This window comes from Pseudomonas sp. A-R-19, assembly GCF_019956575.1.
Lineage (GTDB): Bacteria > Pseudomonadota > Gammaproteobacteria > Pseudomonadales > Pseudomonadaceae > Aquipseudomonas.
The window spans coordinates 1-45543 of record NZ_JAHBDR010000078.1; the positions used below are offsets into that span (position 1 = coordinate 1).

At 60.0% G+C, this 45543-nt stretch carries 46 protein-coding genes and 1 pseudogene; 29 read left to right on the plus strand and 18 right to left on the minus strand.

Translation table 11 applies throughout. From position 1 onward, the window contains the following. From KGA88_RS22320 to KGA88_RS22345, 6 genes and pseudogenes are all read left to right on the plus strand, one after another. Positions 1 to 1481: DUF2345 domain-containing protein (locus KGA88_RS22320; protein WP_223594308.1), on the plus strand; the 1481-nt coding region annotated here is incomplete at its 5' end. Beyond that, positions 1478 to 3295, plus strand: a complete 1818-nt coding sequence (locus KGA88_RS22325; protein WP_223594310.1) for a phospholipase D-like domain-containing protein — start codon at positions 1478 to 1480, stop codon at positions 3293 to 3295. The genes KGA88_RS22320 and KGA88_RS22325, both read left to right, overlap by 4 nt. Further along, entirely contained in the window at positions 3295 to 4557 is a 1263-nt protein-coding gene (locus KGA88_RS22330) for a sel1 repeat family protein (protein WP_223594312.1), read from the plus strand. The genes KGA88_RS22325 and KGA88_RS22330 overlap by 1 nt, the downstream gene beginning before the upstream one ends. 147 nt (positions 4558 to 4704) lie before the next feature. Continuing rightward, a pseudogene (locus tag KGA88_RS22335) lies at positions 4705 to 5556 on the plus strand (phospholipase D-like domain-containing protein); the annotation flags it as partial. Next, complete coding sequence (locus KGA88_RS22340) at positions 5556 to 6818, plus strand: sel1 repeat family protein (protein ID WP_223594314.1); 1263 nt, start codon at positions 5556 to 5558, stop codon at positions 6816 to 6818. The pseudogene KGA88_RS22335 and the gene KGA88_RS22340, both read left to right, overlap by 1 nt. 103 nt (positions 6819 to 6921) lie before the next feature. Beyond that, the gene (locus tag KGA88_RS22345; RefSeq protein ID WP_223594316.1) at positions 6922 to 7383 is read left to right on the plus strand and encodes a hypothetical protein; all 462 of its coding nucleotides are present in this window, start codon (positions 6922 to 6924) and stop codon (positions 7381 to 7383) included. A 128-nt stretch (positions 7384 to 7511) separates the two neighbouring features. On the opposite strand, the gene KGA88_RS22350 is transcribed toward KGA88_RS22345, so the two are convergent. Beyond that, positions 7512 to 7958, minus strand: coding sequence for an NUDIX hydrolase (locus KGA88_RS22350; protein ID WP_223594318.1), 447 nt, complete (start codon positions 7956 to 7958; stop codon positions 7512 to 7514). A 90-nt stretch (positions 7959 to 8048) separates the two neighbouring features. Continuing rightward, positions 8049 to 9422: a nucleotide 5'-monophosphate nucleosidase PpnN gene (gene ppnN, locus KGA88_RS22355; protein WP_223594320.1), complete on the minus strand. Its 1374-nt coding sequence runs from the start codon at positions 9420 to 9422 to the stop codon at positions 8049 to 8051. Between the two features lie 233 nt (positions 9423 to 9655). On the opposite strand from ppnN, the gene KGA88_RS22360 reads away from it, so the two are divergent. After that, entirely contained in the window at positions 9656 to 10183 is a 528-nt protein-coding gene (locus tag KGA88_RS22360; protein WP_223594321.1) for a DUF3087 domain-containing protein, read from the plus strand. Positions 10184 to 10305: 122 nt separating this feature from the next. After that, positions 10306 to 11745 carry a diguanylate cyclase gene (locus tag KGA88_RS22365; protein WP_411740864.1) on the plus strand — a complete coding sequence of 480 codons (1440 nt, stop codon included), beginning with the start codon at positions 10306 to 10308 and terminating at the stop codon, positions 11743 to 11745. Between the two features lie 10 nt (positions 11746 to 11755). Here KGA88_RS22365 and KGA88_RS22370 read toward each other — a convergent pair whose 3' ends face one another. The 5 genes from KGA88_RS22370 to KGA88_RS22390 form a co-directional block, all read right to left on the minus strand. After that, entirely contained in the window at positions 11756 to 12673 is a 918-nt protein-coding gene (locus KGA88_RS22370; protein WP_223594324.1) for a LysR family transcriptional regulator, read from the minus strand. Between the two features lie 367 nt (positions 12674 to 13040). After that, positions 13041 to 14705, minus strand: a complete 1665-nt coding sequence (locus KGA88_RS22375) for a condensation domain-containing protein (protein ID WP_110662776.1) — start codon at positions 14703 to 14705, stop codon at positions 13041 to 13043. Positions 14706 to 14892: 187 nt separating this feature from the next. Beyond that, positions 14893 to 15258 (minus strand): DUF2784 domain-containing protein, encoded by a 366-nt coding sequence (locus tag KGA88_RS22380; protein ID WP_223594326.1) that lies wholly within the window; start codon positions 15256 to 15258, stop codon positions 14893 to 14895. 60 nt (positions 15259 to 15318) lie between these two features. Further along, on the minus strand, positions 15319 to 16194 hold the full coding sequence (gene dapA / locus KGA88_RS22385) for a 4-hydroxy-tetrahydrodipicolinate synthase (protein ID WP_223594328.1): 876 nt from the start codon (positions 16192 to 16194) through the stop codon (positions 15319 to 15321). A gap of 285 nt (positions 16195 to 16479) precedes the next feature. Next, a complete protein-coding gene (locus KGA88_RS22390; protein ID WP_223594335.1) occupies positions 16480 to 17415 on the minus strand; it encodes a sensor domain-containing diguanylate cyclase in 936 nt (311 codons plus the stop codon). Between the two features lie 168 nt (positions 17416 to 17583). On the opposite strand from KGA88_RS22390, the gene KGA88_RS22395 reads away from it, so the two are divergent. The 3 genes from KGA88_RS22395 to KGA88_RS22405 all read left to right on the plus strand — a co-directional run bounded on the left by KGA88_RS22395 (position 17584) and on the right by KGA88_RS22405 (position 18806). Further along, positions 17584 to 18282, plus strand: a complete 699-nt coding sequence (locus KGA88_RS22395) for an AzlC family ABC transporter permease (RefSeq protein WP_223594337.1) — start codon at positions 17584 to 17586, stop codon at positions 18280 to 18282. After that, complete coding sequence (locus KGA88_RS22400; protein ID WP_015095729.1) at positions 18282 to 18593, plus strand: AzlD domain-containing protein; 312 nt, start codon at positions 18282 to 18284, stop codon at positions 18591 to 18593. Before KGA88_RS22395 ends, KGA88_RS22400 begins: the two co-directional genes overlap by 1 nt. Positions 18594 to 18659: 66 nt before the next feature. After that, entirely contained in the window at positions 18660 to 18806 is a 147-nt protein-coding gene (locus KGA88_RS22405) for a hypothetical protein (RefSeq protein WP_007978995.1), read from the plus strand. Between the two features lie 48 nt (positions 18807 to 18854). On the opposite strand, the gene KGA88_RS22410 is transcribed toward KGA88_RS22405, so the two are convergent. After that, on the minus strand, positions 18855 to 19130 hold the full coding sequence (locus tag KGA88_RS22410) for a hypothetical protein (protein ID WP_110661745.1): 276 nt from the start codon (positions 19128 to 19130) through the stop codon (positions 18855 to 18857). A 235-nt stretch (positions 19131 to 19365) separates the two neighbouring features. Then, positions 19366 to 20046, minus strand: a complete 681-nt coding sequence (locus KGA88_RS22415) for an SOS response-associated peptidase family protein (RefSeq protein ID WP_110661746.1) — start codon at positions 20044 to 20046, stop codon at positions 19366 to 19368. Positions 20047 to 20250: 204 nt separating this feature from the next. Between KGA88_RS22415 and KGA88_RS22420 the strand changes: the two genes are divergently transcribed. Next, a complete protein-coding gene (locus KGA88_RS22420) occupies positions 20251 to 21150 on the plus strand; it encodes a polysaccharide deacetylase family protein (RefSeq protein WP_110661747.1) in 900 nt (299 codons plus the stop codon). A 121-nt stretch (positions 21151 to 21271) separates the two neighbouring features. Continuing rightward, a complete protein-coding gene (locus KGA88_RS22425) occupies positions 21272 to 21511 on the plus strand; it encodes a DUF1652 domain-containing protein (protein WP_110661748.1) in 240 nt (79 codons plus the stop codon). 152 nt (positions 21512 to 21663) lie between these two features. Here the strand turns inward: KGA88_RS22425 and KGA88_RS22430 are convergent, their stop codons facing one another. Beyond that, on the minus strand, positions 21664 to 22551 hold the full coding sequence (locus KGA88_RS22430) for a LysR family transcriptional regulator (protein WP_223594338.1): 888 nt from the start codon (positions 22549 to 22551) through the stop codon (positions 21664 to 21666). A gap of 127 nt (positions 22552 to 22678) precedes the next feature. Here KGA88_RS22430 and KGA88_RS22435 point away from each other — a divergent pair, with 127 nt between their 5' ends. From KGA88_RS22435 to KGA88_RS22475, 9 genes are all read left to right on the plus strand, one after another. Next, the gene (locus KGA88_RS22435) at positions 22679 to 23827 is read left to right on the plus strand and encodes a muconate cycloisomerase family protein (protein ID WP_223594339.1); all 1149 of its coding nucleotides are present in this window, start codon (positions 22679 to 22681) and stop codon (positions 23825 to 23827) included. A gap of 10 nt (positions 23828 to 23837) precedes the next feature. Next, complete coding sequence (catC, locus tag KGA88_RS22440) at positions 23838 to 24128, plus strand: muconolactone Delta-isomerase (RefSeq protein ID WP_008053771.1); 291 nt, start codon at positions 23838 to 23840, stop codon at positions 24126 to 24128. Positions 24129 to 24183: 55 nt separating this feature from the next. Then, positions 24184 to 25113 (plus strand): catechol 1,2-dioxygenase, encoded by a 930-nt coding sequence (gene catA / locus KGA88_RS22445; protein ID WP_223594341.1) that lies wholly within the window; start codon positions 24184 to 24186, stop codon positions 25111 to 25113. Positions 25114 to 25281: 168 nt separating this feature from the next. After that, entirely contained in the window at positions 25282 to 26241 is a 960-nt protein-coding gene (locus KGA88_RS22450; protein WP_317851684.1) for an AraC family transcriptional regulator, read from the plus strand. 290 nt (positions 26242 to 26531) lie between these two features. After that, positions 26532 to 27896, plus strand: coding sequence for a benzoate 1,2-dioxygenase large subunit (gene benA, locus KGA88_RS22455; protein ID WP_046043496.1), 1365 nt, complete (start codon positions 26532 to 26534; stop codon positions 27894 to 27896). Then, positions 27893 to 28381, plus strand: a complete 489-nt coding sequence (gene benB, locus KGA88_RS22460; RefSeq protein WP_110659277.1) for a benzoate 1,2-dioxygenase small subunit — start codon at positions 27893 to 27895, stop codon at positions 28379 to 28381. The genes benA and benB overlap by 4 nt, the downstream gene beginning before the upstream one ends. A gap of 10 nt (positions 28382 to 28391) precedes the next feature. Next, positions 28392 to 29405 carry a benzoate 1,2-dioxygenase electron transfer component BenC gene (gene benC, locus KGA88_RS22465; protein WP_223594344.1) on the plus strand — a complete coding sequence of 338 codons (1014 nt, stop codon included), beginning with the start codon at positions 28392 to 28394 and terminating at the stop codon, positions 29403 to 29405. A 388-nt stretch (positions 29406 to 29793) separates the two neighbouring features. Then, complete coding sequence (locus tag KGA88_RS22470) at positions 29794 to 30567, plus strand: 1,6-dihydroxycyclohexa-2,4-diene-1-carboxylate dehydrogenase (RefSeq protein WP_110659279.1); 774 nt, start codon at positions 29794 to 29796, stop codon at positions 30565 to 30567. Between the two features lie 45 nt (positions 30568 to 30612). Then, positions 30613 to 31311 (plus strand): alpha/beta hydrolase, encoded by a 699-nt coding sequence (locus tag KGA88_RS22475; protein ID WP_223594346.1) that lies wholly within the window; start codon positions 30613 to 30615, stop codon positions 31309 to 31311. 3 nt (positions 31312 to 31314) lie between these two features. Here KGA88_RS22475 and KGA88_RS22480 read toward each other — a convergent pair whose 3' ends face one another. Further along, positions 31315 to 31677 (minus strand): NUDIX hydrolase, encoded by a 363-nt coding sequence (locus KGA88_RS22480; RefSeq protein WP_110659281.1) that lies wholly within the window; start codon positions 31675 to 31677, stop codon positions 31315 to 31317. 217 nt (positions 31678 to 31894) lie between these two features. On the opposite strand from KGA88_RS22480, the gene KGA88_RS22485 reads away from it, so the two are divergent. Then, the gene (locus KGA88_RS22485) at positions 31895 to 32095 is read left to right on the plus strand and encodes a DUF2188 domain-containing protein (RefSeq protein WP_110659282.1); all 201 of its coding nucleotides are present in this window, start codon (positions 31895 to 31897) and stop codon (positions 32093 to 32095) included. 123 nt (positions 32096 to 32218) lie between these two features. On the opposite strand, the gene osmE is transcribed toward KGA88_RS22485, so the two are convergent. Together osmE and KGA88_RS22495 are read right to left on the minus strand one after the other, a co-directional pair. Continuing rightward, positions 32219 to 32569 carry an osmotically-inducible lipoprotein OsmE gene (gene osmE / locus KGA88_RS22490; RefSeq protein WP_223594348.1) on the minus strand — a complete coding sequence of 117 codons (351 nt, stop codon included), beginning with the start codon at positions 32567 to 32569 and terminating at the stop codon, positions 32219 to 32221. A 13-nt stretch (positions 32570 to 32582) separates the two neighbouring features. Beyond that, complete coding sequence (locus tag KGA88_RS22495; protein WP_110659284.1) at positions 32583 to 32822, minus strand: hypothetical protein; 240 nt, start codon at positions 32820 to 32822, stop codon at positions 32583 to 32585. Between the two features lie 289 nt (positions 32823 to 33111). Here KGA88_RS22495 and KGA88_RS22500 point away from each other — a divergent pair, with 289 nt between their 5' ends. Next, complete coding sequence (locus tag KGA88_RS22500; protein ID WP_110659285.1) at positions 33112 to 33447, plus strand: hypothetical protein; 336 nt, start codon at positions 33112 to 33114, stop codon at positions 33445 to 33447. 92 nt (positions 33448 to 33539) lie between these two features. On the opposite strand, the gene KGA88_RS22505 is transcribed toward KGA88_RS22500, so the two are convergent. Continuing rightward, a complete protein-coding gene (locus KGA88_RS22505) occupies positions 33540 to 34100 on the minus strand; it encodes an RrF2 family transcriptional regulator (RefSeq protein WP_110659286.1) in 561 nt (186 codons plus the stop codon). A 309-nt stretch (positions 34101 to 34409) separates the two neighbouring features. Between KGA88_RS22505 and KGA88_RS22510 the strand changes: the two genes are divergently transcribed. The 4 genes from KGA88_RS22510 (at position 34410) to KGA88_RS22525 (ending at position 38985) form a co-directional block, all read left to right on the plus strand. Then, entirely contained in the window at positions 34410 to 35612 is a 1203-nt protein-coding gene (locus tag KGA88_RS22510; RefSeq protein WP_110659287.1) for an NAD(P)/FAD-dependent oxidoreductase, read from the plus strand. A 136-nt stretch (positions 35613 to 35748) separates the two neighbouring features. After that, positions 35749 to 37038, plus strand: coding sequence for an NAD(P)/FAD-dependent oxidoreductase (locus tag KGA88_RS22515; RefSeq protein ID WP_223594350.1), 1290 nt, complete (start codon positions 35749 to 35751; stop codon positions 37036 to 37038). Positions 37039 to 37063: 25 nt separating this feature from the next. Continuing rightward, positions 37064 to 37618: a helix-turn-helix domain-containing protein gene (locus KGA88_RS22520; RefSeq protein ID WP_223594351.1), complete on the plus strand. Its 555-nt coding sequence runs from the start codon at positions 37064 to 37066 to the stop codon at positions 37616 to 37618. A 20-nt stretch (positions 37619 to 37638) separates the two neighbouring features. Continuing rightward, positions 37639 to 38985, plus strand: a complete 1347-nt coding sequence (locus KGA88_RS22525; protein WP_223594353.1) for a glutamine synthetase family protein — start codon at positions 37639 to 37641, stop codon at positions 38983 to 38985. Between the two features lie 285 nt (positions 38986 to 39270). Here the strand turns inward: KGA88_RS22525 and KGA88_RS22530 are convergent, their stop codons facing one another. The 4 genes from KGA88_RS22530 to KGA88_RS22545 form a co-directional block, all read right to left on the minus strand. Further along, positions 39271 to 40629 carry a purine-cytosine permease family protein gene (locus KGA88_RS22530; protein ID WP_223594355.1) on the minus strand — a complete coding sequence of 453 codons (1359 nt, stop codon included), beginning with the start codon at positions 40627 to 40629 and terminating at the stop codon, positions 39271 to 39273. 5 nt (positions 40630 to 40634) lie between these two features. After that, entirely contained in the window at positions 40635 to 41312 is a 678-nt protein-coding gene (locus tag KGA88_RS22535; protein WP_223594357.1) for an isochorismatase family cysteine hydrolase, read from the minus strand. A 406-nt stretch (positions 41313 to 41718) separates the two neighbouring features. Further along, positions 41719 to 42762 (minus strand): LLM class flavin-dependent oxidoreductase, encoded by a 1044-nt coding sequence (locus KGA88_RS22540; RefSeq protein ID WP_223594359.1) that lies wholly within the window; start codon positions 42760 to 42762, stop codon positions 41719 to 41721. A 231-nt stretch (positions 42763 to 42993) separates the two neighbouring features. Beyond that, entirely contained in the window at positions 42994 to 43479 is a 486-nt protein-coding gene (locus KGA88_RS22545; protein ID WP_110660754.1) for a flavin reductase family protein, read from the minus strand. Between the two features lie 323 nt (positions 43480 to 43802). On the opposite strand from KGA88_RS22545, the gene KGA88_RS22550 reads away from it, so the two are divergent. Further along, positions 43803 to 45209 carry a purine-cytosine permease family protein gene (locus KGA88_RS22550; protein WP_110660755.1) on the plus strand — a complete coding sequence of 469 codons (1407 nt, stop codon included), beginning with the start codon at positions 43803 to 43805 and terminating at the stop codon, positions 45207 to 45209. Positions 45210 to 45543 lie beyond the last annotated feature (334 nt).

Below are 45543 nucleotides of genomic sequence, written 5' to 3' on the forward strand. Positions count from 1 at the left end.
TCGACATGCAAGGGCGCTACCGGGTCAAGTTTCTCTTCGACCGCGACACCTGGCCCGCCGGCCGCGAAAGCAAATGGCTGCGCCAGGCCCGCGCCTACGCCGGCGACACCTACGGCCTGCACCTGCCGCTGATCGCCGGCACCGAAGTGGCCATCGCCTTCGAACAGGGCGATCCGGACCGCCCCTACATCGCCCACGCCCTGCACGACGACCAGCACCCGGACCTGGTGACCCAGCGCAACGACCACCGCAACGTGCTGCGCACGCCGGCCAACAACAAGCTGCGCATGGATGACACGCGGGGGCAGGAGCACGTCAAGCTCAGTACCGAGTATGGCGGCAAGAGTCAGCTCAATCTGGGGCATCTGGTGGATGGCCAGCGCAAGAAGCGGGGGGAAGGGTTTGAGCTGAGGACGGATGATTGGGGCAGTTTGCGTGCAGGCAAAGGCGTATTCATCAGTGCCGACGCGCAGGCCAAGGCGCAGGGCCCGGTGCTGGACATGGACGCCGCCGTGGCCCGTTTGCAACAGGCCGGTGAACAGCTGCAACAACTCTCCAGCGACGCCCAGACCGCCACTGCCGAACCGGCGGACGTGGCCGCGCAACTGAACCTGTTGCGCCAGGACCTCGAACAGCTCAAGTCCCAAGTCCTGCTGCTCAGCGCCCCGCAGGGCATTGCCCTCACCAGCGGCCAGCACCTGCAACTGGCGGCCCAGGACAACCTGATGCTCAATGCCGGCGGCGAGGCTGACCTCAGCGTGATCAAGCGCCTGTTCATCGGCGTGGGGCAGGGGGTGAGCCTGTTCGTGCGCAAGCTCGGCATCAAGCTGATCGCCAATCAGGGCCCGGTGAGTGTGCAGGCGCAGAACGACAAACTGGAACTGATCGCCCGGCACGGCCTGGACATCACCAGCACCGAAGATGAAATCCACATCACAGCGAAGAAGAAAATCGTCCTTAACGGTGGGGGCAGTTACTTCAGTCTGGATGAGTGTTGCATCGAGTCCGGCACGGCGGGCGACCACAAGGTCAAGGCGGCGCACTACGACTACAGCGGCCCGGCGAACATGAAGGCCACGCACCCGGACTACCCCAAAATCCTGTCGAAAGAAATGATTAACCTGAGCCTGGCGCCCGCTCCGAACGCCTCCAGTCACGGTTGGGCCGGCATGCCCTACACGCTGTTGGCCGACGGCGCGGTACTCAAAAAAGGCGTGCTGGACAAGACCGGTCTCATATCGATTGACCATCAGGTGGTGACCCGAGGCTACCGCGTTGTCCTGGCCAACGGCACGGTTTACCAGATCCCGGTACCGACCGACTACCGCAATGCCGAACAGGCGGTGCTCGCCAATCAGGGTCTGCATAACCACCCCTCGCAAACCGATACCAGCGTCAATCAGCCCGCATCGCACACCGATCATCGCGGGCAGTACGCCGCGCGCGCAGGCATCACCGATCAGGAAGGGAAAACCCAATGACTCAATTCGAATGCGTGGTGCCCATCGCACTGCAGCACACCAACACGGCCACCTGCACAGCGCCCTGGTACGTGCGCAATACCGAATACCATCCGGTAGGCGCGACCTATCAAGCGTTGATCAACGGCGAGGAAGCCTTCAAAGCCGTGTACGAGGCCATCGCGGCAGCCAAACAATCCATCGACATCATCTGCTGGGGTTTTCAGCCCTCGATGTTTTTCATCCGCGACGGCAAGGCGCCGAGCATCGGTGAACTCCTCCTGGCCAAGGCCAGGACCAAGACAGGCGTCAAGGTACGGATACTGGGTTGGGAAATGCCTTTCAATCTGGCGGGGGTGGGCGGCGAAGCCAACCTGCCCGGCAAAGGCTCGCTGCGTATCGCCGATCGGGCGCTGCAGCGCTCCACCGAGGCGCAATACACCGAAGACCGCGAGTGGTTTGCCCGATGTGCGGTCGCAGGCAACAAAGCGGCGCAACAGGTCGCGAACGGCCTGCCAGCATTCGTCAGTCGTGGTTTCAGTTGGGAGGAAAGGGCTGAAATTTCCCACTGGGTGAAGTATGAAAGCCTCGACCCGGACATCAGCAGCAAGATGCGCCAAACCCTGAAGCTCACCGCCACCCACCACCAAAAGACCGTGCTGGTAGACTACGAACTCCCTGAAAGCGCCGTCGGCTTCGTCATGGGCCACAACATGCTCGACGAATACTGGGACACCAGTGCTCACACAGCGTTGAACCGTGCCGAAGGCAACAAGCCGGCACCCAACCAAGGCCCACGGGGCAGTACCCCGCGTCAGGACATCTCCAGCCAGGTCAGCGGCCCCATCCTCGAACACCTGCACCACAACTTCGCCACGGCGTGGTTCAAGGAGACTGGTGAGGACCTGATGGCGTCGCGCGAGGCCAAGCAACTCGGGCTGCGGCTGCAATGCAACGCCGGCGCGACGAAGCAAATCGCGCAGATCCTGCGCACCCAGGCCCAGGAAGGCAAACGCGACATCGAGACGCTCTACCTGCAAGCGGTGAACAACGCGACCCAGTTCATCTACATCGAGAACCAGTACTTTCGCTGGCCACCCCTGGCTGAACTGATCAAGAAAGTCGCCGCCGCTCAAACCGAAGGTGGTCGCGATCCCGGGCTGCACGGCCCCCTGCACCTGTTCGTCATTACCAACGCCGGCGACGACAGCGTGGGCGCCGGCACCCGCAACACCCAGCGCATGCTCGAAAGCCTCGGGCGGGCCGAGACCATTCCCGAAGTGACCAAGCTGCGGCGCATCGAACAGGTAAAAGCGCAAGCATCCCCCCGGCCGATTCCCGAGCCCCGCGACCGCGCCGGGCACCGGGAACTGGCCGAGTGGCAGGCCGAACTTGATTGGCACATCAAGCAAATCCAGGACAGCACCGTCACCCCGGAGGACATCCCGGGCCTGAAAGTGCACCTGTGTTCGCTGGTCGCGCCGGACTCACCGGCGGGCCGGGAATGGATGCCGGTGTACGTCCACTCCAAGCTGATGATCGTCGATGACGTGTTCACCACCCACGGTTCGGCCAACATCAATACCCGGAGCATGCAGGTGGATAGTGAGCTGAACATTGCCCATGAGTGGATGAGTGTGACCCAGGCGTTGAGGCGGCGGTTGTGGGACCTGCATACGGATGGAAAGGGGGTGCAGGAGGATGTGGGCAAGGCCTTCAGGGCTTGGCAGGAGATCATCAAAAAAAACAAAGAGTATCGAGACGACGAAGCAGAGCCTTACGCCCCCCTCGTCGAGTTTTACTACGGCAAGGCCAAACTGAGCGACCTCGACTGATGCGCCGTTTTCTCCTGCTCTCCTGTCTGCTGTTGGTGGCTTGCGATGACCGCAGCACCTTTAACTATCTGAAGAAGGATCCTCATGTGAAACCTCTGACGGAAATAAAAGCCAATCTGGCCTTTACCTGCGCCCACGAACATATCCCAGAAGCCAGCGCCGAAGCCGACGTGCTGTTTCACTACGCCCGCTGGCTACAGAAAAACAACCAGCTCATACCGGACAAAACTGTCGATGTCGAAATCGAGCGGTTGTACCGCATTGCCGCCGAAAATGGGCATTTCAAGGCCAACATCAACCTGCAGAACGGTGGCATGCGGCAACGGTTCCAGTTGCGTGGCGCCGAACACCTGCGTTTGAGTCAACAACTGATGGATGCTGGTGTGGCGACAGGTTACTACTTTGTAGGGATCTTCCTTCAGCAGGGGGCGGCCGGGCTTAAGCAGGATCCGGAGATGGCGTTACGTTATTTTCGCAAGGCCGCCGATCAAGGTAACGCCCAGTCTCAGTACGATGTGGGTAACAAGTTGGCGCCGAAGAGCATCGCCCCCTCTATTGCCCGGCAGATGCGCAGATGCGCTGCCGAACAAGGCCACGGCGAAGCGGCTACAGAATTAGGCGTCCATCTTCAAACTAAGGGACAGTATCAAGAAGCGCTCGAAGCATTCCAACTCGGAGTGGCGGCTGGAGATGAGACTTCAGCCGGTTTTATAGAGGAGGGATTTCGCGGTCCAGAACCTACGAATGAATTGCACTACCTCGGTCAAAAGGAAGACCTCGAACGCGCAGAGCGCTACGAAAAAATCTGGAAAGTGCTCTCTGGCTACTCCTACGCCAACCCCAAAGTCCCCGAAATCAACGAAATCCTCCCGCTGCCACCGGCCAAACTCCCCGCTTGGGACGGCAAGCTGCAATGGCTCGAAGATCGCCTGGCCAACGTCCCGCCAGAAAAACCCAGCGAAGCGCTGATCCAGCAACTGGCCAAGGCCAAACTCCTCGACGCCGCCTCCGGTCGACCGCTGCCAGCATCTCCCGATTTTATCCGGGAGCCTTACCGCAAGCTGACCTGCAACAGCGGTCAAGCCTGCCCGCAATCCGGCTATTGGAGAGCGGAAGGCATCGTCGACGAGATCCGACGTTTCGAGAAAGGCGAAATGATGCCGACCCTGAACGTCCGGCGTAGCCATAGCCGTTTCCTGCTCGCCGACCGAATTACCGTCGCAGAGGAAAACATCGAATGGATATTGTTCGGTAAAGCCTGAGCATTTCTGCTCCGATTATCAGTCGAGGCGCTCGGCGGTTGATCGGTAGCAAGAGCCTGACAAATCAACGCCAATTCCGGCAACCACAAGAGCAGCGCAATGACCCAGTTTGAGGCAGACGCACATGGAGGTGAAACGACTACAGGCATCCCGCGAAGGCAGGCACAAAAAGGCAAACGCGACATCGAGACGCTCTACCTGCAAGCGGTGAACAACGCGACCCAGTTCATCTACATCGAGAACCAGTACTTTCGCTGGCCACCCCTGGCTGAACTGATCAAGAAAGTCGCCGCCGCTCAAACCGAAGGTGGTCGCGATCCCGGGCTGCACGGCCCCCTGCACCTGTTCGTCATTACCAACGCTGGCGACGACAGCGTCGGCGCCGGCACCCGCAACACCCAGCGTATGCTCGAAAGCCTCGGGCGGGCCGAGACCATTCCCGAAGTGACCAAGCTGCGGCGCATCGAACAGGTAAAAGCGCAAGCATCACCCCGGCCGATTCCCGAGCCCCGCGACCGTGCCGGGCACCGGGAACTGGCCGAGTGGCAGGCCGAACTCGATTGGCACATCAAGCAAATCAAGGACAGCACCGTCACCCCGGAGGACATCCCCGGCCTGAAAGTGCACCTGTGTTCGCTGGTCGCGCCGGACTCACCGGCGGGCAGGGAATGGATGCCGGTGTACGTCCACTCCAAGCTGATGATCGTCGATGACGTGTTCACCACCCACGGTTCGGCCAACATCAATACCCGGAGCATGCAGGTCGATAGTGAGCTGAACATTGCCCATGAGTGGATGAGTGTGACCCAGGCAATGCGGCGGCGGTTGTGGGATCTGCATACGGATGGGACGGGGGTGCAGGATGATGCGGGGCTGGCTTTCAAAGCTTGGCAGGAGATCATCGAAACAAACAAAAAACACCAGGAAGACGAGACAACGCCTGACACCCCCCTCGTCGAGTTTTACTACGGCAAGGCCAAACTGAGCGACCTCGACTGATGCGCTGTTTTCTCCTGCTCTGCTGCCTGCTATTGGCGGCTTGCGATAGTCGCAGCACCTTTAACTATCTGAAGAAGGACCCTCATGTGAAACCTCTGACGGAAATCAAAGCCAATCTGGCCTTCACCTGTGCCCACGAAAATATCCCGGAAGCCAGTGCCGAATCTGGCGTGCTGTTCCACTACGCCCGCTGGTTGCAAAAAAACAATCAGCTCATACCGGAAAAAACTGTCGACGTCGAAATCGAGCGGTTGTACCGCATCGCCGCCGAAAATGGTCATTACAAAGCCAACATCAACTTGCAGAACGGTGGCATGCGCGGCCGTTTCCAGTTGCGTGGCGCCGAACACCTGCGTTTGAGTCAACAACTGATGGATGCTGGTGTAGCGACAGGTTACTACTTTGTAGGGATCTTCCTTCAGCAGGGTTCGGCCGGGCTTAAGCAGGATCCGGAGATGGCGTTACGTTATTTTCGCAAAGCAGCAGATGAAGGCAACGCCCAGGCGCAATACGACGTGGGGGACAAGCTGGCGCCAAAGAGCATTGCTCCAGAAGTTGCACGGCAGATGCGCCGTTGTGCTGCTGAACAGGGGCATGGCAAAGCTGCTGTCATGCTGTCGCTTTATTTAAAAGATGAACAAAAATATAGCGAAGCAATAGAAGTCTTACAGATGGGCGTGGCGGGGGGCAGTGATGGCGCTGCCGGCCGCTTGAGTGCGGCATTTCGCGCGCCACCGCCCTCTAATACGATGCATTACATCGGGCAAATTGAAGACATCGAACGTGCCGAACGCTACGAAAAAATCTGGAAAGTGCTCTCTGGCTACTCCTACGCCAACCCCAAAGTCCCCGAAATCAACGAAATCCTCCCGCTGCCACCGGCCAAACTCCCTGTCTGGGACGGCAAGCTGCAATGGCTCGAAGATCGTCTGGCCAACGTCCCGCCAGAAAAGCCCAGCGAAGCGCTGATCCAGCAACTGGCCAAGGCCAAGCTCCTCGACCCCACTTCCGGTCGACCTCTGCCAGCATCTCCCGATTTCATCCGGGAGCCTTACCGCAAGCTGACCTGCAACAGCGGTCAAGCCTGCCCGCAATCCGGCTATTGGAGAGCGGAAGGCATCGTCGACGAGATCCGACGTTTCGAAAAGGGCGAAAAGATGCCGACCCTGAACGTCCGGCGTAGCCATAGCCGTTTCCTGCTCGCCGATCGTATTACCGTCGCAGAGGAAAACATCGAATGGATATTGTTCGGTGAAGCCTGAGCATTTCTGCTCCGATTATCAGTCGAGGCGCTCGGCGGTTGTTGATCGGTAGCGAGAGCCTGACAAATCAACGCCAATTCCGGCATCTGCAAGGAGCAGCACAATGACCAAACTAAAAACAGGCAAAATAAACGTTGAGGCAGACCCACAAGGAACGGAAACGACAGCAGACGATTGCTTTGTTCAGGTAGACCAGGAAGGTAGCTTCCTTAGTGCCCAGGTTTGTGGCAGCGTGGTGGAGAAGGTAGAGGGCGGCATGAAAGTCACTCGCCCCGATGGGTCAATAGTGTACCGGCATGTCGGGGGAAACATCAGGATCGAGAATTTGATCCCCAAATCAGTAGGGATCGAGGATTTATCCGAAATTGAGTCCTTTGCGATGCGCACTGTGAATGGCATGCGTATTTATCGCGTAGATTATGTTGGCGGGGGTTATGTCGAGGTGACGTATTCAAAAGAGGGTCAAGTGATTGGCCTTATCGGTTACAACATCGAGCAAACCATCAGCAAGGACAATGAAATTATGGTTCGCCAAGGAAAATCGGCCAGCGGTCAGGTACATTGATTCCCTGTAGGAGCGAGCTTGTTAGCGAGGTATTCAAGGACGCCGCGCGTTGTCAGAATTTCCGCGTTATCGTTGACCACCATCGCGAGCATGCTCGCTCCTACAGGGAGATGTTCGCGCAAAGCTCGTTAATTCAGCGCGCTCTCCAGCATCTCAATCAACCTCTCCGGCCAAACCGTTTCGCCTGTCCGCTGCAATTCGGCCACCGACCACCACCTGTGATCCGCCATCACCCGAACTTCATTGGCCGTCCATCCCTCACGGGACAATTCCTCACCCTCGGTATGAACCACAAAATACCGTTCAACCGACAGCACCGTTTCGCCACTGGGCAGCATCATCGCAAACCTGCGTTCGGAAATGCTGGCACCTACATTGGCGACACGCAGTCCGGTCTCTTCAAACAACTCACGAACCGCCGCAGCCTCAAACGACTCACCCGGCTCAACCCCGCCACCAGGTGTCGCCCAGTGGCTTTGGCCGGCGAGGGCGTCGTTTTTGTGCTGGAAGTGAAACAGCAGAACCTGTTTCGAAGGATTGATCACCAGCAGTCGCACTGAATCACGTTGGCGCATGTTTTTTCTTTCCATAGAAGTAAGCGAGCCGCAGCTTTCACTGCGGCTCGCGACGGTAAGGCTTACATCGGCATAGCGTTGCCGAAAGGGTTACGCCACCACCCGATAACACGGCACATACGCCGCGCCACCTGGCAGTTTCATGCGGTGCTGGGCGACGAAGGCTTTGAGCAGCAGGTCCAGCGGTTGCATGATCGCCGCGTCGCCATGGATCTGGTAGGGCCCGTGCTCTTCGATCAGGCGGATGCCCTTGTCCTTGACGTTGCCGGCGACGATGCCGGAGAACGCGCGGCGCAGGTTGGCCGCCAGTTCGTGGGGCGGCAGGTCGAGGCTCAGTTTCAGGTTGGCCATGTTTTCGTGGGTCGGGTCGAACGGGCGCTGGAAGCCTTCGTCGATTTTCAGCAGCCAGTTGAAGTGGAACGCATCGTTGCGCTCGCGGCGGAACTGCTTGACCGCCTTGAGGCCCTGGGTCATCTGCCGCGCCACCTCGGCCGGGTTATCGATGATGATCTGGTAGTGCTGCTTGGCGGCGTCGCCCAGGGTGGCGCCGACGAACGCGTCCAGTTGTTCCAGGTACGGCGCGGCGTGTTTCGGCCCGGTGAGGATGACCGGGAAGGGCAGGCCTTCATTGTCCGGGTGCATCAGGATGCCCAGCAGGTAAAGGAACTCTTCGGCCGTGCCGGCGCCGCCCGGGAAGATGATGATGCCGTGGCCGACGCGGACGAAGGCTTCCAGGCGTTTTTCGATGTCCGGCAGGATCACTAGTTCGTTGACGATCGGGTTAGGCGCTTCGGCGGCGATGATGCCAGGTTCGGTCAGGCCCAGGTAGCGACCGCCGTGGATGCGTTGCTTGGCGTGGGCGATGGTTGCGCCTTTCATCGGGCCTTTCATCACGCCGGGACCGCAACCGGTGCAGATGTCCAGGCTGCGCAGGCCCAGTTCGTGGCCAACTTTCTTGGTGTATTTGTATTCTTCGGTGTTGATCGAGTGCCCGCCCCAGCACACCACGATCTTCGGCTCGACGCCGGGACGCAGGGTGCGGGCGTTGCGCAGCAGGTGGAAGACGTAGTCGCTGATGCCCTGGGAGTTGCTCAGGTCGATGCGTTGGCTGTCGAGTTCGTTTTCGGTGTAGACGATGTCACGCAGGGCGCTGAACAGCATTTCCCGGGTACTGGCGATCATTTCGCCGTCGACGAAGGCGTCGGCCGGGGCGTTCAGCAGTTCCAGGCGTACGCCGCGGTCCTGCTGGTGAATGCGGATTTCAAAATCTTTGTAGGCTTCAAGGATGGTCTTGGCGTTGTCGACATGGGCGCCGGTGTTGAGGATGGCCAGGGCGCACTGGCGGAAGAGGGTATAGGTGCTGCCGGAACCGGCTTCGCTCAATTGCTGGACTTCCCGTTGCGAGAGCGTTTCCAGGCTGCCTTTGGGACTGACGGAGGCGTTGATAACTTGGCGTTGGGTCATTCAATGATCCTTAAAACGATGTCATTCACACAGCAACTACGAATGGCATCCGAATAATGTGTATTCATGAAAGAAGATGGCACGAACTGCGCGGTCTCGCCATGTCCCCGCTTGACGATGAAAAGATGAAAAGGAGCCCCAGCATAGCTAAATCCCTCGCAGAGGCGATAATGGCCCGCAGTCTTTTTGCCCCGGACCCCTTTTTACCATTGAAGCTCAGGAAACCCGACGCAATGTTCGAAATCCAGCCGATGAACGCCCAGACCTACCGGCAACAGACACGGCGCAGCACAGTCATCATCGCCCTGATTTTCCTGGCGCTGGCGATGCTCCTGTCGACGGCGGCGGTGGCCCTGTTCGGCACGCCGGGGGGCGACAACCTGCGCTTCAACGTCGGCGGCGTGTTTGTCGCGGTGCTGGCGATGGCGGCACTGATGCGCCAAGTGTTCTGGCGCCAGGAATGGATGCAGCCCGCGGTCTACAGTTGGCAACTCAAGCGCAGCCTGATGAGCATCACCAATGTCATGCATCATGTAACGGCGGCCGTGGAAAAGGGGGATCCGGTTGCGATGAAGCTGTTGCGTTTCTACCATTTGGGCTTGAACCAGATGCATCAGCTCGATGGCAACTCCAGCGATCACAGTCAGTTGATCCGCGAAATGGACCGGCACAAGGAACGAATGCAAGCGCTGGGCATCGATACAGAGCAGACGCGACTGGATCCGGCGTGGCTGGAGGCGCTGAAGCAGATGTCGCGCTAACATCTTTGCCAGGCACCAGGGGAGATTCGTCGATCAACGATCATATTGAAGTATTCCGGCCAGCCGTGCCCCGGCTCAAGGTCCGCTCGGCGGTGACCCTGCTGGTGGCGGTGTGCCTGTCGATGGTGGCTATCGTGATCTGGGAAGCCTGGAGCTCACGCCAGTACCACCTGCATGACAAGGAAGTGGTGATGTCCAACCTTGCGCAGACCCTGGCGTCGCAAGCGCAGGCCACGATCAAGCAGGCCGATACGCTGCTGTTCACCCTGGTCGATCGTCTGGAACACGAGGGTGTCGATCAATCCCGGCTGCCGCAATTGCTTAACGCCCAGCGCGATCAGTTGAGCCAGCTCCATGGCTTGTTCGTTTTCGACGAAAACGGCCAGTGGCTCGCCAATTCCAATGGCGCCGGCCAGACCGGCGTCAACAATTCCGATCGCGAATACTTCATTTTCCATCGTGACAACCCCAGCCGCGGGCCGCACATCGGGCCGTCGATCAAGAGCCGTTCGAGCGGCGAGTGGATCCTGACGGTCTCGCGCCGGGTCAATCATCCCGACGGCAGCTTTGCCGGGGTGGCGCTGGCGACGATTTACCTGAGTCATTTCCTGCAGCTCTACGACAGCATCGACATGGGCAGTAACGGCGTGATCAACCTGATCGCCGACAATGCCAGCATTGTCATCCGCAGGCCCTTCAAGGAAACGGAGATCGGCACCAGCCTGGCCAAGAGTCCGTTGTTCACCCAGTTGTTGCCCAAGGGCGATGCGGGCACGGCCACGATCACGTCGGTTATCGACGGTGTCGAGCGGGTGACGGGCTATCGTCGGGTCGAGGGTTATCCGCTGATCGTCTTTGTCGCGCTGAACAAGAGTGAAGTGTTGGCCAGCTGGCGCAAGGAAACGCTACTCAGCGCCGGCATCGTCACGCTGCTGCTGAGTGTTCTCGGCGTGCTGGGGTTGCGGCTTATCAAGCTGATGAAGCAGCAGAACCTGGTGCAGGTCGAGTTGCTGGACACCCAGGACAAGCTCCTGGAGGTCAATCGCAACCTCGAAGGCCTGGCCCTGAAGGACGCACTGACGGGGTTGGCCAACCGGCGTCAGCTCGACGCTTTCATCGACGCCGAAATGGGCCGTGCCCGACGCAGCCAGACCGAGCTGGCGCTGCTGATGATCGATGTCGATCATTTCAAACCGTTCAACGACCGCTACGGCCACCTGGCCGGTGATGAGTGTTTGCGCAAGGTCGGGGCGATCATCACGAACAACATCAAGCGCCCGGGTGACCTCGCCGCCCGTTATGGTGGCGAGGAGTTTGCGGTGGTGCTGCCCGGCACCGATTACGTGGGAGCCTTTCTGGTGGCGGAGAAAATTCGCCGCGCGGTGCTGCAGGCTGAAATTGCCCACAGCGACAGCCCGCAAGGCGCGGTGACTGTCAGCATCGGCGTGTGTGCCTGCAATGCCGGGTCCCAGCTCCGCCCCGAAGAACTGATTGGTGCGGCGGACAAGGCGCTGTACGTGGCCAAGGCCAGTGGGCGGAACATGAGCGTGATTGCCAACTGAACGGCGGGCATCAATTAAACCGGTCCGTTCCCTGCACCAGCCGGGTAGCCAGGTAGGGTTTTTTCAGCTGCTCCAGCCACCAGCCCAGGGCGCGTCCGTCATGATCGCCACGCCAGCCGGCGTAGAGGATGTTCGGCTCACGCGGGTCGGCCATCGGCTTCTCGATCAGCGTGCCGTTTTCCAGCAACGAACCCACCCGGTGCCGCGGCAGCCAGCCCACCCCCAGCGCATGGCACTGGGCGAGGATTTTCGCGCGCATGCTCGGCACGGCCAGCACCGTTTGCCCGCCGGTGACGCCGTAGGTGCTGCCCTCGGTGACCCTTGATGAATCGGCCACCACAATCGCCCGATGCTGCGCGACCATGGCCCGGGTAATCGGGCCCTTGGCCTTGGCCAGCGGGTGTCTGGGCGACACCGCAAACACCCATTGCATTTCCCCCAGTTGCATCCAGCGCAAGTTGGCAATGGCTGGCGGTTCATTGGTGGCGCCGATGACCAGGTCCGCGCGGCCTTCACGCAGGGCTTCCCAGACCCCTTTGAGGACTTCCTGGGTGATGCGCAGCGGTACGCCGGATTGCAGCGCATCGAACTCGTCGATCACCGGGATCAGGGTCTCGAACTCCAGCAGTTCGTCGGTGACGATCCACAGGCGACTCTCCCAGCCATTGGCGACTTGCCGGACCCGTTGGGTCAGGCGCGAGACGTCCTGCATCAGCCGCGCCGCTTCGTTGACCAGCAACTCGCCCGCCGGGGTCAGTTGCAACCGGTAGCGGCGGCGGTCGAACAGCAACGCATCGAAGCGCTCCTCCAGTTGCCGCGCCGCATAGGACACGGTCGACGGCGCCTTGCCCAGATGCGCGGCCGCCCGCGACAGGCTGCCGGTTTCGCGGATGGCCTCGAGCAGCGCCAGGTCTTCGGTCGACAGCATGTGCACAATCCTCAAACGAAAATCGCAACCCTGTAGGAGCCGGCTTGCTGGCGATGACGTCCGCGAGCGCGATGCAAGTCTCCCGATCCATCGCTGGCAAGCCAGCTCCTACAGCAGCGAGCATGTCCCGCATCCTTGTAGGAGCCGGCTTGCTGGCGATGACGTCCGCGAGCGCGATGCAAGTCTCTCGACCCATCGCTGGCAAGCCAGCTCCTACAGGTTTCGCGACTCGAGCAGCGCCAGGTCTTCGGTGGACAGCATATGCAAATCCTTGAGGGGTAATGCGGTATCTGCAGAAGAATATGCGTTTCCTGAGTTCCGTGGGTGGCAATAAAAACCGCGCTCATCCCCAAGCGCTGCTACGCGATTATTGTTGCAACCCGGTTGCCTGGTTACCGGTGCCTTCCTGATTAAAGTTGGTGCTTTCACCGACAAGTACGCCGGGTGGGATGGCAAGCAACTCGTCCAATGCCTGCTTGAAGCTGACCAACAGGGCTTGCACACAATCTTCAGGAATGGCGTCACGGTAGTAGGAAAGACTACCGACCAATCCGCTTTCGGTACGTATTGTGTTAAGCGAAACATCGGTCTTGATCCCACTGGACGGAACCCCGATACCGTGGAGCTGTGATGTGCCTAATTGGCGCTGCCGTGAGGGATAGTTGTGGTGGTTATACCAATAGGGAAATCGGGAGCCGTAAGCGACAGCGCGTGGCGAACAGTGCGTCTCAAAAAAATGCGGCGGCAGCATGGCGTGGCCATAGGCATCCAATACGCAATGGTTGACCTGCTCCAGCAGCAACTGAGACGGAGACCATTCAGAAAGCCGGGGTCGAATTACCATGGGGTGAACAAAATACCCCACCACCGGCTCCAGGGCCGCGTCAGTCCGGTTGGCCACCGGAGAGCGTACGTAGAGGTCGATCATGCCTGTGTTTCTGGCGAGAGAAACCAAGAATGCAGTGAGGATAACGGTATAAAGGCTGAAGCCCGTTCGGCTGCACAATTGCGCGATTGCGGGGTATTGCACATCCAGATTGAGCGGTAAAACGGCACTGCGATAGGTAAATTGCCGAGGCCGCTCAATAGCGCCGCGCAGTGGAAAGGGTTCGGGCAGTTGTTTCAGTGTCTCTTGCCAAAAAACGTTATGTTTATCCAGCAGGTTTTCAGCCAAACGTTGATGTTGGGCATCGGTATAATCTGCATATTGCAGGCAGTGTTTGGCTTCGTCAGGCAGGCCGGTAGCGAGTAATGACTGATAGTGCGCGCAAAGCTGGTCCATCAGTACCGCACCTGACCAGCCATCGAATGCAATGTGATGGGCAGTGATAATCAGCACGTCATCTGTCCCTTGGCATTCAAGGTAGGTTGCCCGAATCAACGGTGGATGTCTCAGGTCAAAGACGGTCAATGATTCCTCAACGATCAGATCGACCACAGTTCGGCTGATATCGCTTTCAAGCGGCAGGTTTATCAGATGAAAAGGCAGCGGGAACTCATCACGGGCGTGTTGTGTACGACGCCATTGGTCGTGAGCGTTGAATTTGAAACTGCAACGTAACGCTGGTTGCTGGTCAAGTACGACGCCGAAGGCTTCGCGAACCCTGGCCACTGAACACTCGCCTCGAATGTAAAACGCCATCACCACATTTTCCAGATAGGCCGGGGTTTCGGGGGGCTTTTCAAGGACCTCGCGTTGAGCCAGTCCGGGCGTATCTTCACCTTCTCGCTGACGCCAGGCATGGGCGCCCAGCAATAGGCTGTTTTCACTATCTTGGCGTGCGCTTCTGTTGAGCAAGTCCGTCTGCTGAGCCAGTGTCGGATGGTCGAAAATATCTTCGGGGGTCAGGTCAACATTGAACAGGTTGGCAATTCTGCCAAGCAGCATCATCACCGACAGGGAAGTCGCGCCGCATTCAAAAAAATGGCTGTCGGCCGAGATGGTCTGGTGGCTGAGGATTTCTTTCCAGATAGCTTGTAATTGATCCAATGTCGAAGCGTCGCCAGTGACTGACGGTGTGGTGCGATTCATGATGCCCCCATTGCGGTTTAAGTTTTTTAATAGGGGGTACTATTGACGGTTGTAGATGGGTTGTTAAGTCGGACTGTTCCTGCGTTTTCAGCTCCTTTTCCATTTATCGAGTGAGTCAATTCCTACAAATTACTCGTCCGATTCAACTCTTTGCTCTGGAAAAGGAGTTGCTGCAGACCGCGATCTTTCAGGGGCGCTTCCACTTCCGGATCACTCGAAGATAGACCAACACATTGATCACCAACACCACACCCCCCAACCCCAGCTGAACACCGGGTGTCAGGCCCGCCGGATAAATCACCGGCCAAATGTAATGCTCGATGAATCCACCGTCATAGCCGCTTTGCCCAGCCCCTTGGCGCAGGCGGTTTTCCCAGTCGGTCAGCGGGCAGGGCAGGTGGAAGAATTCCACCGCCATACCCCATAACGCGGCCGGCGGATGCCACCAGATCAGGTGGCGCCATTTGAGCACCAGCAAGCCGCCGAACAACACAAACACAATGAACAGCAAGTGAACCAGCAGCAGCCCGTCGGCGGCGATTCGGTACAGCATGTCGGTGCCCCTGAAGGCTGGACGAATCGCTCCATGGTACTCGGGCCGGTGGCGGGGGCTCTATCGATTGTCGCGCTGCAAGGCGCTGAGCACGCCTTGCAAACGCTCGGTCATCGATTCACTGCTGCGTTGCATCGGCGCACGCAGTTCATCGCCGATCAAGCCTTGCAGGGCCAGCGCGGTTTTCACCGGGGCCGGGTTGGGCTCCAGGAACAGGCTGTTGATCAGCGGCAGCAAACGGAAAAACGTGGCGCGGCCTTCAGCCAATTGGTTGTCGCGGATTTGCCGGTGCAACTGCACGAACAGTTCGGGATGGACATGCGCCGACGCGGCAATCGCGCCTTTGGCGCCCAGGCATAGGGCGTTGAAAATCTGGTTGTCTTCACCGCACAGGACATCGACCTGGCCGCTGTTGAGCAAGGCGAGGGTGTTGGAGAAATTACCGCCGCAATCCTTGATCGCGACGATGCGCTCGTGGGCGACGATGTTGAGCAGGGTCGCCTGCTCGAAGGCCACGCCGGTACGGTAAGGGATGTCGTAGAGAATCAGCGGCACGCTGGAGGCATCGGCGACCGTGCGGAAAAACGCTTCAAGGCCAGCCTGGGACGGGCGGATGTAATACGGCGCCGGCACCAGCAGGCCAGCCACCGGGCGCTTGAGGATCTCACTCTGGAATTGCAACAACTCGCTCAGGTTGTTACCGGCCAGGCCCATGACCACCCGTTGTGCGGGCACCAGCTCCAGCACCGCATCGAGCACCGCCAGTTGCTCATGTTTGCCCATCGCCGCCGGTTCGCCGGTGGTGCCGCAAACGATGAGGCCGTCGACGCCGCTCTCCAGCAAGTGGCTGACCAGCCGGCGCAAGCCGACGAAATCGATGGCGCCGTTGTGGAAGGGGGTGACCAGTGGAACCCAGATACCTTGAAACGCAGACATGCACTTTCTCCTGATGGTTGACCGATTTCGTCACCGTCAGGGGCATGGAAGGAGAGTAAGCAAGGGGAGGGTGGTCCGTCGCGCTCAATGTCCTGTCAGCTCATCTGACGGGACAGCGCGCCCCGGTCACATGAGCGACTGTTTCTTCGATTTGAGGGTGTGCGCAACGCAACCTTGCGCCTTGGCAATCAAGCCAATGACGGAAGTGTTGAGGTTGAAGGTTGCGGACATACTTGCTTACACCCTGAGTGAGGCGCCCAGTTTTAAAAGGCGGCGCGCCGTTTGTCAATCACGAAAGTCAGCGAACTCGGCGCGCATCCGGCCATTGTGCTTGGCCTTGTAGAGCAGATGATCGACCTGTTCGACGAATTCCAGGGCCGTCGCATGCATCGATGCCAGGGTGGTGCCGACGCCGAGGCTGACACTCAGCAGCCGCGAAACGTTCGAGAATTCATGGGCGATCTGCTGCTGGCGAATCAGGTGCAGGCACTTGTGCGCCACCAGCCTGGCGGATTCGGCATCGGTCTCCGGCAGCAGCCAGACAAACTCTTCACCGCCGATCCGGGCGATGAAATCCCGCGGTCGATTGGCCGCCATCGACAGGGTTTGCGCGACGCGGCGCAGGCATTCGTCGCCCTTGATGTGGCCGTAATGGTCGTTGTACTGCTTGAAGTAATCGATATCCAGCACGATCACCGACAACGGCAAGCCGGTGCGTTGGGCTGAGTTCCACTCGCGTTCCAATACGGTGTCGAACATGCGCCGGTTGGCGATGCCGGTCAGGCCGTCCTGGAAGGAATACTCTTCTAGCTGCTTTTGCAGGCGGATCAGGTGTTCTTCGGTTTTCTTGCGCTCGCTGATATCGAACATGAAACCCACCAGCGCCTCGACTTCACCGTCCCTGCGCACCACGTGCACCACATCGCGGATCCACACGTACTCGCCGCTTTCGGTCAGTGCGCGATAGTCGGCCTCGTGATCGATGCCGGCCCGCGATTGCGAGACGCAGAAGTCCATCACGTAGGTGCGGTCATCCGGGTGCATGCGCTCGACCCAGTCATTGACCGAAGCCCAGCTGTGCTGCTTCCAGCCCAGCAGTTCTTCGATCTGTGGCCCGATGTAACTGAACGTCATGGTTTTCCAGTCGATGCGCCAGGGAATGGCTTTGGTCGACTCAAGCAGGGTTTTGTATACGTCGCTGTCGGTTTCGACTGAACTCATGAAGGGCCTGCCTCGATGAAAATGCTGGGCCATCATGTTGCTACCACCTTGGCGAATCAAGCGGGCAGCCGATGAATGGCACGCGGTCGTAGCAGTGAGCAAGATTGTTCAAGCCTTCGCCGGCGACTGCTGGCACAGTCTCAGGTCTTTCCCTGTCTGTAGAACGTCATGTCCAACTCACTCATGCCGCGCAGTGCCTTTCTGCGCGGGGCCGCCGCGATCATGCCGCTGTCCCTGGCCACCGCGCCCTGGGGCTTGCTGGCCGGTTCCATGGCCATCGAAGCCAACCTCACGCCCCTGCAAGGCCAGGGCTTGTCGAGCATTGTGTTTGCCGGTGCCGCGCAACTGGTGGCCATCGGCATGCTCAAGGGCGGTGCCGGGATCTTTTCGATCCTGCTCACCACCTTGCTGCTGACCTCCCAGCATTTGCTCTACGGGATGAGCCTGCGTTCGGTGATCTCGCCGTTGCCGGGGCGCTGGCGTGCAGGGCTGGGGTTCTTGCTCACCGATGAGCTGTTCGCCTTGACCAGCCAGCACGACAAACAGCAATTCAACCGTTGGTACGCCCTGGGCGTGGGCCTGACGTTCTACATCGCCTGGAACCTCTTCACCCTGGCAGGCATTGTGCTCGGCAGCAGCATTCCCGGCCTTGAACACCTGGGCCTGGATTTCTCCATCGCGGCCACCTTCATTGCCCTGATCACCCCGGTAGTGCGCAACGTGCCGACCGTGGTGTGCGTGGTAGTGTCGCTGTTCTGCTCGGTGCTGTTCAGCTACTGGCAATGGGGTTCGGCCCTGGTGCTGTCGGGGCTGGCGGGCATGACCGCCGGGTTTGTCTGCAATAAATTCTACGGTGGTCGCACATGATGGTCTGGGCAGTGATTGTCGGAATGGGCGTGTTGGTGTTCCTCAACCGCTATGTTTTTCTGGAGCCGCGACTGCCGGTACGCCTGAGCAGCAATGCCCGGCAGTTCCTCGGGTTTGCCGTGCCGGGCATGTTGACCGCGATCTGTGGGCCGATTGTATTCATGCCGGAGAAACAGCTGAACCTGCACTGGGACAATCCCTATCTGATCAGCTCGCTGGTGGCGGTCGGGCTGGTGCTGTACACGCGCAATACCTTGCTCAGCATGCTGTTGAGCATGGGCTTCTTCTTTTTGCTGCGCTGGTGGCTGTGAGCGGGGCAGGGGGATCTGTTCTACGCTTAAGATTGATGACCGATCCCTTCAGGAAGAGAGGTGAACATGGCCAATGAACCCAAGCGTCCGGACCCGGAAGAGGACGTGGACGAACCTACGGAAGAAGAGATTGAGCAGCAGAAGCGTTCGGTACCGGACTGGAAGCATCCTGACGACGGTACGGAACTGTCAGAACCTGACCGCAAGTTCTGACCGACGCATACGACAAAGCCCCGCCTTTTGAGCGGGGCTTTGTCGTGATCACCCTTGTTCCATGACTTCTGGAAATTCGGGGTGGGCTGCGCGGTATCCCAATGTCTTGTCGATCCAGGCGTTCAGTTCGTTGACCATCACCGGCGGTTTACCCGGGTAATGTTCAAGGGTTGAACTCAGGATTTCATGGATATCGGGAACAGATCGAAGGTTGCGGGTTTGAATGTATTGCTTGATAAAGCAGTCGAGTTGGTAGTGCTCCGTCTTTGTAAGATGAACGCACGCCAGGCCCACGACTTGATCGTTTTCATAGTCGTCGCGCAATTTGGTTCTCTGCAAGGCTTGTTGTTTTAGGATTTCCTTAATCGCTGACTCTTTGGTCAACTAATGGTGTTGCGGGAAATTCGGCGCGAATGCTAGCTGTAGTCACCGCGATTGTATCTATTTCGACTATGGAGTCTGACAGGCGGTACAAACGTTCCAGTTGCTGTTGTTAAGAGAATGAAACAGTCGGTTAATGCTGATATTAATGACCGCTTTACTGCCGTTATCGATAAGTTCATGGAACTTGCTTAATCAGCGCAGCGCTCTGGTTCCTGACATTGCCGACGGCCTTGTCCACCTTGTACCACTCAAATACATCACTGATTTCGCCTTGAGATAACGCCATTTCTTCGGCGCGTTCCTTGGGCGTGGCCGGGTCCAGCCATTCCCGCGCCAGCTCGGGGCAAAACACCACCGGGCGTCGGTCATGCACATCGAGCAGGCCGCCTGCGCTGTCGGCCGTGAGGATGACGAAACCGTCATGCTCCCTGTGCGGGGCTCCGCCAATGGGGTATTGGCCGATCGCCGCGCAAAAGACCGGCTTGCGGTCACGTCGGCGAATCAACCATGGTTGTTTGTTGCCGTCACCGGCGTCGACCCATTCGAACCAGTTATCAATCGGGCAGATCGCGCGATGCGGCCAGATGGCCCGGAAGTACGGGCCGTGGGCGACTTTCTCGACCCGCGCATTGATCGGCGCCACGCGATCCGTCGCCCAGTGCGGGCGCCAACCCCAGCGCACGGCGTCGGCATGCAGACGCTCATTCTCCAGATGCAGCAGGGCGAGTGGCGTGGTGGGCGCGGCGTTATAGTGCGCCAGGGGTTCGTTGCCGACGTGGTTGATCAGCGCGTCGGGGATGCTCAGCACCGCCACGAAGTCGTGGATTCCACGGTATTGCGACAGTCGTCCGCACATGGCCTGACACTCTGGTTGAGACGCTCTGACCGGAGACTTCAGTTTAGTAGCTCGAGACGAAACAGGCCTGGCAAGCACCGGAACCAAACCCTGTGTACCCTATCCAACCTCGACCCGCCGCCCAAATGGGGGAAGGACGGATGATCCGGCGAAGGATACTGGCCAATTCAAGCGTGACCCTGATGGTCTGACCCAAGGCAAAACATGAAGCACTTGTTCAAGGTTTTAACGGTATGCGCGATGGCTGCCGGTCTGTTGGGGTGCATCGCGGCGCCCATCGAAATGACCGCGCAGACCGAACAGCGTCTGAGTGCACAGCCCCCCATCCGCTTTTTGCTGACCTTCGATGACGGTCCCAGTGCATCGAGTTGGTGGAATCCGACCGTCACGGTGCTTGAGAGCCTGGCGCAAAACCCGCTGCAACCGGGGATCAAGGCCGTGTTCTTCGTGCAAACCCGGGCACCGCGAGCCGGCGGTAGCGAGTTGGGTCGGGACATCATGCGGCGCGAACACGCCGAAGGTCATATCCTGGGTTTCCACACGGCGACGCCCTGGCACACCAATCATCGTTCCCTCGATCCGCCAGAGCTGGAGCAGGCCCTGACTGATGGCAGTGCCGACATCGCGGCGATTACCGGCGCCCCGCCAGTCCTGCTGCGCCCGCCATTCTGGAACTACGACAAACGCACCTTCGCCGCTTATCAGCAGCATGGCCTGCATGTACTGCTGACGGACCTGAGCGCCAATGACGGCAAGATCTGGGGCTTCAACGCCAGCCCGCGACGCCGCTCGCACATGCTGCGCTCGATGTCCGAAGTGCGCGAGCGCATCGCCCGCGGCGAATTGCCGGTGGTCGATGGGGTGATTCCGGTGGTGGTGACCTTCCACGACCTCAACCGTTACACCGCCCGGCATACCCGCGAATACTTGCAGATACTGCTCGACAGCGCCCGGGAGACCGGGGTGAAAACCGCGGACAAGCCGTTTTACGATGATCAGGCGGCGTTGCTGCGGGCGGCCATGGCGCGAACCGTGCGCGACGGTTCGCAGCCGGTCGAGTTGCCGGGGTTCTGGAACTGGATCTGGGGTGCGAACGCCCGTTAAAAAACCTGCAGAAAGTGAGAGCTGGATAACACTAATTGCGAATGATTCTGTTGCAGAGCCGGAAAGTGTAACTATGCTGAAACGGATCCAACCGAAATGACTGTCGCCCGAGGGACCGGCCATGCTTCCAATTTCAGTTCTTTGCAACATTGTTGAGTCCGGTTTTGCGCCGCTGTCGTGCGAATGCACGGAGAACAAAGGACTGCTGCGCATCGAGGTCTACGAACCCGTCAGCAAGCGGGTGGAGCTGTTGATCTGCGGCGTTTCGACGGCGGAGCTGACCAGCGTGCGCGCCATCTCGGATTTTGTCGGCGAGTTGCGTACCGAGATGAAGGCAGGGCGCCGGGCTTTTGCGGGCTGAATCCTGTGAACACTGACCTGTGGCGAGGGGGCTTGCCCCCGTTCGGCGGCGCAGCCGTCGCAAACTCATGCACCGCGCGGTTTTAGGGCTGCTGCGCAACCCAACGGGGGCAAGCCCCCTCGCCACAGGTGATCATTGCCTGTTCTATTGCCTTAAGCTGCTGGCGGCAGCAGCTCATCAATCATCCGTAAACAATGGTTCAACCCCGGCGACACATCGCCCACCCGTCGGCTGAGAATGATCGGCGAAGTGGCGTTGTCTTCCAGCAGCGGGGTGAAGCCGATGTCGTCGCGGTGCAGCAACTGCACCGAGGCCGGTACCAGCGTGACCCCGATGCCTGCCCCCACCAGGCCGATCGCCGTTTGCAGCTCGTTGGTCCATTGCGCGACGTGGATACTCACGCCATAGGACTCGAACAACGCGATCACATGGTCGGCGTAACTCGGCCGTGGATTGCCGGGGTACAGCACAAAGGGTTCCCTGGCCAGTTCCCGCAGGCTGATGGGGCCGGCGAGCAACGGGTGGCCGGCGGGCAGGGCGGCGACCAGGCGGTCTTCGGTGAGCACGGTCTGGATGATGGCCGGGTCGTCGATACGGATCCGCCCGAAACCGATGTCGATGCGCCCGGCCTTCAACGCCTGCACCTGTTGCAGGGTGGTCATTTCCGACAGCCCCAATTCCAGCTCCAGCGGCTCGCCACTGCGCAGCCGGCGGATCAGCTCCGGCAGCACGCCATACAGTGTCGACGGCGCAAAACCAATACCCAGCCAGGTTTTCTCACCCAGCCCGATACGCTTCGTGTTGTCGCAGACCTTGTTCAGTTGTTCGAGAAGGGCGGTGGAGTGCTCATGGAAAAAACGTCCGGCATCGGTCAATTTCAGCGGTCGGCCGCGCTCCAGCAACATCACCCCCAGCTCGTCCTCCAGTTGCTGGATCTGCCGGCTCAGGGGCGGTTGGGCGATGTGCAGCAGCTCGGCGGCGCGGGTGAAGTTGAGGGTTTGAGCCAATACCTGGAAATAACGCAGGTGACGCAGTTCCATGGAGCCTCCAGACGCGGATCGGTTGCATACCTTAAAGGTATCAAGTCAGACCAATTCTATATTGGCATCACAAAAAAAGCCGTACGAGAATCGATTCCAGAACTTCAAGAACCTGATGGGTATCGAAATGCTTGCAACCGCCATTGAGTCGATCGAGACGATCATCGTCGATCTGCCGACTATCCGCCCGCACAAGCTGGCGATGCACACCATGCAGAACCAGACCCTGGTGATCATTCGCGTGCGTTGCGCCGACGGCATCGAAGGCATCGGCGAATCCACCACCATCGGTGGCCTGGCCTACGGCAATGAAAGCCCGGACAGCATCAAGACCAACATCGACACGCACTTCGCGCCGCTGCTGATCGGCCAGGACAGCGGCAACGTCAACGCCGCCATGTTGCGCCTGGAGCGCAGCATCCGTGGCAACACCTTCGCCAAATCCGGTATCGAAACCGCATTGCTCGACGCCCAGGGCAAACGCCTCGGCCTGCCGGTCAGTGAATTGCTTGGCGGTCGTGTTCGCGACGCGCTGCCGGTGGCCTGGACCCTGGCCAGCGGCGACACCGAGAAAGACATCGCCGAAGCGGAAAAAATGCTCGACCTGCGCCGCCATCGCATCTTCAAGCTGAAGATCGGTGCCGGTGAGGTCAATCGTGACCTGGCCCATGTCATTGCGATCAAGAAAGCCCTCGGTGACCGCGCCAGCGTGCGGGTCGACGTCAACCAGGCCTGGGACGAAGCGGTGGCGATTCGAGCCTGCCGGATCCTCGGCAGCAATGGCATCGACCTGATCGAACAACCGATCTCGCGCAACAACCGCGCCGGCATGGCCCGCCTGAATGCCATGAGCCCGGCGCCGATCATGGCCGACGAATCCATCGAATGCGTGGAGGATGCGTTCAACCTGGCCCGCGAAGGCGCGGCCTCGGTGTTCGCCCTGAAGATTGCCAAGAACGGCGGCCCGCGTGCTGTATTGCGTACCGCTTCCATCGCCGAAGCAGCCGGTATCGCCCTGTACGGCGGCACCATGCTGGAAGGTGGCATCGGCACCATGGCTTCGGCCCATGCCTTCGTCACCTTGAACAAACTGGCCTGGGACACTGAGCTGTTTGGCCCGCTGCTGCTGACCGAAGACATTCTCAGCGAACCGCTGGTGTACCGCGATTTTGAACTGCACGTACCGAAGGCACCGGGCCTGGGCCTGAGCCTGGATGAAGAGCGCCTGGCGTTCTTCCGTCGCGACAAGACATCCACCGCCATTCATCAAGCCTGAGGAGAGCATTATGCTGTTCCACGTAAAAATGACCGTGAACCTGCCGGTCGACATGAATCCGGAAGCGGCCGCGAAATTGAAGGCGGACGAAAAAGCCCTGGCCCAGCGCCTGCAAGAGCAGGGTAAGTGGCGCCACCTGTGGCGCATCGCCGGGCACTATGCCAACTACAGCGTGTTCGATGTCGACAGCGTTCAGGAACTGCATGACCTGCTGATGCAATTGCCCCTGTTCCCGTACATGGCCATCGAAATCGACGCGATGTGCCGGCATCCTTCTTCCATCCGTGACGATGACCGCTGAGCCCAGCCTGTTCAGCTCGCTACGCTAATAATTACAAGATGAGGAACCCTTCAAAATGAACGTCAAGATTTCCCACACTGCCGAAGTCCAGAAATTTCTCGAAGAAGCCAGCGGCCTGCTCAACGACGCCGGCAATCCACGGACCAAGGCGCTGGTCTACCGCATCCTGCGTGACTCGGTGAACATCATCGAAGACCTCGCCGTGACCCCGGAAGAATTCTGGAAAGCCGTCAACTATCTCAACGTGCTGGGTGCGCGCCAGGAGGCCGGGTTGCTGGTGGCTGGTGTCGGCCTTGAGCATTACCTCGACCTGCTGATGGACGCCGAAGACGAACAGGCCGGCAAATCCGGCGGCACCCCGCGCACCATCGAAGGCCCGCTGTACGTGGCCGGTGCGCCGCTGTCCGAGGGCGAAGCGCGCCTCGACGATGGCGTCGATCCGGGCGTGACCCTGTTCATGCAAGGCCGCGTGTTCAACACCGCTGGTGAACCCCTGGCCGGCGCCGTGGTGGACGTCTGGCACGCCAACACCGGTGGCACCTACTCGTACTTCGATACCACGCAATCGGAGTTCAACCTGCGTCGCCGCATCGTTACCGACGCCGAAGGCCGTTATCGTTTTCGCAGCATCGTGCCGTCGGGCTATGGCTGCCCGCCGGACGGTCCGACCCAGCAACTGCTCGATCAACTGGGCCGTCATGGCCAGCGCCCGGCGCACGTGCACTTCTTCATTTCCGCGCCGGATCATCGCCACCTGACCACCCAGATCAACCTGGATGGCGAAAAGTACCTGCATGACGATTTCGCCTACGCCACCCGTGACGAACTGATTGCCAAGATCACCTTCAGTGACGATCAGGCCCGTGCGGCGGCTCATGGTGTCAGCGGTCGTTTTGCCGAAATCGAGTTCGATTTCACCCTGCAGTCGTCTGCCCAGCCTGAAGAACAGCAGCGCCACGAGCGGGTCCGCGCACTCGAGGACTGATCACCGCCCCCTGTAGGAGCGAGCCTGCTCGCGATGGACGTCAACGATGACGCTGGGTACCTGATGCCCCGCGGCGTCCTTGAGTCCATCGCGAGCAGGCTCGCTCCTACAAGGGTTTCGGATCTAGAATGAAACGACGCAACCTATAACAACAACGAGAGTGACCTGATGATGCCAGCGCAACTATTGAGTCAGCGCAGCCGGGTGTTTGACCATGCCGACCCTTACGCGGTGTCGGGCTACGTCAATCAGCACGTCGGCAACCATTGCATCCTCATGCCCCGCACCGGCCAGCCACTGGCCAGTCTCGACCATCGCAAGTTCGCCAGCCTCGACCTGTGCCGCATCAGCTACGGTGCCAGTGTGCGCGTGACGTCCGGTGCGCTGGACAGCATTTATCACCTGCAAGTGCTGCTGCGCGGCAATTGCCTGTGGCGCGGCCACGGCCAGGAACATTACTTCGCCCCTGGCGAGTTGCTGTTGATCAACCCCGACGATCCGGTGGACCTGACGTACTCGGATGATTGCGAAAAATTCATCCTCAAAGTCCCGACCCGCTTGTTTGAATCAGTCTGCGATGAGCAGCGCTGGCGCTATCCCGGGCAGGGCGTGCGGTTTCTGGAAAACCGTTATCAGCTCAATGAACTGGAAGGTTTCGTCAACCTGTTGGCGATGATCTGCCAGGAGGCCGAATCCACCGAGCAGATCCCCAGGGTGCAGGAGCACTACACGCAGATCATCGTCAGCAAGATGCTCAGCCTGATGAAGACCAATGTCAGCCGTGTTGAGCTCGGTTCGCAAGCCGCCACCTTCGAAGCGATTGCCGATTACATCGCCAATAACCTCAAGCAGGACATCGACAGCGAAGCATTGGCGCGCCAGGCGCACATGAGCCTGCGCTCGTTGTACGGACTGTTCGAGCGCAATGCCGGCCTTACGCCGAAAAACTACCAGCGCCAGAAACGCCTGGAACGCATCAACGCCTGCCTGAGCGACCCGACCTGCAACGTGCGCAACGTCACCGAAGTGGCCATGGACTACGGCTTCCTGCACCTGGGCCGGTTTTCCGACAGCTACCGCAAGCAGTTCGGCGAGTTACCGTCCGATACCCTCAAGCGGCGGCATTGAGTTCACCGCACAACCTGTGGACAGCGGGCTTGCTGTGGCGAGGGGGCTTGCCCCCGTTCGGCTGCGCAGCAGTCGCAAATCCATCCGCCTCGGTTCTTCTGCCACACCGCAGTTGAATGGTTTTGGGGCGGCTTCGCCACCCAACGGGGGTAAACCCCCTCGCCACAAGTTCAGCATTACAGCCTCCCACTGCACAAAACGGATAAAGGTCTGCACCCAGCGGATACTCCGTCCCATCGCCCCGTCCTAGCATGACCCCTGCCTGAACAATAACAATGGAGGCGGCGGCCATGACCCTGCGACCCGAATACGTGCATTCCCTGCTTGAAGACGATCCCGAGCAGGGCCTCTATCGCTGCAAGCGCGAGATGTTCACCGACCCCCGGTTGTTCGACCTGGAGATGGAACACATCTTCGAAGGCAACTGGCTGTACCTGGCCCACGAAAGCCAGATCCCCAACATCAACGATTTCTACACCACCACCATGGGGCGCCAGTCGATCTTCATCGCGCGCAACAAGGACGGTGTGCTCAACGCCTTCATCAACGCCTGCAGCCATCGCGGCGCGACCCTGTGCCGGCACAAGTCCGGCAACAAGAGCTCCTACACCTGCCCGTTCCACGGCTGGACCTTCAACAACTCCGGCAAGCTGCTCAAGGTCAAGGACCCGGCCAACGCCGGTTACCCGTCGAGTTTCAACTGCGAAGGCTCCCACGACCTGACCAAGGTGGCGCGTTTCGAGTCCTATCGTGGCTTCCTGTTCGGCAGCCTCAAGGCCGATGTGCTGCCGCTGGTCGAGCACCTGGGCGAGTCGGCGAAGATCATCGACATGATCGTCGATCAGTCCGCCGACGGCCTGGAAGTGCTGCGCGGTTCGTCGAGCTACATCTACGAAGGCAACTGGAAACTCACCGCCGAAAACGGCGCCGACGGCTACCACGTCAGCTCCGTGCACTGGAACTACGCGGCCACCCAGAACCAACGCAAGCAGCGCGAAGCCGGTGACAGCAACCCGACCATGAGCGCCGGCAGCTGGGCCAAGCAGGGCGGTGGTTTCTATTCCTTCGACAAGGGCCACATGCTGCTCTGGACCCGTTGGGCCAACCCCGAGGACCGTCCGCTGTACGAGCGTCGCGATGAACTGGCGCAAGACTTCGGTAAGGCCCGCGCCGACTGGATGATCGAGAACTCGCGCAACCTGTGCCTGTACCCCAACGTGTACCTGATGGACCAGTTCAGCTCGCAGATCCGCATCGCCCGGCCGATTTCGGTCAACCGCACGGAAATCACCATCTACTGCATCGCCCCGAAAGGCGAGAGCGACCACGCCCGTTCCAGCCGGATTCGCCAGTACGAGGATTTCTTCAACGTCAGCGGCATGGCCACGCCGGACGACCTGGAGGAGTTCCGCTCCTGCCAGACCAGCTACCAGGGCAGCGTCACCACCTGGAACGACATGTCCCGGGGCGCCGAGCACTGGATCGAAGGTGCTGACGAGGCGGCCAAGGAGATCGACCTGCACCCGCTGCTCAGTGGCGTGCGCACCGAAGACGAAGGCCTGTTCGTACTGCAACACAAGTACTGGCAGCAGACCATGCTCAAGGCCCTGGCGGCCGAGCAGTCGAAGTTGATCGCCGTGGAGGACGTGCAATGACCATTTCCTATGAAGCGGTGCGCGACTTTCTCTATCGCGAAGCACGCTATCTCGACGACCGGCAGTGGGACGAATGGCTGGAAATGTACGCCCCCGATGCGACGTACTGGATGCCATCGTGGGACGACAACGACGAACTGACCGAGGACCCGCAGCGGGAAATCTCGCTGATCTGGTACGGCAACCGCACCGGCCTTGAAGACCGCGTCTTCCGCATCAAGACCGAGCGCTCCAGCGCCAGCGTGCCGGACACCCGCACCTCCCACAACATCAGCAACATCGAGCTGCTCGAGCAGGCCGACGGACTGTGCAAGGTGCGCTTCAACTGGCACACCCTGAGTTTTCGCTACAAGACCGTCGACAGCTATTTCGGCAGCAGCTTCTACACCCTCGACGTGCGCGGTGAAAACACGCAGATCTTGGCCAAGAAAGTGATCCTGAAGAACGACTACGTTCGCCAGGTCATCGATGTTTACCACTTGTGAGGCGGCCGTCATGACCCATTCCATCGCGTTCAATTTCGAAGACGGCGTCACCCGGTTCATCGACGCCAATGCCGGCGAAACCGTGGCCGATGCCGCGTACCGCCAGGGCATCAACATCCCGCTGGACTGCCGCGACGGCGCCTGCGGCACCTGCAAGTGTTTTGCCGAAGCCGGCCGCTACGATCTGGGCGAGGAGTACATCGAAGACGCCCTCAGCCCCGAAGAGGCCGCGCAGGGTTTTGTCCTGACCTGCCAGATGCGCGCCCAGAGCGATTGCGTGGTGCGCGTACCGACCTCCTCGGAAGTCTGCCGCACCCGACAGGCCAGTTACGACGCCACCATCAGCGCCGTGCGCCAGTTGTCCGACAGCACCATCGCGCTGTCGATCAAGGGCGAGGCCTTGAGCAAACTGGCGTTCCTGCCGGGGCAGTATGTGAACCTGGGGATTCCCGGCAGCGAGCAGACCCGCGCCTATTCGTTCAGCTCGTTGCAGCGCGACGGCGAGGTCAGTTTCCTGATCCGCAACGTGCCCGGCGGCTTGATGAGCAGCTTCCTCACCGGTATGGCCAAGGCCGGCGACAGCATGAACCTGGCCGGTCCCTTGGGCAGTTTCTACCTGCGCGACATCCGTCGGCCGCTGTTGCTGCTGGCCGGTGGCACCGGGCTGGCGCCGTTCACCGCGATGCTGGAGAAGATCGCCGAGCAGGGCAGCGATCACCCGCTGCACCTGATCTATGGCGTGACCCACGATTTCGACCTGGTGGAAATCGACCGCCTCGAAGCCTTTGCCGCGCGCATCCCCAACTTCACCTTCAGCGCCTGCGTCGCCAGCCCCGAGAGCCAGCACCCGCTCAAGGGCTACGTGACCCAGCACATCGAGCCAAAGCATCTGAACGATGGCGACGTCGACGTCTACCTGTGCGGCCCGCCGCCGATGGTCGAGGCCGTCAGCCAGTTCATCCGCGATCAAGGCATCGCACCGGCGAACTTCTACTACGAGAAATTCGCCGCCAGCGCAGCTTGAGTCGCGCACAAATACCCAATGTAGGAGCGGGCTTGCCCGCGAAGAGGCCGGAACATTCAGCATTGATGTCGCCTGACAGTCCGCTTTCGCGAGCAAGCCCGCTCCCACAGTTATTGAGGTCGAGCGCAGATCCAATGTGGGAGCGGGCTTGCCCGCGAAGAGGCCGGAACATTCAGCATTGATGTCGCCTGACAGTCCGCTTTCGCGAGCAAGCCCGCTCCCACAGTTATTGAGGTCGAGCGCAGATCCAATGTGGGAGCGGGCTTGCCCGCGAAGAGGCCGGAACATTCAGCATTGATGTCGCCTGACAGTCCGCTTTCGCGAGCAGGCTCGCTCCTACAGGATTGTGGTTTCGACCGATACATCGTCATTGACCGATGAGGTACACATGAACAGATTTCACGAAAAAGTCGCACTGATCACCGGCGCAGCCCAGGGCATTGGCCAGCGGGTGGCCGAGCGCATGGCGGCCGAAGGGGCGAAGCTGATCCTGGTGGATCGCTCCGACCTGGTGTTCGAAGTCCAGCAGCAACTGGCCTCGACCTGTCAGGTACTGGCCCTGACCGCCGACCTTGAGCAGTACGAGGAGTGCAGCCGGGTGATGCAAACCGCCGTCGAGCGCTTCGGGCGCCTCGACGTGTTGATCAACAACGTCGGCGGCACGATCTGGGCCAAGCCGTTCGAGCACTATGAAGCGTCGCAGATCGAGGCCGAGGTTCGCCGCTCGCTGTTCCCGACCTTGTGGTGTTGCCATGCCGCGCTGCCGTTCATGCTGGAGCAGGGCAGCGGAGCGATCGTCAATGTCTCGTCCATCGCCACCCGCAGCCTCAACCGCGTGCCCTACGGCGCGGCAAAAGGCGGGGTGAATGCCTTGACCGCCTGTCTGGCGTTCGAAACCGCCGGTCGTGGCGTGCGGGTCAATGCCACCGCGCCTGGCGGCACCGAAGCACCGCCGCGACGCATACCCCGCAATGGTGCCGAGCAGAGCGAGCAGGAAAAACTCTGGTACCAGCAGATCGTCGACCAGACCCTCGACAGCAGTTTGATGAAACGCTACGGCACACTGGATGAGCAGGCGGGGGCTATTCTGTTTCTGGCCAGCGACGAAGCGTCCTATATCACCGGCATGATCATGCCCGTGGGCGGTGGCGATCAGGGCTGACGCGAGCGACAGACAACCCCATCCGCAAGCAACGGAGTCATGGTGATGAGTGACAAACCCACGATCGTGCTGGTCCATGGTTTTTGGGGCGGCGCTGCCCACTGGAACAAGGTCATCGTCAAATTGCTCAGCCGGGGCGACACGCACATTCGTGCCGTCGAGTTGCCGCTGACATCCCTGGCCGAGGATGCCGAGCGTACGCGCAAGATGGTTGCCCAGGTGCCGGGGCCGGTACTGCTGGTGGGGCATTCCTATGGCGGTGCGGTGATTACCGAAGCCGGCGACCAGCCGAATGTGGTGGGCCTGGTGTACATCGCCGCCTTCGCCCCGGACGCTGGTGAAAGCCCCGGTGGCATCACGCAACGGCATCCGCCTGCGGCGGCGGCCAACCTGGCTCCCGACAGCGACGGTTACCTGTGGGTCAAGCCTGAGCTCTATCACGAAAGCTTCTGCCAGGATCTGCCGGCGACCGAAGGGTTGGTCATGGGGCTCACCCAGAAAGCGCCGCTGGCCAGTACTTTCGGTGACACCATTGGCACAGTGGCCTGGAAGAAAAAACCATCGTGGTATCAGGTTTCGACCGCAGACCGCATGATCGCGCCGCATAACCAGCAGTGGATGGCCGAGCGGCTCAATGCCCGGGAGATTCTGACCTTGAACGCCAGCCATGCGTCATTGGCGTCGATGCCCGCCGAAGTGGCGGCATTGATCGACAGGGCAGCGACGGCGTTGACCAAGGGCTAAGGCCTACAAGCGACGCGCAAAGGCCCTGACAATACTCAGCATGGCGTCGCTGATGTTCAGGTTGTGTAGCGCATCCAGCGGGTGCCAGATGAAATCGGTGATTTCGTTCAGCGGCCGCAATTGCTCCAGGTTCAGCACCGACACCTCGAAGACGTGGTGTCGGGTGCCGTCCGCTTCCAGCTCCAGCACGTACATCAACTCGTCGACCCGCAGGCCGGTTTCTTCCAGCAGTTCGCGAACGGCGGCATCGGCTGCGCTTTCACCCCGTTCGAGCTTGCCGCCGGGCAACGTCCAGCGTCCTCCTGCCTTGCGTACCAGCAGTACATGCCTGTCCTGCTCGCAGATGATCGTTGCGCGTACTTTCATGGATTACCTAATGGCCGGTTGACAGGTAACAGGCATTGAAACGCAGCATGCGGGCCTGGGCCGATTGAGCACTTTACGATTAATTTGAGCAGGTAATGCCAGGAAAATTGCAATCAATTTGGGGAATTTCCATGGCGACGTCTGGTCGGTATTTTGGAGAAGGGTGGGTGTAAGGTAGGCAAGTCAACCTGAGATCACTGCCCGAGAGGAGGTGACTATGAGCGTTCCGATGTTGAACAAGATGCACATGAATGGTTATGACGTACTCAGCGTGAACAACGGCCCCTGGCGGGTATGCACCCAGGGTGACCGGCTTGGTTCGTTTGCCAGTCGGGAAGAAGCGCTGGCATTTGCCGCTGCGCTGCCCGGCTACAGGGCGCGAACCGCCAGGCCTGCGGACAGCCATCAAACAAAATGAAGCCCCCTGTAGGAGCGAGCTTGCTCGCGATGGTCGTTAACGATAACGCGTGCTGCCTGGTTAACCCCCGGCGCGCTTGAGCCCATCGCGAGCAAGCTCGCTCCTACAAAATCCTCAAGGGCGCTAGTAACCGCCGCCTCCGCTGGGGCGAGAGGGTTCCCGGGCCTTTAGCTGCGTGTGACTCCACTCCGCGCACGTCATGAAGCTCGTGTGGTCGACCATGCCGCGGCCATCGAAACTGACGTTGTACGGCTGCTGATGGTCGGCATGAGTCAGCTTGTAGTCAAAGCACGTACCGGGTTCGACGGTGCGATCGCTGACCGCCAGGGGCGGGCCGCCGATTTGCCGGACTTGCTCCTGCGTCATGCCGGTATCGACTTTCGCCACCAGCGGCTGGTCCTGGTAGATCGAGTTGGTGCTGCAGCCTGCCAACGCGGTCAGTGCGACGACCAACGTGAATAGAGGCCTGTTCATGGCAGCGCTCCCGCTATATAGCCTTGTTGCGGCTAATGACCTTGGCTTTCACTTCCTCGGCATAGCCGGACAGTTTTGCTTCATCTCCCTGAAACAAAGCACAGAGTTTTTGCACGGCTTGCGCGTCGATGTCGTTGCCGAGCAGGCGCAATTGCTGCTCGATGCGCAAAAGCTCCACGGCCGACCAGCGCAAATCTGACGCAAGCCCTTGCAGATCACGTCGAAGTTCCTGTTCCGATTCGTTAAGCCACATGATGACCTCCTGAATACTGCACTCCGGAATTTTAGACCCGTTTACCGCAGCGGATGTTGTGTTTGTCTGAATCAGCGGGGTTTCCTTTGGTCGGGAAAGTAAAAAGCGCACGAGAAAATACGCTGTTCTACTCAAGTGCCGGTGTCTTCCACAGGCAAAGTGATATCAAATTACCGCCTGCAAGGAACTAACCAGCGAAAGCGACATCAATGACTGTCGCCCAAGCATTGGGATGGATGTGCGGACAGCGGCGAGCTACATTTTCTTTTTTCGAATTTAAGGATGCAGCATGCGGATGTTGATGGGGGGAGTCGCGCTGGCGTTGCTGGCCGGGTGTTCGTTACCGGCGTCGCTGGTACCGGGCGAGCCGAATGTCAGCAAGCACAGTGCGAAGACGCCAAAAGAGTATGCGGCGTGTGTACTGCCGGCCTGGCAAACGGAAGTCTCGAATACGACCCAGGTTTCGATATCCAACGGGTACCGGATCACCGCGCCCAGCGTGATCACGGCCGACGAAGTGCTGGATATCGTGAAATACAAGGATGGCAGCCAGATTTCGCTGTATCAGGGGCCGCCTTGGGCCAAGTCCGGCGACCTGCGCAAAATCGTGCGTGACTGCTTGTAAGCACGGGAGAGAGAAAACCGGTCACCGACCGTTTTCGCCTGAATCGAAAAAAAACCGGATGCCTGGCGTGCATCCGGTTTTTTTTGTGTGAATCAGTCTGAAAGGTTGGTCGTCGGGATGATGTGCTCGCTCGCCAGGGCGGCACTTTTGCGCTCCCGACGCTCGTTCATCCAGCTTTCCACCTTGACGCCGAACTCCGCTGGGGCCTTGCGCCCGAACTTCCTGGCGATGTCGAGGATGGTTTGCTGGGCGAGGGCTTCTTCCATGCGTTTTTGCGCAACCATCATCGCGCCATGCACCGCACACGGGCCGTCCAGTGCCCAATCCGGTGGGGAACCGTCGAACACCGCGCAACGGCCACGGATTTCCCGGCAATCGAAGATCGACTTGCGGCCGTCGATGGCGTTGACGATGTCGAGCAGGGTGATTTCGTCCGCGGGCCGGGCCAGCTTGAAGCCGCCGCGCATGCCTTCGGTGGCGACCACCAGTTTGCCTTTGGCCAGTTTGGTGAAGATCTTCGCCAGATAGTCCAGGGGAACGCCTTGCAGTTCGGCCAGGTCGCGCACGCTCGCTTCGCGCGAGTCGCCGCCATTGCCTACGAGAAAAAGCAGGCAGTGGATGCCGTACTCGACACCCGCGCTGTAAAGAGACATACAGATCTCCGACTTGATTAGTCGCCAATTCTAGCAGCCGAAAGCAAGTCGGGCAACGAATCGTCGCGCCCTAAATTTTCTTTTCCAGCTTGAAAAGCCCTTGTCATGCGCGTTCTTGAGGCTTTTCTGGCGAGGCATCGACGCGTTCGATGGCCGTCATCAAAAAAAACCTGTTGCAGGATTTAACTAGGATCAATAAAGTCGTAGTTGTTCGAGCGGCACAGGTCGGCGGTTTTCGAAAGGCACCGACCCTATGCCTGCTCCCGATGAGCGTGACTCACAACACTTGTTTATCCCCTGGAGTTAAAAATGAAACAGCACATTCTCGTGATCGGCGCAGGTTTCGGTGGCATGTGGACCGCTTTGAGTGCCACGCGCCTGTTCGACATTCACGGCCACAACGACGTCGAAGTGACCGTGCTGGCGCCTCAGGCCGAACTGCGTGTGCGTCCGCGCTTCTACGAACCGAATGCCCATCAACTGGCCGCGCCGATTGGCGATCTGTTTGAGGCGGTAGGGGTCAAGTTCATCAAGGGGGCGGCGCAGACCATCAACGTCGGACAAAAACAGGTCGGCTACGTCGATGCCGCCGGTGCCCAACAAGTCTGCAGCTACGACAAACTCGTTCTGGCCACCGGCAGCCGCCTGGCTTCGCCGAACACGCCGGGCGTGGCCGAACATGCCTTCGACGTCGATCAGATCGAACAGGCCGTGCGCCTGGAAAACCACCTCAAGGCGCTGGCCAGCCAGCCCGACAGCAAGGCGCGCAACACGGTGGTGGTGGCCGGTGGCGGTTTCACCGGGATCGAAACGGCGACTGAAATGCCCACCCGCCTGCGGGCCATCCTCGGCGACCGTGCCGACATCAATGTGATCATCGTTGACCGTGGCGATAAAGTGGGCGGCTCGATGGGTGAGGAAATTGCCGAGTCGATCGCCGAAGCCAGCGTGGCCACCGGGGTGAAATGGCACTTGAAAGCCTCGGTGGTGTCGGTCGATGCCGACGGCGTCACCCTGTCCGACGGAGCACGTATCGATGCCAAAACCGTGGTCTGGACCACCGGCGTTCGCGCCAGCTCCCTGACCGAGCAGATTCCGGCCGAGCGCGATCACCTGGGCCGCCTGCATGTCGACGCACACCTGAAAGTCATCGGCCAGGACGATATCTTCGCCACCGGCGACGTCGCCTATGCCGCCAGTGACGAGATCGGCAACTACGCCTTGATGACCTGCCAGCACGCCATTTCACTGGGTCGCCATGCCGGCAACAACGTCGCCGCACAGATTCTCGGTGTGGACCCGACGCCGTACAGCCAGCCGAAGTACGTGACCTGCCTTGATCTGGGCGCCTGGGGCGCGGTGTACACCGAGGGTTGGGATCGTCAGGTCAAGCTGGTCAAGCATGAGGCCAAGGCATTGAAGACTCAGATCAACACCCAGTGGATCTACCCGCCAGCGGCAGACCGTGTCGCTGCACTGGCGTCGGCGGATCCGATGATTCCGGTGGCTTGATAGCATCGAACATCGCGTCTGAACAAAAAATCCCGCTCGGGTTCGCCTGAGCGGGATTTTTTACGCCTTGTTGCCTGTGTGAAATTTAAAGTGTATTTTTTCATGAAATTATAAATAGAAAATTTCATGAGGCCGTATGTTTCAGCAATCCACTCAGCATGTCGCCAGTTACTACGCCCATTCCTGCGCCGATCGCCTGGTCCATCGAGCCGCTCTGGAAGGCGAGTCAGACACCGAAGTGCTGATCATCGGGGCCGGTTTCAGTGGACTGCACACGGCTTTGCGCCTGGCGCTGGCCGGCAAGCGCGTGACCCTGCTCGAAGCCAGCCGGGTGGCCTGGGCGGCGTCCGGGCGTAATGGCGGGCAGGCGATTCTCGGCTGGTCGTGCGACATGCCACCGCTGGAAGCGGCGCTGGGTTACGAGCGGGCGCGGCGATTGTGGGACGGCATGCGCTGGGCCGCGCGCGAGCTGCGTGACTTGCCCGGCCGGCATGAGTTCGATTGCGACTACCGCGCGGGTCACCTGTGGACCTCGGTGATGCCGCGTCGGGTGGGGCTGCTGAATGAGTGGCAACACGAGGCCAGCCACAAGTGGGGCCACGACAAACTGCAATTTATCGAGCGCAGCGATTTGCCCCAGTGGGTGGCCAGCGAGCGTTATCAGGCCGGCCTGTTCGATCCCGAGGGCGGGCATTTGAATCCGCTGAAACTGGCCCTGGGTCTCGCCGATGCGATCGAGCGGGCCGGTGGCCGCATCCATGAGCAAAGCAAGGCGCTGAGCTATGGCGAGGAGGGCGAAGGTTTTGTTGTGACGACCGAGCGCGGTCGTATTCGCGCCGATGTGCTGGTGCTGGCGTGCAACGCTTACCTCGATCGGCTCGACCCGCAACTGGCCAGTTGCGTGTTGCCGGTCGGGACTTATCAGGTGGCGACCGCGCCGCTCACCAAGGACCAGGCCACGGCGCTGCTGCCGAGCAACGTGTGCGTGACCGACAACCAGTTCGTGCTCGATTATTTCCGTCGCACCCCGGATAACCGTCTGCTGTTCGGCGGCGGTTGCACTTACCTGGGCGGGATGCCCAAGGACATCGCGGCGGCGACCCGACCGTTCCTCGAACGTGTGTTCCCGCAGCTCACCGGCGTCGAGCTGGAGTTTGCCTGGGGCGGACACATCGACCTGACCCTCAAGCGCACCCCGGATATCGGCCGGCGAGGTGATCTGTACTGGATGCAGGGTTATTCCGGGCATGGTGTGCTGCCGACACTGGCCGCGGCGCGGGCGGTATCTGACGCGGTACTCGGTCAGCCCGACGAATTGTCCCTGTACCAGGACCTGAACAACGGCAGTTTTCCCGGCGGCAAATACCTGGCCGCTCCGCTGGAAGCCATCGGCAAGGCCTGGTATCGACTGCGCGACAGCATTTGAAGCGACACTTTCTGGAAGCCTCTAGATGGACATGCAAGAAGAAATCTCGGCGCTGGCGATCCTGATCCAGGACCTGCGCAAGCACAAGAAGTACACCCTGAAGGACTTGGCGGACAAAATCGGTCGCTCGGTCGGTTTTCTGTCCCAGGTCGAGCGCGGTCTGTCGCGCCCGACGGTGGCGGACCTGACCGCCATCAGCGAAACCCTGGGCGTGCCGACCACCTATTTCTACAGCCTGCCCAAACCCATGGCCTTGCCCTGGGTCACCCGCCCGGACGAGCGCCGCACGCTGTACTACGCCGACGGCATCACCGACATCCTCGTCTCGCCAAAAATGCGCGCCTCGTTCTCGATGCTCGAAAGCCAGCTGGAGCCCGGCGCCAGCAGTGGTGACCGGCACATGAAGGACAGCTCGGAGCAGGGCGGTTACGTCCTCGAAGGCGAGCTGACCCTGTGGCTCGACGACAACGAACCGGTGACCCTGCATCCCGGCGACAGCTTTCAACTGGCCAGCCATGCGCACTGCCGCTACGGCAACCTGTCCGACCAACCGACCCGCGTGCTTTGGGTTTACACCTGATAACAACAAGGAACAAAACGATGGATGCTGTGTGCTCTGAACTGCTGGCCGAGGTTCGCAACTTCCGCCACTGCAACCCCGAAGTGCGTTACGTCGACCTGATCTCCCTGGACATTCCGGGGCATTTCTACGGCAAGCGCTACCCGATCGAGATGCTGGAAAAAGTCGCCGCCGGCAGTGCCCTGAAGCTGCCGCAGAACTGCGTGCTACTCGGCACTCAGGGCGGGCTGTTCAAGATCGGTGATTACTGCTTCAACGACGGTGACCCGGATGCGTTGCGCCGCTTGGTGCCTGGCACCTTGAAGTTGGTGAGCTGGGAAAAGCAGCCCTTGGGCCAGATGCTGATCACCTCCGACGGCACGGAAAAACCTATCGAGTTCGAACCACGCGAAGTGTTGGCGCGGGTGTTGAACCGGCTGCATCGTAAAGGCATTTTCCCGGTGGTGGCCTTCGAGCTGGAGTTCTACCTGTTCGACAGCCGCCTGAAGGACGGCTTGCCGCAATTTCCCCGTGACGAGCTGAGCGGCGATGCCGATGATCAGCCGAACATGCACATCGAGCGCTTGTCGCGATTCGCCCCGGTGCTCGATGAAATGGTCGAGACCGCGCGTGAGCAAGGCGTCGATGCCACGGTGATCACCGCCGAGCTCGGCCCGGGCCAGTTCGAAATCAACTTCGGCCATTGCGATGACGGCCTGCGCGCCGCCGACTGGGCCGCCCTGTTCTGCCGCAGCACCCGGGGCGTGGCGCTCAAGCACAACTACCGCGCCAGCTTCATGGCCAAACCCTACCTGCAGCACCCCGGCAGCGGCATGCACGTGCATGTCAGCCTGTATGACCAGGCTGGCAACAACCTGCTGGCGGCGAACGGGCAGAGGGCGCTGCGCCATGCCGTGGCCGGTTGCCTGGATGTATTGCCGCACTGCATGCCGATTTTTGCCCCGAACCACAACGCCATGCGCCGCTTGAGCGGCACCGTGAACGTCGCGTCCCGCGCCAGTTGGGGTTTCGAGGATCGCGATGCGTGCTTGCGTATTCCGGAGTCGGACGTCAAGAACCTGCGCATCGAACATCGCCTGGCGGGCGCCGATGCCAACCCGTATCTGGCGTTGGCGGCAATTCTGGTGGGGTTGGAGCAAGGCCTGGAAGGGGAGCGCGAGCCGATTGCACCGCTCAACGAAGACCGCGGCAGTGGCATCGATTTTCCGTTGGAAATGCTTGAAGCCGTGCAGTCCATGCAAAGTCATGCTTCGCTGCGCGAAGGCTTGGGGGCGGAGTTTGTGGACGTCTACTGCGAAAACAAGCGTCAGGATCATCTGGCATTTTTGCATGATATCAGCGCGCGGGAGTATCGCTGGTTCCTCTAGTTTCCCTTGGAAAATATGTGGATATATAAGGGCTTAGAGCGATTAGTAACTGGATAGTGAATAAAAATATCTTGTTACAGGGTGAAATATTCCGTAATATCCGCGCCGCGTTCACCACCACGGTTTATGCATTTTTAAATCCCAGGCGTCCATCAGCTGCCTGGGATTTTTTTTGCCTGGAATTTATCCCGGACCTGTAGGAGCCGGCTTGCTGGCGAACCGGACGATGCGCTGTGTCAGGCAAGCCACCATCGCTGGCAAGCCAGCTCCTACAGGCGATCTTCGTTATGCGGATTCTGCCACCAGCGCCCGCTTGCCGAGCTTCATCAACCAGTAATAACTCAACGCCGGCACCAGCAACCCGACGATCCACGCCAGATCCACCCCGTCCAGCGCCGTGGCCACCGGGCCGACGTACAGCGTGGTGTTCATGAACGGAATCTCCAGGGCAATCGCCAGCACGAAACTGCCGCAGGCGATCCAGTTGATGCGCCCGTAGATGCCGTTCAGGTCGAAGATGTCGTCAATCCGGTACTGGCCTTTGCGCAGGCAGTAGTAGTCGACCAGATTGATCGCCGTCCACGGGATCAGGAAATAGCTCATGAAGAAGATGAAGTTGAGGAAGAAGTTGATGAAGTCGTCCTGACTGATGGTACACAGGGCCGTGGCCACCAGGCTGATCAGCAGCATGAACACGCCGCGTACTCGCGGGGTCACCTTGAGTCGGGCGAAAGGCTCGATCACGGTGATGGTCGACATGAACGCGCCGTACAGGTTGAACACGTTGATCGACACCTGGCCGTAGACGATGAAGGCGAACAGCAGCACCGCGCCAGTGCCGAACAAGCCGGCGACATGCCCGCCGACGTTGCTGGAAAAGTCGCCGATGCCGACGCTCAGGATTGCCCCGAGAATCATCATCCACGCGCCACCGCTGACCGTGCCGGCGTAGCTGTACCAGAACACCTGCGCAGTCGGGGTGTTGCTCGGCAGGTAGCGCGAGTAGTCGGCGACGTAAGGCGCGTAGGACAACTGCCAGGTCACGGCGATGCTCACCGCCACCAGGAACTTCGACAGCGAGAAGCCGGTCGGCAGCCATTGTTCGGTCGGGATCGGCAACTGCAAGGCGAGCGCCGTGGCGGCCACGAACACCAGCAGCGACAGGATCGACAACAGCTTCTGCAAGCGGTGAATCAACCGATAGCCATAGAGTGCGACGACGAAACACAACGCGCCGATCAGGTAGATATTGCCGGACATCGGCAGCGGGCTGACCGACTCCAGTGCCTGGGCCGCGAGCAAGGTGTTGCTGACGAAGAAGCCCAGGTAGATCAGCATCACGAACAGCAGCGGCAACACCGCCCCCCACACGCCGAATTGCGCCCGGCTCTGGATCATTTGCGGAATGCCCAGCTTCGGTCCCTGGGCCGAGTGGGAGGCCATGAAAATCGCCCCCAGCAGCGAGCCGATGATGATCGCCAGCGCACTCCAGAACAGGTTGAGCCCCATCACCACCGGCAAGACGCCGGAGGCGATGGTGGTGATGTTCATGTTGGCGCCGAACCAGATATAGAACAGCGAACCCGGTTTGCCATGGCGTTCGGTCTCGGGGATGAAATCGATGCTTCGTTTTTCGACTTGCATGGCGATCACTCCTGAGTCCGGACGAGATGGGATTGCAGGCGGGCGATGGTGCCTGGCAGCTCGTGGGGCTGGTGGGCGAACAGGTCCGGCTGCCCGGGGATCAGGCTGACGTAATCGAGTTGTTGCAGGGCGCGCTGGCATTCGGTCGTGGTGAGGATTTCCAGCGAATAGACCCAGTTGGCCATGATCAACAGGGCCGAGTAATGCCCGGCCTCGGTGGTCGTGGTGCAGGCATCGCTGACCAGGCGCACGCGATAACCGAGGGCGAAGGCATCGAACACACTGGTGAGCACGCAGACATCGGTCAGCACGCCGCAGACGATCAGCGTGTCGACCTCCAGTGCCTTGAGCCGGGCCTCGAGGTCGGTGCGGTGAAAGGCACTGTAACGCCCCTTGTCGATGACCCATTCACCGGGCTGCGGCGTCAGCGACTCGATGATTTCCACTTGCCGGGTGCCGGCGCGGTAGCTGCCGGGGCCACCGTCGGTTGCCAGGGGTTCGCCGGGGGGCAGGTCACTGCCGTCGGCCTGATTGATGTGGCGGGTATAGATGACAGGCATCCGCTGATGGCGGGCAGTATCGAGCAGGGCGGCGGTCTGGGCGATGACCCTGTCGAAGTTCTCCAGGACGAAACCGTCCTCCTGCTGCATGTCGATGATCAACAGCGCGTTGTTATTGTTCATTGGGCAAACCTGATCAAAGGCGAAACACGATGCACCGTACGCGCCAGGCCATGGCGAGACGCGGGATGCGTGATTGGCTGTTCGGGTGGGCTCAGTGAACTATTTGCCAGAAGCCGTTCTGCTTGGCCGCAACGCTGGCGCGCAGGCGCTTGAAATGCAGGTGTGAGGCGCACGATTCACCGCGCAGGTAAGCCCGCGCGGCGCCGGAAGGAAGGGTGAGTGATGGGAGACGACCAGTACGCATTGGAATCGACCCTTGTGGGAACGCCTGCTCCCACAGGACAAATGCATACCTGTAGGAGCGAGCCTGCTCGCGAAAAACTTCGGGGCAACGCAGTCATTCAGAAGGCGCGCGTTATCGTTGGCGTCCATCGCGAGCGAGCTCGCTCCTACAGGGGACAAATGCCTACCGGAACGCTGGCACCACATGCTTGATGAACAGCTCCAGGGATTTTTTCTTTTCCGCGTGGGGCAGGCTGTTATCGCACCAGAAGCTGAATTCGTCGACCCCCAGTTCCTGGTAGTACTTGATGCGCGGAATGATTTCTTCCGGGGTGCCGATCATGGCGGTCCTGTGCAGGCTCTCCAGTTCGAACTCTGGGCGCCCGGCGAATTTCTCTTCCGGGCTTGGCGCGAGGAAGCCGTTGACCGGGGTGGTCTTGTTGCCGAACCAGGCATCGAAGGTGCGGTAGAACTTCGAGATCGCCTTGGCCCCGACTTCCCAGCCCTGCGGATCGTCGGCGGTGTGCACGTGGGTGTGACGCAGCACCATCAGTTGCGGGCGCGGCACGCCAGGATTGTTGTCCAGCGCGGCCTGGAACTTGTTCTTCAGGTCGAGGACTTCTTCGTCGCCTTTCATCAGTGGCGTGACCATGACATTGCAACCGTTGGCCACGGCGAAGTTGTGCGAATCCGGGTCGCGGGCGGCGATCCACATCGGCGGGTTCGGTTGCTGGATCGGCTTGGGTACGCTGGTGGAGGTCGGGAATTTCCAGATGTCGCCGTCATGGGCGTAGTCGCCGTTCCACAGCGCGCGCACCACCGGGACCATTTCCCGCAGCGCCTGGCCGCCGGAGGAGGCAGGCATGCCGCCGGCCATGCGGTCGAACTCGACCTGGTAGGCGCCACGGGCCAGACCGACTTCCATGCGCCCGTTGCTGATCACGTCGAGCAATGCACACTCACCGGCCACCCGCAGTGGATGCCAGAACGGCGCGATGATGGTGCCGGCGCCCAGGTGAATGGTGGTGGTCTTGCCCGCCAGATAAGCCAGCAGCGGCATCGGGCTCGGCGAGATGGTGTATTCCATGGCGTGGTGTTCGCCGATCCAAACGGTGCTGAAACCACCGGCTTCGGCCATCAGGGTCAGTTCGGTCAAGTCTTCGAACAACTGGCGGTGGCTGACGCTTTCGTCCCAACGTTCCATGTGTACGAACAGGGAAAACTTCATGACGCTTACCTCGGATCTGTTGTTGTTGGCCTGTCGATCGCGGGCCTGTTGAATATTGGTATACCATAATACATTATTTCCGCAAATGACTTCTCTTCGCGGCTAACGCTAACCAATGTGGGAGCGGGCTTGCTCGCGAAGACGGAGTGTCAGTCAACACCTATGTCGCCTGGAAGTTCGCTTTCGCGAGCAAGCCCGCTCCCACAGGGGTACGCGGTGATTTCAGAGGGATCAGGCCAGAACGGGCAGGGCACCCATCTTGCCGTGGCAATACACCAGTGGCCCGCTGGTCTGGCGGGGCACGATCAGGTTTTTCACGGCGCCAACCATGATGGCGTGGTCGCCGCCTTCGTATTCGCGCCACAGTTCACATTCGATGACCGCCGTGGCGTTGGCCAGAATCGGGTTGCCCAACTCGCTGAGCGTCCACTCGATCCCCTGGGCCTTGTCCTTGCCTTTGCGTGCGAAGGCATAGGCTTCGGTTTGCTGGCCGCCGGACAGCACGTGGATGGCAAAGCGTTTGTTCTTGATCAACACCGGGTAGGAATCGGAGCTGTAGTTGGGGCAGAACAGTACCAGGGCCGGGTCCATCGACAGCGAGCTGAAGGCGCTGGCGGTCAGGCCGACGATCTGCCCGTCGTCATCCAGGGTGGTGATCACGGTCACTCCAGACGGGAACGAACCCATGACTTGTTTGTAGATGGCGGCATCGATCATTGGACGGTCCTCGGGTGGTGTGACGCGTTTTTATAGGTTTGTAGGTCTGATGGTATACCGTAATACATCGAATGCAAGGTCTTTTTAGGTGAACCGATAAACGTACGGCTCTCGTCGGAAAGTCAATGAATACGGGGCCTTAAGCTAGCAAACGCCGGTGTGAATCGGGCAGGATGCCGGTTCAGATGCTTGTTCAAAGACCGGATCAGTCTTGTTTAAAGTTTGGAATACCATAATATGGTCCGCATCTGAGGGGCGGCCAGAGAGTCCCCCCGGTTTGGCTTCATACAAAGATAAGAACAGACAAACTCGAGTTCATGCACATGTCCCAGATGTCCCGGCAAGATCCGTTGATCGAGAACCACACGGTCGACTACGTTCCACTCGCAGAGCGCCACGGGAAGGCCCGCGATCTTTTCACCCTGTGGTTCAGCACCAACATCGCGCCACTGCCCATCGTCACCGGCGCCATGGTGGTCCAGGTGTTCCACCTCAATCTGTTCTGGGGCCTGCTGGCGATTGCGCTCGGGCACATGGTCGGCGGCGTGGTGATTGCCCTCGCGTCGGCCCAGGGGCCGTGCATGGGCATTCCGCAGATGGTGCAGAGCCGTGGCCAGTTCGGCCGCTATGGCGCGCTGCTGATCGTGTTCTTCGCGGCGTTGATCTACATCGGCTTCTTCATCTCCAACATCGTGCTGGCGGGTAAATCGATTGTCGGCATTGCGCCATCGGTCCCGGTGCCGGCCAGCATCCTCATCGGTGCCCTTAGCGCTACCGCCATTGGGGTGATCGGCTACCGCTTCATCCATACCCTCAACCGTATCGGTACCTGGGTGATGGGCGGCGCGTTGCTTGCCGGTTTCCTCTACATTTTCGCCCATGACCTGCCGGCAGACTTCTTCACCCGCGGTGCGTTCAACCTGTCCGGCTGGCTGGCCACGGTGTCGCTGGGGATCATCTGGCAGATCAGCTTCTCGCCTTACGTGTCGGACTACTCGCGCTACCTGCCGGCGGACATCGGCATCACCCGGCCGTTCTTCGCCACCTACCTGGGGGCAACACTGGGCACGATCCTGTCGTTCACCTTCGGTGCCGTGGCGGTACTGGCAACCCCGGAAGGTACCGAGGCGATGGCGGCGGTCAAGCAGTCCACCGGTTGGCTGGGGCCGATCCTCATGGTGTTGTTCCTGCTCAATATCATCAGCCACAACGCCTTGAATCTGTATGGCGCGGTGCTGTCGATCATCACTTCGATCCAGACCTTCGCCAGCCAGTGGACGCCGAGCATCAAGGTGCGCGTGCTGTTGTCGAGCATCGTGCTGGCGGGCTGCTGCGTGGTGGCGCTGGGCGCTTCGACGAATTTCATTTCGCAGTTCATCGGCCTGATCCTGGCGCTGCTGCTGGTGCTGGTGCCGTGGGCCTCGATCAACCTGATCGACTTCTACCTGATCAAGCGTCGCCGCTATGACATCGCCTCGATCTTCCGCGCTGACGGCGGCATCTACGGGCGCTTCAACTGGCACGCGATCATTGCCTACTTCATCGGCATCATCGTGCAGCTGCCATTCGCCAATACTTCACTGTACGTCGGGCCGTACGCCAATCTGGTAGACGGCGCGGACCTGTCGTGGCTGGTCGGGCTGGTGGTGACATGCCCGCTGTATTACTGCCTCGCCACGCGCAACCAGGCGCAGCAAAGCCATGCGGTGAAGTTCGGCTACGTCGATTGACCCCTGTAGGAGCGAGCCTGCTCGCGATGGACGTCAACGATAACGCGTGTAAGCAGGATAAACGCGGCGCACTTGAATCCATCGCCGGCAAGCCGGCTCCTACAGGATTTGTAGGTCACGCGGTCCCTTGTAGGAGCTGGCTTGCCAGCGATGGTCGTTAACGATAACGCGTGTAAGCAGGATAAAGGCGGCGCACTTGAATCCATCGCCGGCAAGCCGGCTCCTACAGGATTTGTAGGTCACGCGGTCCCTTGTAGGAGCTGGCTTGCCAGCGATGGTCGTTAACGATAACGCGTGTAAGCAGGATAAACGCGGCGCACTTGAATCCATCGCC

What these genes read in the sequence shown, in the direction of transcription:
- KGA88_RS22485 (WP_110659282.1), top strand. Translation starts at nt 31,895, where the DNA reads ATGAGCGTTCCGATGTTGAACAAGATGCACATGAATGGTTATGACGTA.
- KGA88_RS22500 (WP_110659285.1), top strand. Translation starts at nt 33,112, where the DNA reads ATGCGGATGTTGATGGGGGGAGTCGCGCTGGCGTTGCTGGCCGGGTGT.
- KGA88_RS22415 (WP_110661746.1), bottom strand. Translation starts at nt 20,046, where the DNA reads ATGTGCGGACGACTGTCGCAATACCGTGGAATCCACGACTTCGTGGCG.
- KGA88_RS22470 (WP_110659279.1), top strand. Translation starts at nt 29,794, where the DNA reads ATGAACAGATTTCACGAAAAAGTCGCACTGATCACCGGCGCAGCCCAG.
- KGA88_RS22495 (WP_110659284.1), bottom strand. Translation starts at nt 32,822, where the DNA reads ATGTGGCTTAACGAATCGGAACAGGAACTTCGACGTGATCTGCAAGGG.
- benA (WP_046043496.1), top strand. Translation starts at nt 26,532, where the DNA reads ATGACCCTGCGACCCGAATACGTGCATTCCCTGCTTGAAGACGATCCC.
- KGA88_RS22425 (WP_110661748.1), top strand. Translation starts at nt 21,272, where the DNA reads ATGCTTCCAATTTCAGTTCTTTGCAACATTGTTGAGTCCGGTTTTGCG.
- KGA88_RS22365 (WP_411740864.1), top strand. Translation starts at nt 10,306, where the DNA reads ATGGTGGCTATCGTGATCTGGGAAGCCTGGAGCTCACGCCAGTACCAC.
- KGA88_RS22395 (WP_223594337.1), top strand. Translation starts at nt 17,584, where the DNA reads ATGTCCAACTCACTCATGCCGCGCAGTGCCTTTCTGCGCGGGGCCGCC.
- KGA88_RS22545 (WP_110660754.1), bottom strand. Translation starts at nt 43,479, where the DNA reads ATGATCGATGCCGCCATCTACAAACAAGTCATGGGTTCGTTCCCGTCT.
- KGA88_RS22420 (WP_110661747.1), top strand. Translation starts at nt 20,251, where the DNA reads ATGAAGCACTTGTTCAAGGTTTTAACGGTATGCGCGATGGCTGCCGGT.
- KGA88_RS22325 (WP_223594310.1), top strand. Translation starts at nt 1,478, where the DNA reads ATGACTCAATTCGAATGCGTGGTGCCCATCGCACTGCAGCACACCAAC.
- KGA88_RS22480 (WP_110659281.1), bottom strand. Translation starts at nt 31,677, where the DNA reads ATGAAAGTACGCGCAACGATCATCTGCGAGCAGGACAGGCATGTACTG.
- KGA88_RS22405 (WP_007978995.1), top strand. Translation starts at nt 18,660, where the DNA reads ATGGCCAATGAACCCAAGCGTCCGGACCCGGAAGAGGACGTGGACGAA.
- KGA88_RS22435 (WP_223594339.1), top strand. Translation starts at nt 22,679, where the DNA reads ATGCTTGCAACCGCCATTGAGTCGATCGAGACGATCATCGTCGATCTG.
- KGA88_RS22360 (WP_223594321.1), top strand. Translation starts at nt 9,656, where the DNA reads ATGTTCGAAATCCAGCCGATGAACGCCCAGACCTACCGGCAACAGACA.
- KGA88_RS22535 (WP_223594357.1), bottom strand. Translation starts at nt 41,312, where the DNA reads ATGAACAATAACAACGCGCTGTTGATCATCGACATGCAGCAGGAGGAC.
- benC (WP_223594344.1), top strand. Translation starts at nt 28,392, where the DNA reads ATGACCCATTCCATCGCGTTCAATTTCGAAGACGGCGTCACCCGGTTC.
- KGA88_RS22550 (WP_110660755.1), top strand. Translation starts at nt 43,803, where the DNA reads ATGTCCCAGATGTCCCGGCAAGATCCGTTGATCGAGAACCACACGGTC.
- KGA88_RS22375 (WP_110662776.1), bottom strand. Translation starts at nt 14,705, where the DNA reads ATGAATCGCACCACACCGTCAGTCACTGGCGACGCTTCGACATTGGAT.
- dapA (WP_223594328.1), bottom strand. Translation starts at nt 16,194, where the DNA reads ATGTCTGCGTTTCAAGGTATCTGGGTTCCACTGGTCACCCCCTTCCAC.
- KGA88_RS22530 (WP_223594355.1), bottom strand. Translation starts at nt 40,629, where the DNA reads ATGCAAGTCGAAAAACGAAGCATCGATTTCATCCCCGAGACCGAACGC.
- KGA88_RS22475 (WP_223594346.1), top strand. Translation starts at nt 30,613, where the DNA reads ATGAGTGACAAACCCACGATCGTGCTGGTCCATGGTTTTTGGGGCGGC.
- KGA88_RS22540 (WP_223594359.1), bottom strand. Translation starts at nt 42,762, where the DNA reads ATGAAGTTTTCCCTGTTCGTACACATGGAACGTTGGGACGAAAGCGTC.
- KGA88_RS22510 (WP_110659287.1), top strand. Translation starts at nt 34,410, where the DNA reads ATGAAACAGCACATTCTCGTGATCGGCGCAGGTTTCGGTGGCATGTGG.
- KGA88_RS22505 (WP_110659286.1), bottom strand. Translation starts at nt 34,100, where the DNA reads ATGTCTCTTTACAGCGCGGGTGTCGAGTACGGCATCCACTGCCTGCTT.
- KGA88_RS22345 (WP_223594316.1), top strand. Translation starts at nt 6,922, where the DNA reads ATGACCAAACTAAAAACAGGCAAAATAAACGTTGAGGCAGACCCACAA.
- KGA88_RS22330 (WP_223594312.1), top strand. Translation starts at nt 3,295, where the DNA reads ATGCGCCGTTTTCTCCTGCTCTCCTGTCTGCTGTTGGTGGCTTGCGAT.
- KGA88_RS22350 (WP_223594318.1), bottom strand. Translation starts at nt 7,958, where the DNA reads ATGCGCCAACGTGATTCAGTGCGACTGCTGGTGATCAATCCTTCGAAA.
- catA (WP_223594341.1), top strand. Translation starts at nt 24,184, where the DNA reads ATGAACGTCAAGATTTCCCACACTGCCGAAGTCCAGAAATTTCTCGAA.
- KGA88_RS22400 (WP_015095729.1), top strand. Translation starts at nt 18,282, where the DNA reads ATGGTCTGGGCAGTGATTGTCGGAATGGGCGTGTTGGTGTTCCTCAAC.
- KGA88_RS22340 (WP_223594314.1), top strand. Translation starts at nt 5,556, where the DNA reads ATGCGCTGTTTTCTCCTGCTCTGCTGCCTGCTATTGGCGGCTTGCGAT.
- catC (WP_008053771.1), top strand. Translation starts at nt 23,838, where the DNA reads ATGCTGTTCCACGTAAAAATGACCGTGAACCTGCCGGTCGACATGAAT.
- KGA88_RS22520 (WP_223594351.1), top strand. Translation starts at nt 37,064, where the DNA reads ATGGACATGCAAGAAGAAATCTCGGCGCTGGCGATCCTGATCCAGGAC.
- KGA88_RS22390 (WP_223594335.1), bottom strand. Translation starts at nt 17,415, where the DNA reads ATGAGTTCAGTCGAAACCGACAGCGACGTATACAAAACCCTGCTTGAG.
- benB (WP_110659277.1), top strand. Translation starts at nt 27,893, where the DNA reads ATGACCATTTCCTATGAAGCGGTGCGCGACTTTCTCTATCGCGAAGCA.
- KGA88_RS22430 (WP_223594338.1), bottom strand. Translation starts at nt 22,551, where the DNA reads ATGGAACTGCGTCACCTGCGTTATTTCCAGGTATTGGCTCAAACCCTC.
- ppnN (WP_223594320.1), bottom strand. Translation starts at nt 9,422, where the DNA reads ATGACCCAACGCCAAGTTATCAACGCCTCCGTCAGTCCCAAAGGCAGC.
- KGA88_RS22450 (WP_317851684.1), top strand. Translation starts at nt 25,282, where the DNA reads ATGATGCCAGCGCAACTATTGAGTCAGCGCAGCCGGGTGTTTGACCAT.
- KGA88_RS22525 (WP_223594353.1), top strand. Translation starts at nt 37,639, where the DNA reads ATGGATGCTGTGTGCTCTGAACTGCTGGCCGAGGTTCGCAACTTCCGC.
- KGA88_RS22515 (WP_223594350.1), top strand. Translation starts at nt 35,749, where the DNA reads ATGTTTCAGCAATCCACTCAGCATGTCGCCAGTTACTACGCCCATTCC.
- KGA88_RS22370 (WP_223594324.1), bottom strand. Translation starts at nt 12,673, where the DNA reads ATGCTGTCGACCGAAGACCTGGCGCTGCTCGAGGCCATCCGCGAAACC.
- KGA88_RS22380 (WP_223594326.1), bottom strand. Translation starts at nt 15,258, where the DNA reads ATGCTGTACCGAATCGCCGCCGACGGGCTGCTGCTGGTTCACTTGCTG.
- osmE (WP_223594348.1), bottom strand. Translation starts at nt 32,569, where the DNA reads ATGAACAGGCCTCTATTCACGTTGGTCGTCGCACTGACCGCGTTGGCA.